Source organism: Kitasatospora phosalacinea, assembly GCF_030268885.1.
Taxonomy (GTDB): domain Bacteria; phylum Actinomycetota; class Actinomycetes; order Streptomycetales; family Streptomycetaceae; genus Kitasatospora; species Kitasatospora phosalacinea_C.
Window position 1 is genome coordinate 1 of record NZ_BSSA01000030.1, and the last position, 55,555, is coordinate 55,555.

The following is a 55,555-nucleotide window of genomic DNA, read 5'->3' on the forward strand; positions in this document are numbered from 1 at the left end:
CGCTGGACCACACCCGGGTGACGATCGCGGCGCAGGCGCTGGGCATCGCGCAGGGGGCGCTGGACTACGCGAAGGGGTACGTGAAGGAGCGCCGGCAGTTCGGCCGGCCGGTCGGTGACTTCCAGGGTGTGCAGTTCATGCTGGCGGACATGGCGATGAAGCTGGAGGCGGCGCGGCAGTTGACGTACGCGGCGGCGGCGAAGTCGCAGCGCGGTGACGGTGACCTGACGTTCTTCGGTGCGGCGGCCAAGTGCTACGCGTCGGACGCGGCGATGGAGATCACGGTGGACGCGGTGCAGTTGCTGGGTGGGTACGGGTACACGCGGGACTACCCGGTGGAGCGGATGATGCGGGACGCGAAGATCACCCAGATCTACGAGGGCACCAACCAGGTCCAGCGCATCGTGATGGCCCGCAACCTGCCCTGACGGACGGTCGGCAGCAGGGCGCGGGGCGTGGCCCCGCGCCCCTGGCGGCGTTCGGGGGCGAGTGGTTCCGATCACACGCCGGGCGGGCAAGGTGGCCGGAGTGCTGGTGAACTGCTCGACACGGGGCGGGAGTTGGCCGAAAAAAGCGGATGGTGGCGGCCAGGCCGGGCAGGATGCCGTGGCACGGGGTGTCGACCCGGCCTGGCGGGGGATCTAAGGTATGCCTTAGCTTACTGGGCGGCCGCCGGGAGACCCCTCCGGGTGGCCGCCGCATCGGTCAGACCCCGCGTCCCCTCGTCCCTGGAGTGAGCATGCCCGCCCGCCGTACGTCCGCCGCCGCGTTCCTCGTCCTCGCCGTGGCGGGTGCCGCGCTGGTGGGGTGCTCGAAGAAGGACGACGGCGGCAAGGCCTCGGCCGACGGCGCGTCCGGGCCGGTGCAGGTCACCGCGACGGACGACAAGTGCGACCTGTCGAAGACCTCCTTCCCGGCCGGGCACGTCGAGCTGGCGGTGTCGAACAAGGGCAGCAAGGTCACCGAGGTGTACGTCTACGGCGACGGCGACAAGATCGTCACCGAGCGGGAGAACATCGGCCCCGGCACCAAGGTCAGCATCAACGCCGAGATCAAGGCCGGCACCTACGAGGTCGCCTGCAAGCCCGGCATGACCGGTGACGGCATCCGGCAGAAGATCACCGTCACGGCCGGTGCCCCGGCCTCCGCGCAGGCGGACGACCGACTGACCCGGGCGGTCGCCGACTACCGCACGTACGCCCAGGAGCAGGCCGACGCGACCATCCCGGTGGTGGAGCAGTTCGCGGCCGCCGTCACCGCGGGCGACGTGGAGAAGGCCAAGTCGCTGTTCGCCGCCTCCCGGGTCGGCTGGGAGCGCACCGAGCCGGTCGCCGAGAGCTTCGGCGACATCGACCCGAAGACCGACACCCGCGAGGACGCCCTGGAGGAGGGCCAGGCCTGGACCGGTTGGCACCGGATCGAGAAGTCGCTGTGGGTGGACGGCAGGATCGGCGACGAGGAGAAGACCCTCGCCACCCAGCTGGTCGCCGACCTGAAGGACTGGCAGAAGCGCATCCCCAGCGCCGAGATCACCCCCACCGGCATGGCCAACGGCGCCAAGGAACTGCTGGACGAGGTCGCCAAGAACAAGATCACCGGCGAGGAGGACCGCTACAGCCACACCGACCTGTCGGACTTCGCCGCCAACGTCGAGGGCGCCCGCCAGGCCTACGAGCTGCTCAAGCCGGTCGCCTCCGAGCGCGAGCCCGAGCTGTCCAGGACCCTGGACGCCGAGTTCGAGAAGATCACCGGACTGCTCGCCAAGTACCGCGGCGCCGACGGCACCTACACCTCGTACGACAAGGTCACCGAGGACGAGCGCAAGGTCTTCTCGGACGCGGTGAACTCGCTGGGCGAGCCGCTGTCCAAGCTGGCCGCCGCCGTCGTCGCCAAGTAGCCGACGCCACCGGCCCGCGGGGCGGCCGGCCACGGTCAAGCCCAGGTCAAGGGGCCGGGCCGGGCGGGACGCCCAGGTAAGGGCAGCGTAAGCTAAGTCTCCGTCAAGGGTGCTGCCGCAGCCGCGGCAGCACCCGTACCAGGTTCCACGTCCGAGAGGGAAAGCCAGAGATGGACGCCGAGAACGAGCAGCAGGCGGCCCCCGCCGCGGGCGGCGGGCAGGCGCAGCGCGCCGGGCTCAGCCGACGGGCCGTCATAGGCTGGGCGGGGGCCGGCGTCGCGCTCGGCGCGGCCGCGGTGGGCACCGTGGCCGCCGCGACCATGTCGACCGAGGACGGCGGCGCCGCCGCGCCGCAGACCCCGGACGTCCCGTTCTACGGCGAGCACCAGTCGGGCATCTCCACCCCCGTCCAGGACCGGCTGCACTTCGCCGCCTTCGACGTGATCACCGACGACCGGGACGCCCTGGTCAAGATGCTCAAGGAGTGGACGAAGGCCGCCGCCTCGATGACCGGCGGCCGCGAGGTCGGCGGCGGCGCCGTCGGCGTCGTCCCCGAGTCGCCGCCGGACGACACCGGCGAGGCGCTCGGCCTGCCCGCCTCCCGGCTCACCCTCACCATCGGTTTCGGCCGCACCCTGTTCGACAAGGACGGCCAGGACCGGTTCGGGCTGAAGGCCAAGCTGCCCGAGGCGCTGGTCGAGCTGCCCAGGTTCAAGGGCGACCGGCTGGAGGCCGCCCGCAGCGGCGGCGACCTGTGCATCCAGGCCTGCGCCGACGACCCGCAGGTCGCCGTGCACGCCATCCGCAACCTGGCCCGGATCGGCATGGGCGTGGTCAACGTCCGCTGGTCGCAGCTCGGCTTCGGCAAGACCTCCTCCACCACGCCGGACAGCCAGACCCCGCGCAACCTGATGGGCTTCAAGGACGGCACCCACAACATCGCCGGGACCGACGCCGACGCCCTCGCCCAGCACGTGTGGGTCGCCCCCGGCGACGGCGCCGACTGGATGACCGGTGGCTCCTACCTGGTCGCCCGCCGGATCCGGATGACCATCGAGACCTGGGACCGCGCCTCGCTCAAGGACCAGGAGGACACCTTCGGCCGCACCAAGATCGAGGGCGCCCCCTACGGCAAGCAGAAGGAGCGCGACGCCCCCGACCTGTCGGCGATGCCCGCCGACTCGCACGTCCGCCTGGCGCACCCCGACAGCAACGGCGGGCTGATGATCCTGCGCCGCGGCTACTCCTTCACCGACGGCACCGACGGCCTCGGCCGCCTGGACGCCGGACTGTTCTTCCTGGCGTACCAGCGCGACACCCGCAAGGCGTTCGTCCCGCTGCAGACCAAGCTCGCGGCCAACGACAAGCTGAACGAGTACATCACCCACGTCGGATCCGCCCACTTCGCCTGCCCGCCCGGTGTCCGCAAGCCCGGCGAGTGGTGGGGCCAGACCCTCTTCGGCTGACCCCCGCCCGCACTCTTCTGAAGTCCCGAAGGAGGAGAACCGCCGTGTTCGCCAACTACCTGATCGGCCTGCGCGAGGGCCTCGAAGCCAGCCTGGTGGTCTGCATCCTGATCGCCTACCTGGTCAAGACCGGACGCAAGGACCGCCTCGGCCCGGTGTGGATCGGCGTCGGCAGCGCCGTCGCGCTGGCCATGGCGTTCGGCGCGGTGCTGCAGTTCGGCTCCAACCAGCTCTCCTTCGAGGCCCAGGAGGCCCTCGGCGGGAGCCTGTCGATCATCGCCGTCGGCCTGGTCACCTGGATGGTCTTCTGGATGCGCCGCACCGCGCGCCACCTGAAGAGCGAGCTCCAGGGCAAGCTGGACGCCGCGCTCGCCATGGGCACCGTCGCGCTGATCGTCACCTCCTTCCTCGCCGTCGGCCGCGAGGGGCTGGAGACCGCGCTGTTCATCTGGACCGCCGTCCAGTCCACCGGCGACGGCTGGAGCCCGCTGGCCGGGGCCACCCTCGGCCTGCTCACCTCCGTCGTGCTCGGCTGGCTGTTCTACCGCGGCGCGGTCAGGATCAACCTCGCCAAGTTCTTCACCTGGACCGGCGGCATGCTGGTCGTCGTCGCCGCGGGCGTCCTCGCCTACGGCGTGCACGACCTCCAGGAGGCCGACTGGCTGCCCGGCCTCTCGGCGCACGCCTTCAACATCTCCAGCACCATCCCCGCCGACAGCTGGTACGGGACGCTGCTGAAGGGCGTGTTCAACTTCCAGCCCGACCCGACGAAGGCCCAGGTCTGGGTCTGGGCGCTCTACCTGGTGCCCACGCTGTACTTCTTCTTCCGCAAGCCCGCGGGCTCCCCGCCCGAGCCCGCCCGGGCCGCCGCCCCCGGGGCCGGGGCCGCCTGACACCCGGCCGACGACGGACCGCCCGGCCACCGCGAACGCGCGGTGGCCGGGCGGTTCGCCGTTCCCGGCCCGGACGGCGGGAGGTCAGTGCGGCCAGTGCCGGAGGGCGTGGTCGGCGATGCGGCGCAGGTGGGGGGCGGGGAGACCCTCGGCGGCCTGGACGGCGAGGCCGTAGGCGAGGGTGCTGAGGTGGTCGGCGAGGAGGGCGGGGTCGGTGTCCGGGGGGAACTCCCCGGCCCGGGCGGCCTGTTCGAGGCGGGTGCGCAGGGCGGTGCGGTGGGCGGTGCGGCGGGCGGCACTCTCGGCGCGGACCGCCTCCGAGCCGGGGCCGGTGGCGAGGGCGCCGTGCACCAGGAGGCAGCCGGGGCCCTCCTCGCGGGTCACCACCGCGACGGTGCCGTGCAGCAGGTGCTCGGCGACGGCGCGGGCGGTGGGCCGGGCCAGGGCCTCCCGGGCGTGGCGGGCCGGGCCCTGCTGGTAGCGGTCCAGGCAGTGGCGGAACAGCGACTCCTTGTTGCCGTACGCCGCGTACAGGCTGGGGCGGTTGATGCCCATCGCGGCGGTGAGGTCGGAGAGCGCGGCGCCCTCGTAGCCGTGCCGCCAGAAGACCCGCACGGCGCGGTCGAGCGCCTCGTCGCGGTCGAACGCGCGCGGACGGCCCGTCATGTCGTCCTGCCCTCCGGGGGTTCGGGGTGGTGGCCGGTGATTCTGTACCGATCGATATGGTAGCGTCCCCGATGTGTACCGAGCGGTACAGATATCGGAGGGGGACCCGACATGACGCACCCGACCGCAACCGCCGTCTTCGCGCCCGACGCGCTGGCCGGCCGCACCGCCCTGGTCACCGGCGGCTCCCGCGGCATCGGCGCCGCCACCGCGCTCGCCCTGGCCGCGGCCGGGGCGGACGTCGCCCTCAGCCACAGCGGCTCCGGCCCGCGCGCCGAGGAGGTCGTGCGGCGGATCGAGGCGCTCGGACGGCGGGCCGCCGCCTACCGGGCCGACCAGGGGGACGGCGCCCAGGTCGAGGCACTGGTCGCCGCCGTCGCGGCGGACTTCGGGCGGCTCGACATCCTGGTCAACAACGCGGGCGTCATCGCCCCCGGCCCGATCACCGCCGAGGTGGACGTGCAGGCCCTGGCCCGGCAGCACGCGGTCAACGTGGGCGGGGTGAGCGCCGCGATCCGGGCCGCCGCGGGCCTGCTGCCGGACGGCGGACGCATCATCACCATCGGCTCCAACCTCGCCGCCCGTCCCGGCCGGCCCGGCCTCGCCGACTACGCCGCCACCAAGGCCGCGGTCGTCGCCTACAGCCGCGCCGCCGCCCAGGAACTCGCCGGACGCGGCATCACCGTCAACGTGGTGCAGCCCGGCTCCACCCACACCGAGATGAACCCGGAGGACGGCCCGAACGCCGACTTCCAGCGCGCCGCCAACGCACTCGGCCGCTACGGCCGCCCCGAGGAGGTCGCCGCCGCCGTGGTCTTCCTCGCCACGCCCGCCGCCGCGTTCGTCACCGGCAGCGTGCTCCCCGTCGACGGCGGCTACTTCGTCTGAGCGGACGTCCGGGGCGGGCGACCGGTCCCGGGCGGCCGGGCGCTACCCTCCGGGGGAGACGAGGAGGGGAGAGCGGCATTGGGCGTCCAGCACTGGCCCGAGGGCCGCGAGGCCGACCCGGAGGCGGCCCGCGAACGGTACCGCAACGACCTGCGGGAGGCCCTCGCCGAGGGCGGGAACGGGGAGGCGGAGCCGCTGCGGGTGGCGGACGGCCACCTCGGGCTGACCCTGACGGTGGCGCTCGCCGGGCTCTCCGGTCGGCTGGCCGGTCCGGCCTGCGGCGCGGTCGTCGCCGCGGCGGGCGCCCTGCTGTTCGTCGCGGCGCTCGCCGTCCAGTACGCGCGCGGCCACCGCGGGCGCGCGGCGCTGCGGCGGGCCTACGCGCGGGGCTTCGGCTGGTGGAAGTACGCCTCCTGACCGGCTCGGCGCGGGGGCGCGCGGAAGCCGGGGGAGGGCGGGCGATGAGTTCCGGGCGGCCGGGCGGTCAGTACGGGCATGGAGAACCTGGAGATCGTCCTGCAGCCCGGTGTCGACGAGGAGCGGGCGGGGGAGTTGCTGGCGTCGGTGGCGGGGCGGGAAGGGGCGGTGCGGGTGGTGCTGGTGGTGGGGGAGCCGGGGGCGGGGGAGCTGCGGCGGGTGGGGCGGTTGGCGCTGGTGGTGCGGCGGGCCGGAGGGCGGGTGGTGCTGCGCGGGGCGGGGGAGCGGTGGCGGGTGCTGCTGGAGCTGACCGGGCTGGCGGAGGCGCTGCCGGTGGAGTGAGGGTCAGCCGCGGGGGTCGGTGGTCAGGCGCATCGGGAGGTTCCAGAGCGGGAAGAGCCGGTCGACGTCCATGTGGTTGGTCATGGTGGCGATCCGGCCGTCGACGATCTCCAGGGTGGTGATGCCCCAGGGCGTCCAGCCGTTGCCGTCCTCGGCCGGGCGGTACTGGGCGAAGGCCGGGCTGCCGTTGGCCTCGACCGGGAGCAGGCGGGAGCCCGCGCAGCCGCAGCCCGCGCCCCGCCACCACTCGCCGAGCTCGACCACGCCCTGCACCCACATCTGGAACGGCGGCATGTTCAGCACCGCGTCCTCGTGCAGGAGGCGCTGGAGGCCCTCGATGTCGAAGGACTCGAAGGCCCGGACGTAGCGGGCGAGCAGGGCGCGCTGGGTCTCGTCCAGCGGGTCGAGGACGTCCCCCGCGGGGCCCTGGGCGGACATGGTGGCCCGGGCGCGCTGCAGGGCGCTGTTCACCGAGGCGACCGAGGTCTCCAGCAGCTCCGCGGTCTCCGCGGCCGACCAGGCCAGCACCTCCCGCAGGATCAGCACGGCCCGCTGCCGGGCGGGCAGCTTCTGCAGGGCCGAGACGAACGCCAGCCGGATCGACTCCCGGCCCACCGCGACCTCCGCCGGGTCGCCGGAGAGCACGCGCTCGTCCGGCACCGGGCCGACCCAGACGTTCTCCTGCAGCTGGGCGAGGTCCGGCGCGTTCGCCGGGCAGGGGGAGGTGAGGTCCATCGGACGGGCCCGGCGCTGGGCGGCCGGGGCCATGTCCAGGCAGACGTTGGTGGCGATCCGGTACAGCCACGTCCGCAGGGCGGAGCGGCCCTGGAAGCCGTCGAACTTCGACCAGGCGCGCAGCAGCGTCTCCTGCACCGCGTCCTCCGCCTCGAAGGCGGAACCCAGCATCCGGTAGCAGTACGCCGTCAACTCCCGGCGGAACGGCTCCAGCTGCTCCGCCACCCCGTCACGATCCATGATCATTGCCACGGGGACCACCCTAGTACGCCGGTCCGACAACCGGTCGGTTCAGTGGGGGAGTCGTCGGGGCGCAGGGCGATGTGGTCGGCGGCGAGGTCGGCGGCGACGCGGTGCTGCATGCCGAGGGCGGTGAGGAAGGCGGCGGGGAGCTGGATGCGGCCGGTGCGGTCGAGCATGACGTACTCGCGTTCGTGGACGGTCTCGGTGCCGTGCTCGTCGATCTCGGTGCGGCGGAGGACCTCGGTGCTGGTGCGGCCGTCGCGGATGGCGACGGTGCGGCGGACTTCGGCGGCGACCATGGGGTCGTGGGTGACGATGACGACGGTGGTGCCGAGTTCGCGGTTGACGGTGCGGAAGGCGTCGAAGATGCCGGCGGCGGTCTCGGTGTCGAGTTCGCCGGTGGGCTCGTCCGCGAGCAGGACGGTGGGGTCGTTGGCGAGGGCGACGGCGATGGCGGCGCGTTGCTGCTGGCCGCCGGAGAGCTGGGCGGGGCGGCGGTGGGCGAGGTCGGCGATGCCGAGGGCTTCGAGGAGGTCGGTGACGCGGGCCCGTTGGCGTTTGGCGGTGCGGTGGTTGGTGCGCAGCTGCATGGGCAGGGCGGTGTTCTGGGCGGTGGTGAGGAAGGGCAGCAGGTTGCGGGCGGTCTGCTGCCAGACGAAGCCGACCGTTTCGCGGCGGTAGTGCAGGCGTTGCTTGGGGGTCATGGTCAGCAGGTCGCGGCCGTCGACGGTGGCGTGGCCGGCGGTGGGGGAGTCGAGGCCGGCGAGGATGTTGAGGAGGGTGGACTTGCCGCTGCCGGAAGCGCCGACCAGGGCGACGAGGTCGCCGCGGTCCACGGTCAGGTCCAGGCCCTGCAGGGCCTGGACCTCGACCTTGTCGGCGGTGAAGATCTTCACCAGCCGTTCGCAGTTGATCGCCAGGTCGGTGCGGGGCGTCCGGGGCGCGGCCGCGGCCAGCGCCCTGGCCCGCAACTCGTCCAGGCTCGGGGGCGGAGTGCTCATCGGGTCGTCCCTTCCTACGGACGGGGTGGAGGTCATTCGGTGTCGCCCGCGCGCAACTCGGTGGCGATCTGCCGACGGGCGGTGACGGCGGCCTCGACCAGCACCGCCAGGGATGCCAACAGGGCCAGCGCCAGCGCCTGTCGGGCGATCGGACCGGCCAGCAGCCGCAGCCCGGTCGGAACGCCCGACCCGACCAGCGGCGACAGGTCCACCGCCGGGCCGAGCAGGCGCACGCAGCACACCGCGGTCAACGCCCCGCCGAGGGCCGCGACCAGCGCCTGCGGCAGCACCTCGGCCAGCACCAGGGCCAGCCCCTGCCGCGGACGCAGCCCCATCGTGCGCAGCCGGGCCAGCACCGCCGCCCGCTCCGGCCCCGCCCGCAGCAGCGTCAGCAGCACCGACAGCAGCGCGAACAGCGCCGTCGCGCCGACCGACACCCAGAACAGCCGCACCGCCGAAGCCTGCAGCGGGTCGCTGCCCAGCGCCGCGGCCTCCCCGGCCGCCGTCCGCACCAGGTGCCCCGGCCGGGTGCCGGAGGCGGGCTGGCCGAGGAACCGCTCGGCCAGCGCCCGCAGTTGCGCGTCGTCCGGGTGCCCGGCCGCCAGCCACTTGTCCGGGCCGCCGAAGCGCGGCAGCAGGTCGGCGGCGGCGACCGAGGACATCACCACGGTGGGGCCGTTCGACCCGCTCACCGCGGGCGTCCCGTCGGCCACCCCCACGGAGCGGACCTCGACCGCGTCACCGCCCGCCAGCCGCAGGCTGAACCCGCCCGACGGCAGGTCGCTGCTGACCAGCACCGGCAGCGGGCCGCCGTCCGGCCCGCCCGCCAGCAGCGCCGGATCGAACCGGCCCCGACCCGCCACCCCGGCCAGCCGCGCGTACCGGACCGGATCGGCCGCCACCACGTTCACCCGCACCGAGGCACCGCTGCCCACCGACATCGTGACGTCGTCCTCGATCCACACCGGCAGCGAGGTCTCCACCCCCGGCAGCCGGTCCGCGGCCGCCAGGAAGCCCTCCGGCAGCGCCCGCTCCAGCCCCGCGCTCACCGACGCGTCCCCGCCCAGGGCGTACCGGGCCACCCGCGTCCGGTCCGCGGCCACCGAACCCAGCACGTCCGCGCCCACCGCACCGCACGCCACCGCCAGCACCAGCGCCAGCAGCGGCAGCACCGACGGACGCGCCCGCCCCCGGCCACCGCCCCGGGCCGCCCGGGCCAGGCCCAGGAAACCCACCGCGCCCGGCCGCCGACCCGCCCGGCGGGCCGACCAGCCGATCAGCACCGGCTGCAACCGGGCCAGCAGCAGCGCACCCGTCAACGACAGCAGCAACGGCGCCGCCACCAGCAGCGGATCCACCCCCGCACCCGCCGGGGCCACCCCGCGCCGCGCCACCTGCGCCACCGCCGCCGCGGTCACCACCAGCACCGCCGCCTCCGCCACCAGCCGCCGCCGCCCCGGTCGGGCCCCGCCCGACGGGCCGCGCAGCACCAGCACCACCCGCACCGGGAAGGCCAGCAGCGCCAGCAGCGCCACCGACCCCGCCGCCACCGCGGCGGGCACCCAGCGCGGCGTCGGCAGCAGCACGAACGCCAGCCCCGCGCCCAGCGCCGCCGCGGGCAGCACCGTGCACGCCCCCTCGCCCAGCAGCCGCCGGAACACCCCGCCCAGCCCCGCGCCCCGGGCCCGCAGCAGCCGCAGCTCCGCCGCCCGCCGCTCCGCCCCCAGCGCCGCCGCCAACCCCAGCACCACCACGGCCACGCCCGCCGCCCCCGCCGGACCGACCGCCGTCAACGAGTCGATCGCGGCCTGCCGCTCCCGCGCGGTGTCGATCGCCCCGCGCAGCGCCGAGCCGATCCGCACGTTCGAGCGCCCGCTGCCGGTGGTCACCCTGACCGCGACCGGTCCCGAGGTGACCGTCGCCAGCGCGAAGGACGTCTGCGCCAGTCGGTCCGCCCGCAGCGCCTCCACCCGCACCGGCAGCCGCCAGAAGTCCTCGGCCCCGCTGCCCCAGCGGCTCAGCCGGGGCACCTCCTCCGGGCCGGTCAGCGCGACCGCGTACCAGTACGCCATCGGCGGGTCGCCCGGGCCGTGCGAGGGCGTCAGGTTCCGGCACGCCTTCAGCGCGCAGCCCGCCTCGGCCCAGAACGGGTCGGCCGGGTCGTCGACCGCGTACAGGCCCACCACCCGCACCCGGGCCGGACCGAACGGGACGTTCGGGAACAGCACCGAGGCGCCGCCGTCGAACACCGCGCCCGGTGCGACCTTGAGCGTGGCGGCGGCGGCCTCCGACAGCGCCACCGGCACCGGCTCCCCGGCCGCCGCCCCGCCCGGCCACTGACCGGCCGTCAACCGCACGTGTTCGCGCGCCCCGTGCTGGTACAGCAGCGCCAGCTCCGGCGCGACGCCCTCCGGGCGGTCCAGTGCCGGATCGGGCAGCGAACGCGGCTGGGTGGCCCGCCGCCCGTACACCGGACCGGTCGGCTCCAGCGGCAGCCGCGGGCCGATCGCCTCCGTCAGCTGAGCCGCCGTGGTGTCCAGGAGCTGCGCCGGATCGCCGCCGGACGGCGGGCCGGAGGTCACCACCACGCTGGTGGAGACCGGGCCGTAGCCGCGCAGGAAGCCGTGCAGCGCGCCGTCCGCCCCCCGGTCCAGCGCCCGGGGCAGCGCGGCGGCCAGGAAGACCAGGGCCAGCACCAGGACGGCGGTCAGCAGGGCGGCCAGCGGTGCGGTGCGCAGCCGGGTGCGGACCCAGGGGGCGGGGGCGGTCATCGCTCCTCCAGGGGCGGCAGCGGACTGGCGACGGGCAGCGGACGGGCAGCGGGCAGCGGGCGGGCGGGCAGCGGCGGGGCCGGGATCACGTGCCCTCCGCGGAGCGCAGGCGGGCCGCCGGGGCGGTGCGGCGGCGGGGGCCGCCGAACAGGAAGGCGGACAGCAGCGGCAGCGCCGCCGACGCGGCGGCCAGCGCCAGCACCTGGCCCGGCGGCAGCCCGACCAGCACCCCCGGCACCGGCGGGCGGGCCGCCGGGGTGAGCACCACCAGCGGGACCACCAGGTGCACCAGGGCGGTGCCCAGCAGCAGGCCGACGCCGGTGCCCAGACCGACCAGCACCACCTGCTCGGCGGCGGCGCTCCGGTTCAGCAGCCGCCGGGGCGCGCCGAGCGCCAGCAGCACCGCCGCCTCACCGGCCCGCTCCGCCGCGCCCGCGGTGGCCGCCGCGGTGAAGCCGATCGCGGCCAGCACCGCCGCGGCCACCGCCAGCGCGGCCAGCGCCCCCTGCGGGGCGGCGCTCAGCGGGTCGCCGAGCCGGGCGGCGGCGTCCTCCCCGAGCAGGTCCAGCCGCTGCGCGGTGGGGCCCGCCCGCAGCGCCGCCGCGGCGGCGGCCGGGACGCCGTCACCGGGCCCGGTCGCGGGCAGCCACCACTCGGAGACGGGCGGGGCGTCCAGGCCGCGCTCGGCCAGCCACCGGTCGGTGCGGGCGAGGTCCAGCAGCAGGCCGGTGCTGCCGTACACCGGCAGCGCCTCGACCCGGCCGGTGATCCGCACCGGCAGGCTGGTGCTGCCGACCTGCACCTTCACCAGGTCGCCGACCGAGGCGCCGACGGCCGTCAGGTACGCGCCGGTGGCCACGCCCGGGACCTCCGCGCCGGGCGGGGCACCACCCGGCGCCAGCGCCACCGCTCGCGCCCCCTCGTGCTCCTCCTCGCCCGGCCGGTAGTGCACGGTCACCAGCCCGTCCGGAGCGCTCTCCACCTGCACCGGGACACCGGGCTCGACCTGCCCGCGCCAGGCGCCCGCGGGCGCCGCGACCGGCACCGCGGGCCTGTCCGGGCTCTCGGCGACGGCCACCCCGCGGACCGTCAGGTCACCGGCGCTCTCCGACCAGTTGGACGGGTACACCAGCCCGAAGCCGGTCAGGGTCAGCGGCGCGGCGGCCGAGCCCAGCGGCGCGGCCGTGAACGCGTCCAGGCGCACCGGGACGGTCAGCTCCCCCCGGGCCGGCAACTGCGGCACCAGGACCCGGTGGGCCGCCCCGAAGCCGTCGCGCAACTGCAGCCACAGGTCGGGCCCCTGCAGCGGCGCCGGGTCCGGGACGGGGCGGTCGGCGGTGTGCACCGACAGGGTCAGGTCGATCCGGGCCGGGTGCCCGGGCAGCGGCAGGCCCGGCGGCTGCGGCGCGGCCAGCGGACCGAGCAGCTCCCCGACCGGACGGCCGTCGAACAGGTCGGGCCGCACGTGCAGCCCGGTGGCCGCCCGGGCGGTGTCGGTCAGCAGCACCCGGCCCTGCCGCCCGCCCGGCAGCGACTGGTCGACCCGCGCCACCGGCAGCAGCCGCTCCCCGCCCGGCAGCGCCGCGTACCGGCCGCCCTGGCCCAGCGCGGGCAGCGCCGAACCGGTGATCCGCAGGCCGCCCGCGGTGGCGAAGTCCGCCTGGTCGCGCTGCGAGTCGCGCCACGCCGCGTGCTGGCCGATCGCCAGCACCCCGGTCGCCACCGCCAGCACCAGCAGCAGCACCGGCCCGTTCGCCCGCCCCGGGCGGCGGGCCAGCTGCCAGCCGCCCAGCGCCACCCCGAGCCCGCGCCCCCGCGCCGCCAGCCGGGCCCCGAGCCGGGCCGCGAACGGCAGCAGCCGCAGCACCAGCAGGGTGCCCGCGCACAGCGCCAGGGTCGGCGCCGCGACCAGCACCGGGTCGATGCCCAGCGTCCCGTCCGCGGCCGTCGACAGGCCGCCGGTGCGGGCGTCCAACTGCCGGTAGGCGATCACCGCCAGCACCAGCAGCGTCAGGTCCGCGCCGGAACGGGCCACCGCGCCGACCACCGCCTGACGGCGCGACACCACCCGCGCCCGGTCGCGCCGCCCCACCGCGGGCAGCACCGCCAGCAGCACGCAGGCCAGTGCGCACAGCGCCGCCGCGGGCCAGCGCACCGCGGTGTCGGCGGGCGCCAGCGGCAGCCCCGCCAGCGGGCCGCGCCCGGTCAGCAGCCGCAGCAGCGGGCTGGTCAGCAGCGGCGCCAGCAGCGCGGCGGGCAGCGCCAGCAGCAGCGCCTCGACGGCCGCCCAGGCCGCCAGTCGGCCCCGGGTCGCGCCCCGGGCGGCCAGCAGCGCGTCCTCCCGGGCCTGCCGCCCCGCGACCAGGCGCACCACCAGCAGCAGCGCCGCGCCCGCCAGCACCGCCAGCTGCAGCGCGCCGATCAGCAGGTTCGACTCCGCCACCAGCCTGGCCGACCGCAACTCGGCCAGCAGCGCCGGGAGTTCGGTCTGCGACTGGAAGCCCGGGGCGTCCCGCCCGAGCAGCTCCGGCAGCCGGGCGGCCCGCTCCTCGACCCGCTCGACGCGGGCCCGGTCGGCGCCCGCGAAGTCCGCGGTCAGCAGCGTGCCACGGCTGCCCTGCGGCAGCAGGCCGGAGCCGAAGGCGCCGTCGTCCACCAGCATCGGCCCGTAGGTGGTGAAGCCCTGGACCTGGACCTCCCGGCCGCCCAGCGGGTCCAGCCGCCAGTAGGGCGCGTCCCGGTCCAGCGCCCGGTAGACGCCGGTGACCCGGACGGTCAGCGGCGCCCCGCCGTACCGGTCGGAGAGCACCAGCTGCGCGGGCAGCGCGCCCGGCTCCAGGCCGAGCCGGGACAGCGCACTGCCCGGCACCGCGACCTGCACCGCCCCGTCGGCGCCCGGGGCGGCGGGCCACTGCCCGGCCGTCAGGCGCACCCGGTCGCGGTCCAGCGCCGCCAGCACCGTCAGGTCCACCTCGCGGGCCGGGGCGGCGGAGGGCGCGGGCGCGGCGGGCAGGCCGTAGGCACGGCTGCGGGCGAGGGACTGCACCGTCACCGGCAGCCCGTCGAACAGGTCGGCGCCGAACGCGGCCGCGCCCGCGTCGTCCGCGGCCCGCCCGGCCAGCCCGTGGTCGGCGCTCAGCAGCACCGCGGCCCGGCCGCCCGACAGGTCCCGGCGGACGCCCGCCCCGGTCACCGCCCGGTCGAAGGCGAGCAGGGCGGTCAGCACGGTCGTCGCGGTCAGCACCGTGAACAGCACCGCCGCCGCCAGCGGCAGCCGCCCGCGCAGCCGGAGCAGCACGAAGCCCAGCATCTGTACCCGTCCCCCCTGTTCCGGCCCCGGTGCACCGGATAGCGGACGACTCTGTCAGAACCCGACCGGAATCGGAAGGGCCTGCGCACGAACCCCGCCCGCTCCGACCGCCGCGCCGGTGCGGCAGGATGGGCCCGTGGACCTCGACGCGCACCGGGCCGAACTGACCGCCCACTGCTACCGGATGACCGGCTCCTTCCACGACGCCGAGGACCTCGTCCAGGAGACCCTGCTGCGCGCCTGGAACGCCCGCGACCGCTACGACCCGGCCCGCGCCTCGGTCCGCACCTGGCTCTACCGGATCGCCACCAACGCCTGCCTCACCGCCCTGGAGGGCCGCGCCCGCCGCCCGCTGCCCGCCGGGCTCGGCGCCCCCGACCGGGACCCGCTCGCCCCGCTCACCCCCGCCGTGGACGTGCCCTGGCTGGAGCCCTTCCCCGACGCCCGGCTCGACGCCGCCGCCCGGACCGACCTGCGCCTGGCCTGGGTCGCCGCCGTGCAACTGCTGCCCGCCCGGCAGCGGGCCGTCCTGGTGCTGCGCGAGGTGCTGGCGTTCAGCGCCGCCGAGGTCGCCGAACAGCTCGGCACCACCGTCGCCGCCGTCAACAGCGCCCTGCAGCGCGCCCGGAGCGCCCTCAAGGAAGCCGAGACCGACCGGCTCCGGGAGCCGGACGGGCCCGCGGAGAAGGCCGTGCTGGAGCGCTACCTCGCCGCCTTCGAGGCCGCCGACGTCCCCGCCCTGGTCGGCCTGCTCGCCCACGACGCCGTCCTGGAGATGCCGCCGCTCGCCCTCTGGTACCGCGGACCGCAGCACTACGGGCAGTTCATGGACCGGGTCTACGCCATGCGCGGCACCGGCTGGCTGACCCGCCCCGTCGGCGCCAACGGCCAGAGCGCCTTCGCCGCCTACGCCCCCGCCCCGGACGGCCGCGGGCACCTGCTGCACAGCGTCCAACTGCTGGACGTCGCCGCCGGATCGGTCACCCGCACCACCGTCTACACCGACCCCGGCGTACTCGACGCCTTCGCCCTGCCCGGACGCCTGTAGCGGCGGCCCGGACAGGGCGAAGGGGAGAGGGGAAGGGGCGGGCTCAGGCGGACCGGCGCACCACCAGCTCGGTCGGCAGGATCACCGTCGGAGCCTCCTCCCCGGCGATCCGGTCCAGCAGCAGCCGGACCATCTCGGCGGAGATCCGGTCCCACGGCTGCCTTATCGTGGTCAGCGGCGGGCGGGTGGTCAGCGCCACCGGCGAGTCGTCGAAACCACCGACCGCGACGTCCTCCGGGACGCTGCGCCCGGCGTGCTCCAGGGCGGACAGCGCGCCGTCCGCCATCAGGTCGGAGGCCACGAACACGGCGTCCAACTCCGGCTCGCTGTCCAGGAGTTCACGCATCGCGGTCTCGCCGCCGACCCGGCTGTAGTCGCCGTACGCGATCAGCCGCTCGTTGGCCGGGAGGCCGTACTCGGCCAGTATCTCGCGGTAGCCGGACAGCCGTTCCACGCCGCCCGGGGTGTCCTGCGGGCCCGCGATGGTGGCGATCCGGGTGCGGCCCGACTCCAGCAGGTGGCGCACCAGGTCCTTGGCGCCCTCGCGGTCGTCCGCCGCCACGTACGGCACCCGGCCGCGCTGGCCCAGCGGGCGGCCGCAGCACACCATCGGGATGTCCGCCTCGCGCAGGTGCTCGATCATCGGGTTGCCCCGGTGGGAGGAGACCAGCAGCACGCCGTCCACGTGGCCCGCCGCCAGGTAGCGGGTGACCCGGCGGCGCTCCGCGTCGTCGCCCGCCGTCATCAGCAGCAGCGGGATGTCGTGCTCGGCCAGCGCCGCCGTGCAACCGCGCAGCAGGGTGGTGAAGTTCGGGTCCTCGAAGAACCGCTCCTGCGGCTCGGTCAGCAGGAACGCCACCGAACCCGAGCGCTGGGTCACCAGGCTGCGGGCCGCCCGGTTCACCACGTACCCGAGCTTGGCGATCGCGGCCTCCACCGCCTGCTGCGAGGCCGGGCTGACGTTGTGCCCGCCCTGCAGCACCCGGGACACCGTGCCCCGCGAGACGCCCGCCACCGCGGCCACGTCGTGGATCGTCGGCGGGCGCTTGGGCCGTCCGGCCGCCCGGCCGCGGGGAGTTGGTTCCGTCATCGGATGCAGGTCCTTGCAGATCGAGGTGTCGGGGTCACTGTACTGGCGGCCCGTCAGGACTTCACGGCACCGGACAGCAGGTCGACCCGCCAGTACCGCTGCATGCCCAGGAACAGCGCGATCAGCGGCAGGATCGACAGCAGCGCGCCGGTGATCACCAGGGTGTACAGGGCCGGTTCGTTCGCGCCCTGCTGCAGCAGCGAGTACAGGCCCACCGTCACCGGGAACTTGTGGTCGTCGCCGAGCATGATGTACGGCAGCAGGAAGTTGTTCCAGATCGCCACGAACTGGAACAGGAACACCGTCACCAGCCCCGGCACCATCATCGGCAGCGCCACGCTCCGGAACAGCCGCCACTCCCGCGCCCCGTCCACCCGGGCCGCCTCCACCACCTCGTCCGGGATCGCCGCCTCCGCGTAGATCCGCGACAGGTAGATGCCGTACGGGGACAGGATGCTCGGCAGCAGCACCGACCAGTAGCTGTCCGCCAGGCCCGCCTTCGACATCAGCAGGTACTGCGGCACCGCCAGCGTGATCGGCGGCATCAGCACGCCCGCCAGCAGCACGTTGAACACCGCGGAGCGGCCCCGGAAGCGGTACTTGGCCAGCGCGTAGCCCGTCACGCCGGACACCGCCGCCGACAGCAGCGCGCCCGCGCCCGCGTACAGCGCCGAGTTGGCCATCCACTGCCAGTACACGCCGCCGCGGTACGAGGACAGTTCGGTCAGGTTGTCCCAGAAGCCGGAGCCCGGGGCGTAGGTGAAGGTGGTGAACAGCTCCTGGCGGCTCTTGGTCGCCGCCGTCACCACCCAGACCACCGGAACCAGGCAGTACACCGCGCCCAGCAGCAGGAGCAGGGTCGGCGTCCAGGCCGTGCGGCGCGGGGCGGGGGCGGAGCCCTTGCGGGGCAGTGCGGGGGCGGTCCGGCGGGGAGCCGGGGCGGTCGTGGTGCTCATCTCAACTGCCTCCGTTGGCACGCTTGTTGACCAGCTTCAGGAACCCGAAGGAGAGCAGCAGGGTGGCTGCTGCGATCACCACGGAGGTGGCGGCGGCGGAGTAGATGTTGCCCTGCACGAACGCGTCCCGGTACACCTTCATCAGCGGCGACCAGGTCGAACTCATCGAGTTCGTCAACGGCTTGATGGTCATCGGTTCCGCGAACACCTGCAACGTGGCGATCATCGAGAAGAAGAAGGTCAGCACCAGCGACGGCGCCACCAGCGGGATCTTGATCCGCAGCGCGATCTGCAGCTCCGAGCAGCCGTCCAGCCGGGCCGCCTCGTACAGCTCGGCCGGGAGCGCCCGCAGCGAGGTGTAGATCACGATCATGTTGAAGCCGGTGCCGCCCCACACCGCGATGTTCGCCATCGCCAGGTACAGCCCGTTGCCGTGCAGCAGGTCCGGGCCGCTCATCCCGGCCTGGGTCAGCAGGTAGTAGCCCGGGCTGACCTGCGGCAGGTACAGGAACCCCCACAGGGTGGACGCCACGATGCCCGGCACCGCGTACGGCAGGAAGATCACCAGCCGGGAGAACGCCCCGAACCGCACCCGCGGCACGTCCAGCAGCAGTGCGAAGAACAGCGCCGCGCCCAGCATCGTCGGCACCAGCAGCGCCCCGTACAGCAGCACCCGGCCGGAGCCCGACAGCAGCTCCGGGTCCGCCAGCGCCGAGGTGTAGTTCGACAGCCCCGCCCACACCTCGGTGCGGGCGTGCGAACCCAGGCCCAGGCCCTTCACCTTCACGGCGCGCAGGCTCAGGTACACCGCGAAGCCGATCGGCAGCGCGAAGAACAGGGTGAACAGCACGGTCGCCGGGCCGAGGAAGCCGTACGGCGCGAGCGAACCGCGGCGCCGGCGGGCGCGGGCGGCGGGGGGAGGGGAGGCCATGGCGGCTCCTAAGGACCTTGAGGGGTTTCGCGGGGAGGGAGGTCGGGGAGGTGAGCCCGGTCCGCCGCCGGGCGGAGCGGCGGACCGGGGGCTCGGCAGGGCGGGTCAGCCGACCTGGAAGCCGTTCTTCTTCAGGTCCTCGACGGTGGACTGCTGCATCGTCGACAGCGCCGGGCCGAAGTCGCCCTTGTCCTGGGCGGCCTTGCCGAAGGCGTCCTTGAACGCCGAGTACGCCACGTTGACGTTCGGGCCCCAGGCGGCCGGGGCGGTGCCCTTGGCGATCTCCGCGGCCCTGGCGTAGAAGTCGGGCTGGTTCGCGAAGAACTCGGGGGCCGCCGACAGCAGGCTGCCGGTCTGCGCCGAGGTGGCCGCCGGGTAGACGTTGACCTGCTGGACGAGGCCGGCCAGCGCCTCCGGGTCGGTGTTCAGCCAGGTCGCGAACTTCGCCGCGGCCTCCGCGTGGCCGGACTTCACGGCGCCGGTGGTCACGCCGGTCGCCGAGCCGCCCCAGCTGCCGGTCACCGAGGCGCCGGACTCCCACTGCGGCAGCGGGGCCATCGCCCACTTGCCCTTGGTGTCCGGGGCCGAGCTGGTCAGCACGCCCGGCGCCCACACCGCCGAGACCCAGCCGATCTGGGTGCCGTCGTTCAGGGCCTTGCTCCAGGCCGGGGTGTACATCGGCTGGTTGTCCACCGAGCCGTCCTTGACCAGGCCGGACCAGAAGTCGGCGACCTTCTTCGTCGCCGGGTCGTCGATCGCGACCTTCCAGCTCTCGCCCGAGGTGGTCCACCACTTGGCGCCCGCCTGCTGGGCCAGGCCCGCGAACAGGCCCGGGTCGTTGGCGGAGAAGGTGGTCAGCGACTTCTCCGGCGCCTTCTGCTTCAGCGTGCGGGCGGCGGCGGCGAACTCGTCCCAGGTGGTGGGGACCTTGAGGCCGTACTGCTCGAACAGGTCCTGGCGGTAGTAGAAGGCCAGCGGCGCGGTGTCCTCGGGGATCGCGTACACCGCGTCCGAGCCGAGCGTGACCTGCTTCCACACCCCGTCCGCGAACTGCGACTTCGCGCTCCCGGCCTGCTTGGCGATGTCGGCCAGCACGTCGTTGGAGACCAGGGTCGGCAGTGCCTGGTACTCGGCCTGGAGCAGGTCCGGGGCGTTGCCCGCCTTCGCCGCGGTGATGGTCTTGGTGACCAGGTCGTCGCCGCCGGCCTGCTTCAGCACGCTGACCTGGATGTCCGGGTGCGCCTTGTTCCAGATCTCGGCGACCTTGTCCATGTTCGGCGCCCAGGACCAGAACGTCAGCTTCACCGGGCCGGAGGCGGCCTTGGCGGAATCACCGGAACCGCCGTCGGACGAGCACGCGGACAGCACGAGCGTGCCGCACAGGGCGGCGGCCGCGGCGAGGGCGAGGCGACGGTGCATGGATCCTCCCGAGGATCACGGAATGTCGAGTGAGGGGGCCGGGCGGCCGGCCGCCGTGCGAGGGGGTGCGCGGCGGCCCGCCCGGGGGAGTGGTGCGGGGACTGCTCGGGCCGCGGCGGGTGGGGCAGGAGCCCGCCCCGCCGCTGTGCACGTTCACAGTACGGAAACCTGGGAGACACTTGTCAATGCCTGAGCTCGTACGGTTATCTGGGCGAGACACAACGACACCCGAAGGTGACTAGGGTGTGCACGTTCACAGTTCTTCACGAGGGAGCACACCATGGCCCACCCGAGGTACCCCCGCCCGCTCGGCCTCGACCCGCTCGCCTACGGCGGCGACTACAACCCCGAGCAGTGGCCCGAGGAGGTCTGGGCCGAGGACGTCCGCCTGATGCGCGAGGCCGGGGTCACCATGGTGAGCGTCGGGATCTTCTCCTGGGCCCTGCTCGAACCCGAGCGCGGCCAGTACGAGTTCGGCTGGCTCGACCGCCTGCTCGACCTGCTGCACGCCCACGGCATCCGCGCCGACCTGGCCACCCCCACCGTCGTCCCGCCCGCCTGGTTCTACCGCGACCACCCCGAGGCGCTGCCCGTCACCCGCGAGGGCACCCGCTACGCCTTCGGCTCCCGCGGCGCGATCTGCCACAGCTCCCCCGCCTACCAGCGCGCCGCCGTCGGGATCACCGAACAACTCGCCCGCCGCTACGGCACGCACCCCGCCGTCGCCCTCTGGCACGTCCACAACGAGTACGGCGTCCCGGTCAGCGACTGCTACTGCGAGGAGTCCGCCGCCCACTTCCGGCGCTGGCTGGGCGACCGCTACGGCACCCTCAAGGAACTCAACTCCGCCTGGGGGACGACGTTCTGGGGCCAGTGCTACACCCGCTGGGAGGACGTCCAGCCGCCCCGCCTCACCCCCACCGCGGGCAACCCCGCCCAGCAGCTCGACTACGCCCGCTTCACCAACGACGCGGTCCTCGCCAACTTCAAGCGCGAACGCGACCTGCTGCACCGCCTCGCCCCCGGCATCCCCGTCACCACCAACTTCATGACCGCCCTCAGCCAGTGCCAGTCCATGGACTACTGGGCCTGGGGCCGCGAGGTCGACCTGGTCTCCAACGACCACTACCTGGTCGCCGAGGACCCGCGCAGCCAGATCAACCTCGCCATGGCCGCCGACCTCACCCGCTCCGTCGCGGCCGGCCGCCCCTGGCTGCTGCTCGAACACTCCACCGGCGCCGTCAACTGGCAGCCCCGCAACCTCGCCAAGCGCCCCGGCGAACTCGCCCGCAACAGCCTCGCGCACGTCGCCCGCGGCTCCGAGGGCGCGATGTTCTTCCAGTGGCGGGCCTCCCGCTACGGCGCCGAGAAGTTCCACTCCGCGATGCTCCCGCACGCCGGGACCAGCAGCCGGATCTGGCGCGAAGTCGTGGCGCTGGGGCAGGAGCTGGGGTCGCTCGCGGAGATCCGCGACAGCCTGGTGCAGGCCGACGCCGCGATGCTCTGGGACTGGGAGTCCTGGTGGGCCCAGCGCCTGGAGTGGCGCCCCAGCATCGACCTGGACGCCCGCGAACGCGCCGAGTCCTGGTACACCGCCAGCTGGGACGCCCACCTCACCGTCGACTTCGCCCACCCCGAGGCCGAGCTGAGCCGCTACCCGCTGGTCGTCGTCCCCGCCCTCTACCTCACCACCGAGGCCGCCACCCACAACCTGCGCCAGTACGTCGAGAACGGCGGCGCCCTGCTGGTCTCCTGCTTCTCCGGCATCGTCGACGAGCACGACACCGTGCACCCCGGCCCGCACCCCGGCGCCCTGCGCGAGGTCCTCGGACTCACCGTCGAGGAGTTCGCCCCGCTGCGGGCCGGTGCGGACGTCCGGCTGGAGGGCACGGACGGCCGGGAGCCGCTGCGGGCCGAGGCCTGGACCGAGTACGTGCTGACCGAGGGCGCCGAGACGGTGTGGCGCTACGCCGACGGCCCCGCCGGGGGCCCCGCCGCGGGAGGGCCCGCCGTCACCCGGCACGCCCTGGGCCGCGGCCACGCCTGGTACGTCTCCGCCCGCCTCGACGGCGAGGGGCTCGCCCGGGTGCTGCGCGCCGCCGCCGCCGACGCGGGGCTGACGGAGCGCCGACTGCCGCACGACGTCGAGGTGGTGGAGCGGGTCGGCGAGCACGGCCGGTACCTCTTCGCGATCAACCACGGCGACGTCGACGTCGACCTCCCGACCACCGGGCCGGGCGTGGAACTGCTCACCGGCGCGAGCGTCTCCGACACCCTCGCCGTCCCCGCCGGACAGACCCGGGTGCTGCGGCACTGACGCGGGCTCTCCGGCGCTGACGCGGGGGGCTGCGGCACCGACGACGCGGGTGCTGCGGCACCGACCGGGTCCGGCCCGGGCCGGGAGCCGCTCCTGCTTCGGAGCACGCTCCCGGGCCGGAGCCCGCTCCCGGGCCGGAGCCCGCTCCCGGGCCGGGGTCGCCCCCTGGCCGGGGCGCCGGTCTCCGGAAACCGGGTGTGGCGGCCCGGGGTGACAGGTACAGTCCGAAACGGCCGACCGGGCGGGACACCCGCACCAACCGGCCGTTCCGGACACCGCAGCCCCCGGGGAGGGCCCTCGATGGACGACCAGCGCTGCCCGTACCGACTCGACCCGGCCGGTGCGGACCTGCACGCCGAGACCGCCGCCCTGCGCGCCGCCGGACCGGCCGCACCGATCGAACTGCCCGGCGGCGTCACCGGCTGGTCCGTCACCGACCCCGCCCTGATCCGGCGGCTGCTCACCGATCCCCGGATCTCCAAGGACGCCGCCCGGCACTGGACCGCCGACCTGGCCGGTGAGATACCCGCCGACTGGCCGCTGCGGATGTGGACCGACGTCCGCAACGCCCTCACCGCGTACGGCGACGAGCACGCCCGGCTGCGCCGCCTGATCGGCCCAGCCTTCACCGCCCGCCGGATCCGCGCCCTCGCCCCGGAGATCGAGCGGATCGCCGCCGAGCTCCTCGACCGGCTGGCCGCCCACCCGCCGGGCGAAGTCGTCGACCTGCGCGCCGAGTTCACCTGGGTCCTGCCGCTGCGGGTGGTCAACACCCTGCTCGGCGTGCCCGAGGAGATGCACGACGCGTTCCGCTCCACCATCGGCCGGCTCTTCGAGACCGGCACCGGCCCCGAGGAAGCCGTCCGCAACGCCGAAGCCGTCTACGCCCAACTCGCCCTGCTGGCCGAGGCCAAGCGCAAGGACCCCGGCGAGGACGTCACCACCGCGCTGATCCAGGCCCGCGACGAGGAGACCGGCACCGGCCTGGACGAGCGCGAACTCCTCGACAGCCTGCTGCTGCTCATCGGCGCCGGACACGAGACCACCGTCAACCTGCTCGGCAGCGCCGTCGTCCAACTCCTCGAGCACCCCGACCAGTTGGAGCAGATCCGGCAGGACCCGGCCCGCTGGCCCGACGCCGTCGAGGAGGCCCTGCGCCACCAGCCGCCGGTCGCCAACATCCTCCCGCGCTTCGCCGTCGAGGACGTCCACGACGAAGCCACCGGCCTCACCTTCGCCCGCGGCGACCTGCTGGTGGTCAACTTCCTCGCCGCCGGTCGCGACACCGCCCTGCACGGGGAGGACGCCGCCGACTACGACCACACCCGGGCCACCCGCCGCGACCACCTCTCCTTCGGCCACGGCGTCCACTACTGCCTCGGCGCCGAGCTCGCCCGCCTCGAATCCCGGATCGCCCTCACCGGGCTCTTCGGCCGCTTCCCCCGCCTCGCCCTCGCCGTCCCCGCGGCCGACCTGCGCCCCCTGCCGTCCTTCATCTCCAACGGCCCGCGCGAGCTGCCCGTCCTGTTGCACGGCCGCGACTGACCGGGACCGGCCCCGGGCGCCCGCCCGGGGCCGGATCAGTCCTTGCGGCCCGTCGCGGCGACGGTGACGCCCAGCCCGATCAGGGCGAGCCCGCCGACGCCCCCGACCAGGGAGAGCCGCTGCGGCGAACGCGCGAACCAGTCGCGGGCGGTGGCCGCGACCAGCCCCCACGCCATGTCGGACACCAGGGCGATGACGTTGAAGACCAGGCCCAGCAGCAGCATCTGCGCCGCGACGCGCCCCTGGCCGCGGTCGACGAACTGCGGCAGCACCGCGGCGAAGAACACGATGGTCTTGGGGTTGGTCACGCCGACGGTGAACCCCTCCCCGAACGTCCGCAGGCCGCTCCGCGCGGCTCCCGCCCCGCCGATCGCGGCCCGCAGCGACCCGCGCTCGCGCCACGCCCTGACGCCGAGGAACACCAGGTAGGCCGCCCCCGCCCACTTGAGCAGCGCGAAGAGCAGCACCGAGCGCTCCACCACGGCGCCCACCCCGAACGCCACGGCCGCGACCAGGGCGTACGCGCCGGTGGTGTTCCCCGCGACCGTGGTCAGCGCGGCCCGCCGCCCGTGGGCCAGGGCCCGCCCGATCACGAACAGCACGCTCGGGCCGGGGACGACGATCAGCAGGAACGACACGGCGGCGAAGGCGAGCAAGCGGTCGGTGGACACCATGGAGGTGATGCAAGCACAGGGCGGCCCGCCCGGCCAGCGGTTTTCCCCGCCCGGGCTTTGCCGAAGCTTTACCGCCTGGTCGTCAACTCCCGCCCGTCGTACCACCCTTGCCCCCGTCCGCCATCCGGGACGACTGGCCGGGGCGGGGGTCCGCGCAGTAATTTAGTTCACATCAGCTAACTATCATCACGACCTCCCAGGGGGCGGCAGGAGATGGCGGACGTGGACACCGAGAAGGACACCAGGAAACGGTGGATCGGCGCGGAGCACCCGCGCTACAAGTGGGTGGCGCTCTCGAACACCACCCTCGGCATGCTGATCGCGACGATCAACTCCTCGATCGTGCTGATCTCGCTCCCGGCGATCTTCAACGGCATCCACCTCAACCCGCTGGAGCCGGGCAACGTCAGCTACCTGCTGTGGATGCTGATGGGGTACATGCTGGTCACGGCGGTGCTGGTGGTGACGCTGGGACGGCTGGGCGACATCTGGGGCCGGGTCCGGATCTACAACGCGGGCTTCCTGATCTTCACCGTCACCTCGGTGATCCTCTCGCTCGACCCGATGGGCGGGGGCGGCGGCGCGCTCTGGCTGATCGGCTGGCGGGTGGTGCAGGCCGTCGGCGGCGCGATGCTGATGGCGAACTCCGCGGCCATCATCACCGACGCCTTCCCGGCCAGGCAGCGCGGCATGGCGCTCGGCGTCAACATGGTCGCCGCGATCGCCGGGTCCTTCATCGGCCTGGTCCTCGGCGGCGTCCTCGCCGAGTGGAACTGGCGGTCGATCTTCTGGGTCAACGTCCCGATCGGCGTCATCGGCACCGTCTGGGCCTACCGCTCGCTGCACGAGACCGGCGTCCGCCGCCCCGGGAGGATCGACTGGTGGGGCAACATCACCTTCGCCGTCGGCCTCACCGCGCTGCTCGCGGGCATCACCTACGGCATCCAGCCGTACGGCGGCCACACCATGGGCTGGACCAACCCCTGGGTGCTGGCCGGCCTGATCGGCGGCGCGGCCGTGCTGGTCGCGTTCTGCGTGATCGAGACCAAGGTCGCCGAGCCGATGTTCCCGCTGCGCCTGTTCCGCGACCCGGTGTTCGCGGGCGGCAACCTGGCGACGCTGCTGGGCTCGATCGCCCGCGGCGGCCTGCAGTTCATGCTGATCGTCTGGCTGCAGGGCATCTGGCTGCCGCTGCACGGCTACGAGTACGAGCAGACCCCGCTGTGGGCGGGCATCTACCTCGTCCCGCTGACCGTCGGCTTCCTCGCCGCCGGGCCGATCGCCGGACACCTCTCGGACCGCTTCGGCGCCCGGATGTTCGCGGCCGGCGGCCTGGTCGTGATGGCCGCCTCGTTCGCCGGACTGCTGGCCCTGCCCACCGACTTCGGGTACGTGTGGTTCGCCCTGCTGGTGTTCCTCAACGGCCTCGGCGGCGGCCTGTTCGCCGCGCCCAACACCGCGCTGGTGATGTCCAGCGTCCCGGCCGCCGACCGCGGCGCCGCCTCCGGCATGCGGGCGACCTTCCAGAACGCGGGCATGGTGCTCTCCATCGGCGTGTTCTTCTCGCTGATGGTGGCCGGCCTGGCCGGATCGCTCCCGCAGACCCTCAACGACGGCCTCACCGCCCAGGGCGTCTCGCCCGCGGACGCCCACGCAGTGGCCCAACTCCCGCCGGTCGGAACGCTGTTCGCTGCCTTCCTCGGCTACAACCCGATCCACGAACTGCTCGGCCCCCAGGTGCTCTCCGGCCTGCCCGCCTCCAACGCGCAGACCCTCACCGGACGGGAGTTCTTCCCGCACCTGATCTCCGGCCCGTTCCACGACGGCCTGATGGTGGTCTTCTCGCTCGCCATCGCGATGTCGCTGGTCGCCGCCCTGGCCTCGCTGCTGCGCGGCCGCCGAGCCGGTACCGTCGACGGCGGCCCCGAGAGCGGCGCGACCACCGTCCCGGACGGGGACGCTTCGGTCTCCCGGGGCGCAGCGTGACGTGAACGAGACGGCGGAGCAGGGGAGTTCGACGGTGGGACAGCAGCACGAGGGCGGGCTCGACCCGGCGGAGGTGGCGCGCCTGCGCCTGGTCATCGCCCGCCTGAACCGGCACCTGATGCAGGCGTCCGACCGGCAGGAGTTCACCTTCGCCCAGCAGTCCGCCCTGGCCCGGATCGAGGAGCACGGCCCGGTCCGGCTCGGCGAACTCGCCGCGCTGGAACGGGTCGCCGCCCCCTCGCTCACCCGCACCGTCGCCTCCCTGGTCGAGTCCCGCCTGGTCAACCGCGTCCCCGATCCCAACGACGGACGCTCCGCCCTGGTCGAACTCGCCCCCGAGGGCGTCGAGCTGCTGGCCCACATCCGCCGCCGCCGCTCCGAGCTGCTGGCCCGCCGCACCGCCGAACTCACCGACGAGGAGCGACGGACCCTGATGGCGGCCCTGCCCGTCCTGGAGCGCCTGGTCGCCATCGACAGCTGAACGCCCCCGCTCCGCCCCCGCCGCCCCGCCGCCCCACGGCCGCGGGGCGGCGGCGCGCGGATTCCGCTCGAAAGCGTCGTGTTCCGGGGAAGGGCGGACCCGGTCGGGCATGTGTGGGCGACCCGTTGATTCCGGCTTTCCCGTCGCCCGTCGGGAGAAGTTCCGACCGAATTTCCTCCATCCGGTGAAGCCGCTCCCAAGGGCGGGCGGCGGGCCGATCCGAACGGCCGGCCTCGCTGCGACCGTCACCACGGCGACCACGTCCAGGAGGAAATTCCCGTGCGCCCCGTCGTGCGAAGTGTCGCGATCGTGAGCAGCGCCGCCCTCACCGCCCTCACCCTCGCCGTGCCCTCCGCCGTCGCGAAGGACGCTGTTGACGCGGTCACCGCCAACGCCGCGGTCGATCCTGAGACCGCGGCCCTCGCCCCGCCGCGCGACCTCGCCGCCGCCGTCGGGGAACAGGGGCGCGGCGCCTTCGACGACGCTTTCACCGGTGTCTCCGTCGACCGGAAGAACAACCAGGTCATCGTGTACGGAACCGACGGGGCTCGGAGCAGGAAGATGACCGGCGCGGCACAGCAGAAGCACGCCGGGATCGACACCGGCCGGGTCAAGTACGTGACCGCGAAGTACTCGAGGAAGGACCTGGACGCCTCGCTCGACCGGACAACGGAGGCGGCGAGGTCCTCCGACGCCGCACACCTGGAGGTGTACGGCGCGGCCGCCGCCCCGGACGGTTCCGGCATCCCGGTCACCGCCACCGCGGGCGAGGCGCCCCAGCCGTTCACCCGGCGTTGGAACGACGGCCGCGCCTTCATCGGCGGGAACGTGCCGATCGGCGACGGCAACCCCAGCGTCGGCTCGTGGTCCTCCCTCTCGAGGGGCGGCTACACGGGGTTCACCGGCTCCGACCACCCGCAGTGGGACGCGCAGACCACCGTCACCGACTACTGCAACGGCAACGGGACGGACTCCGACGAGGCCGACCAGCCCGAGGGGAGGTGGTACGCCGTTACTTCGGCGGCGTACTCCTACGACGGGGACTCCGTCTGCCAGGACGGGGCGCGGCCCTACTACGACGGCCACGGGGTGCCCTGCGGCATCACCGGCAGCAGCACCCGCCAGGCCCGTGGCATCGTGTCGGGCGGCGAAGGCGGGACGCTGTACCGGACCGAGGCGCCGGACATCCTGGACTCGTCCTGTCCCTGCTGCTCCTGACCGCCTGCGGGCAGTGGGTGGGCGGGCAGGAGGCCCCGAACCGGCTGGCGGTGTCCGCGGGGCCGCTGGGCGAGAAGCCGGTCGGGGTGACCTTCCGGGCCTACAGCACGGAGGGCACCTTCCGCGCCTACCTGCTCGACAAGGGCGGCACCGTCATCGGCACCTCCCCCGGGGCGCTGCGGGAGGGGAGGGCGACGATCACCACGCTGTGCGACGGCACGACCTGGCAGCAGGTGCTCGACCACCAGGACTTCGAGGACCAGGTGGCGGTCGTGCTGTCCAACCCCGGGCAGCCCGACCTGATCGCGACCGGGGCGCTCCACGTCGAGGCGTACTGAGCCGGCACGGCTCAGCCGCAGTGGCCCTGGGCGTCGGCCCGGTCGTAGTCGCCCGCTGCGAACGCCTTCGCCGGGACGGTGAAGTACAGCGTCCCGGCGTCGCCCCAGGCCCAGCCGAGCTCCTCGTCCGCGGCGAGCTGGAGCAGGTGGACGTGCGGCCCGTCGGCGTCGCGGTAGGTCACCGAGCTCCCGTAGGAGGTGTCCGGCCAGCCGAACGCGCAGTGCTTCCCGGCGGTGTTCCCGTCGAAGCCGTCCATGGTGTCGAGGACGAGCGAGGCCGCGCCCCAGTGCCGGTCCGTGTCGTACTCGAGGTCGTCGTCCGCGACGTCCCAGCAGTCCGGCAGCATGGTCGAGGCGGCCGCGTGGACGGGCCGGGCCGGGTAACTGCGAGCGGGGGCGGGTGCGGGGACCTCGACGGCCCGGGCCGGGTCGGCGGGGACGACGCGGTACATCTCCGGGCTGGAGGTGTCGAGCTTCCGGTACTCCTCGTACGACACGTCCGGGTCGAGCTGGAAGAAGTTCAACAGGCCCGGGCGGGTGGGGAGTTCGGCGCCGAGCCAGGGAGCGAGCGCGTCGGTGTCGAGGACGGCGAGCAGCGACAGCGGGACGCCGTCGAGGGCGGGCCAGGGCGTCTCCGGGTCGAGCAGGGCGGGGCCGCCGAGCCGGCACCGGCCGGTGGCCGGGGCCCCGTCGGTGGCGGTCTCCAGCCGGAAGCCGCGGCGGGCCATCGCCGCGAACTGCGCTCCGGCCCGCTCCCCGAGGCGCTCGGCGCAGAGGCGGGGCAGGTCGGCGGGGTCGTGGAATTCCATGCCGACATCCTCTCAACTCCCGCTGACGACAACCCGGTCGGTGCGGCCGTCGACCGCGGGAGCGGGGTCAGGGGACGGCCGGGACGGTGGCGAAGTCCAGCGCGGTCGCACCGCCGGGGCCGTCGCAGACGAGCAGGTCCGGGTTCGGGGCGGGACCGGTGTTCCGATCAGCAAGCCTGGGCGGCGATCCCGTCCAGCACCATCTCCAGTCCCGCCGCGAACGACTCGCCCGGCGTCAGGTGGTCGGCCGAACGCATCACCTCCGCGATCGTCGGGTGCCGCCCCGCCGCCAGCACCCGCATCACGTACGGTCCCATCGCCACCTGCCAGTCGTGGTTCGAGCGCCCGTCCGCCCGTTCCGCCCGGCGCTGCGCCACCTCCACCCGCAGCCGCCCCGCCAGGTAGGCGTGGAACACCCCCGCCGCCTGCTGCACCAGGGTCGGTCGCCCGGCGAAGCCCGGCACGCCCCACAGCACGGCCAGGGCGGCCTCCCGAGCGGCCAGCGCGTTCGGGCCCAAGTGCGGCCGCCCGCCGAGCAGTTCGATGAACCACTCGTGCCGCAGCACGGCCGCCCGGTGCCGCCCGGCGAGCGTCCGCAACTCCTCCCGCCACTCCCGGGGTCCGGCCGGGGGCGGTGCCTCGTGCGGGCCGGGGGCGATCTCGGCGTAGACCGCGTCCACCATCAGCTCCAGCAGTTCGGCCTTGGTCTCCACGTACCCGTACAGCCGCATCGGGCCGACCTCCAGCACCGCCGCGACCCGCCGGATCGACACCCCCTCCAGCCCGTCCGCGTCGGCCAGTTCGACCGCGGCGCCGACGATCAGCGCCCGGCTCAGCGGCCCCGGCGTCCGCCGCTCCGGTGGCTCCGGGCGCTCCCAGACCAGGCCGGAACCGGTGCCGGGGTCGGGCTCGGAATCGTGACGGGGGGTCATGGGGGCGGTCTCCGTTCGGCGGTGCGGGGCAGTGCGGGGCGGTGCGGGCGGTGCTGCGGGAACACGATACGAGTGAGCCTGTCGATACAGTGTATCGAAGCGATACGGTGTATCGGACGGAGCGACGAAGGGGAGGACGGAAGATGACGCACACCACGGACGTGGCGATCGTCGGCGGCGGCCCGGGCGGGCTGACCCTGGCGCGGCTGCTCACCACGGGCGGCAGCGCCCGCGTGACGGTGTACGAACGCGACGGCGGGCGGACGGCCCGCACCCAGGGCGGCACGCTCGACCTGCACGCCGACACCGGGCAGCGCGCCCTGCGCGCCGCCGGGCTGACGCAGGCGTTCCGCCGCCACGCCCGGCCCGAGGGGGAGGACATGCTGCTGCTCGACCCCACCGGCACCGTGCTGCACCGCGACGACACCCCGGACGACTCGCCCGCGCTCCGCCCCGAGATCGACCGCGCCGACCTGCGCGACCTGCTGCTGGACTCCCTCCCGCCCGGCACCGTCGCCTGGGGCCGCACCCTGCGCACCGCCGTCCCGGTCCCGGCCTCCGCCCCGTCCCCGGACGGCGAAGGCAGCGGCGGCGGCTGGCAGTTGGAGTTCACCGACGGCAGCCGGGCCGAGCACCAGCTCCTGATCGGCGCCGACGGCGCCAACTCCCGGGTGCGGCCGCTGCTCACCCCCGCCGTGCCGCAGCACCTCGGCGTCAACGCGATCGAGGGCACCGTCCCCGACATCGACCGCACCCACCCCGACCTCGCCGCCGTCGTCGGCCGCGGCAGCTACTGGGTGGTCGGCGACGGCCGCTCCCTGGTCGCCCAGCGCTGCAGCGACGGCTCCGTCCGGATCGGCCTGAGCTTCTACGGCCCGGCCGACCGCGCCGCCGACTGGCTCACCACCTGCGGCATCCCGTTCGACCGCCCCGACGAGGCCCGGGCCGCGCTGCTCCCGCTGTTCGCCGACTGGACGCCCGACTGCCGCGCCCTGATCGCCGCCGCCTGCGCCGGCCCGCTCACCCCGCGCGCCCTGACCGCCCTCCCGGTCGGCCTGCGCTGGCCGCACCGCCCCGGCCTCACCCTGCTCGGCGACGCCGCCCACCTGATGCCCCCGGTCGGCCACGGCGCCAACGCCGCGATGCGCGACGCCCTGGAACTGGCCACCGCCCTCGCCGCCACCCCCGCCGACCCCGACGCCGCCCTGCGGGCCTACGAGGAGGAGATGTTCACCCGCACCGCCGGGGTCGCCGACGAGTCGGCCCGGATCCTGGCGATGATCACCTCCCCGGCGGGCGGCCCCGGCATCGCCGCGTTCTTCCGGGGCGAGACGCGGCCGGGCGCGTAACGCCGCGACCGCGCTCGGCCGGACCGGGCGCCGGTCAGGTCGTCCAGGCGGGGGTGGGGGCCGCTCCGGGTGCCGAGGGGGAGGGGGCGGTGGCGCGCAGGGCGATCTCCAGTTCGAGGCGGGTGTCGGGGGAGGCCAGGGCGGGCCCGAAGAGGCGGTGGACGCGGTGCAGCCGCTGGCGGGCGGTCTGCGGGTGGATGCCGAGGCGGGCGGCGACCTCGGGGGCGGTGCCGCGGCCGGTCTGCAGCCAGGCGAGCAGGGTGGCGGCGAGGCGCTCGCGCTGCTTGGGGGTGAGCGGGGCCAGCGGCGCCAGACGGCGTTCGGCGATCAGTCGGACCAGGGCCGGGTCGGTGAGCAGCAGCAGGTCCGCGTAGCGCTCGCGGCAGTCGACCGGGCGCTGCGGCGGTTCGGGCAGCGCGGCCCGGACCAGGCGGGCCCAGCGCAGCGACTGCGCGGCGAGGGCGGGCGGCACGGCCGGGCCGATCACGGCGCCGCGCCCGTGCAGGGCGGCCGCGAGCTGCGGGTCGGCGAGCGCGGTGGCGGGGTCGGGCAGCAGCAGGTGCGGCTGCGGGACGTCCAGCCCCGCCAGGACGCGGTCGGGCAGCCGGGCCGGGGGCGGACCGGACGGACCGGACGGACCGGACGGTCCCGGCGGGCGGGGCGCGGCGGCGGGGCGCGGGTCGAGCGAGACGGCGGCGACCTGCGCGGGCAGCGGCCAGTCCGCGAGGCGGGCGGCGGCGGCGAGTTCGGCCGGGTCGGCGCCCGCCAGCAGCAGGTCGTGCAGCCGCTGCCGGGCCCGGCCGAGCGCCCCGGCCCGGTCGGTGCGGGCGTCCACGTAGCCCTGGACGCTGGCCGCGGCCACCTCGTCGATGTGCGCGAACACCGCCTCGGCGAGGGTGACCAGTTGCTCCGCGGCCAGCCCGCGGCGGCGGGCCACCCGGGCGTACCGGCGCCAGGCGATCCGGGCACCGAGCCGGAACGCGGCCTGCAGGGCGTCCAGGCTGCGGCCCTCGGAGAGTTCGCCGCGGCCGAGCGACCGGTACACCCGCAGCTGGCGCGGGCCGGGCGAGGGCAGCCCGGCGACCCGGTCGGTGAACTCGGCGAGCGCGGTCTCCACCCCCTGCTGGATTCCGGCGCCGAATTGCCCGGAGAGCGGTCGGGAGAATTCCGGGACGGCTGACCTGATCTCCCGGATGATCTCGGACGCGAGGGATTGCTGCTCGGCTCTGAGTTCGGTGGAGAAATCACGTGGAAGCCCTTCCCACGGTCCGCCCAATTCCGCTCCTCGGGGTAGCGATAATCCGTCCGGCCGACGCCCGGCGCGAGCCGGAAGGCACCGGTGCGCGCCAGGACGGGCAAGGGGAGTATGCGTCCGGGTTACCCGCCGGTCAATAGGTTCGACGCAAGCTTGCGGGCCCGTACGACGGCCGCCGCGGGTGGAAACGCTGACGCGGATGACAGTTCCGTCGGAGGGGGGAAGGAATTCCTGGCACTTTCGGGTGGACTTTCCGGAGCCGCTTGCGCCGCGTGTTGACGACCCGTCAGGCCGCTCCTAGCTTCGTGGCGACCCGGAGAAAGTCGGGGAACACCCGGGGAATTCCGGGTGCGGAGCGGACGAGGGACGCGGACGACGATGCGGAAGGTGTGCGGAATGCGGAGGAACGGCGTACGGACGGCGGTACTCGCGGCGCTCGCGGTCACGGGGCTCCTGGCCGCCGGGGCGGAACCCGCGGCGGCGGCCGGGACCCGACCGGTGGAGACCCACTTCTCCGTCGGCTTCGTGAAGGGCTTCTTCTTCCCCGGCTCCAGCCCGGACGGCGCCAACGACTGGTCCTGCCGACCGTCCGCGGCGCACCCGGACCCGGTGGTGCTGGTGCACGGCACGCTGGAGAACCAGAACGACAACTGGGGCGGCGCGGCCCCGCTGCTGGCCAACCAGGGGTACTGCGTCTACTCCTTCAACTACGGCGGCCCGTCCGCCGGTTCACCGGTCCAGGGCACCGGACCGATCGCCGACGGGGCGAGGACGCTGGCCGCCTTCGTCGACCGGGTGCTGGCCGCGACCGGCGCCGCGAAGGCCGACCTGGTCGGCCACTCGCAGGGCGGCATGCTGCCCCGCTACTACCTGAAGCACCTCGGCGGCGCCGCCAAGGTCGGCAGGCTGGTCGCCCTGGCCCCCAGCAACTACGGCACCACCCTGGACGGCATCACCGAACTCGGCCGCCAGCTGCGCATCCTGGAGCCCGCCAACGACCTCCTGGGCGGCCCCTGCCCGGCCTGCGTGGAGCAGGAGATCGGCTCGCCGTTCCTCACCGAGCTGAACGCCGGGGGCGCCACCGTCCCCGGCGTCGAGTACACCGTGATCGCCACCAGGTACGACGAGGTGGTCACCCCGTACACCAACTCCTTCCTCCCCGCGGGGCCGCACGTCACCAACATCCTGGTGCAGGACCAGTGCCCGCTGGACGCCACCGACCACCTGGAGATCGGCTACGACCCGGTCGCGCTCACGGACGTGCTGAACGCGTTGGACCCGGCGCACCCGCGGGCGGTGCCCTGCCAGGTGGTGCTGCCGGTGACGGGGCCGCTGCTGTAGCGCGGCGGCGGCGGTCGGCGCGGCGGCGGCCGCGGCGGTGGGGTCCGGCGGCTCGGGGACCGGACCCCACCGAGGACGGGCGCCGCTCAGGCCGGGTCGAGGTCCCCGGTGCGGCGACGGTGGCGGGACGGCCGGGCGGCCGGGCCCGCGGCGTCGGCGATCCAGGCGTCGAGCTGCTCCCAGCTCCCGTACAGCCAGTCCGCGAACTCCTCCGGACCGGTGGGCAGTTGGTCGAGCCGGTAGCTCCACCAGCGCAGCCGGACCAGGTCGCCGGGGCCGGGGCCGTAGCCGGGGCCGAGCATCCAGGGCAGCAGCCGCTCCGGGCCGGTGTGCCCGCACACCAGCACCACGGCGGACGGGTCCACGGCGGCCAGCACCGCCCGCGCGCCCGGCAGGTGCGGCGGGAGCAGGTGCGGCATCGCCTCGGCCCGCTCGGCCAGCGCGTGCTGCCCGCGGGCGCGCAGCCTGGCGATCGAACCGGCCCGCCGGGCCGCGCTGTAGTTGGTGCCCTCCGGGTACAGCCAGAACGCCTCTCCGGGGCCCAACGCCCTTCCCTGCTCGGTGAGTTCGCCGAGCGCGGCGGCCCGCCCGGCGCGGTTCCAGCGGAACAGCACGAGCGGCACGCCGCGCAGCAGCGCCCGCAGTCCGGGCTCCAGGGCGACGCAGCGCTTGGCGATGCCGCGCGGGCTGCGGCCGAGCACGGCGGAGACCGCGACGAGGGCGAGCTGGGTGTTGAGGATGCCCGCGTGCCGGGCCAGCACCACCACCGGCCGCCCGGGGTCCGGCGGCGGGTCGGGCAGCTCGATCCGGAAGCGCAGGCCGGTCCAGCGCTCGGCGAGCCGCCGGAAGCGGCGCCCGGCCCGGACGGTGAGCAACTGCCAGGCCTCCGGCCCGGCCCGGTGGGCCCGCAGCCGCAGCGAACCGGCCAGCGCGGTCAGCGAGAACCCGGCCAGGTACGCGGCCCACACCAGCGGGAGGCGGACGGCGGCCCGGGCGCGGACGGGCAGCAGCGGCCGGAGCAGGCCGAGCAGGAGCAGCAGCGGGGCGAGGAGGAGCAGCAGCACCGTCAGGGCGCCGAGGGCGAGGGCGTCCCCGGCCGCGGCGAGCGCGCCGGCCCGCAGCCGGGCAGCCCGGGAGAGCCCCGGGGAGGGCGGAGTCCTGTGCATGGCACAAGACCTCTCACGCCGCCGGGCCCCCGGCCAGCCGAAGATCCACTCCGCTGGACCGATCGGGGCGAGGGTGCCGCGGACGGGCGAAGGTGCAGGTGGGAGCGGTTGCGGAGGCCGGAAACCGGACCGGACGATGGCCATTGCGGGCCCGTCGGGCGCGCGGGGGGTACGGACCCCGGGGCGGCCCCGGAGACAGGTGGCGAATCGATGGACGGTCTGTTGGACGGACAGGGCAAGGTCGCGTTCGTGCTCGGCGGCGGCGGTGACCGGGGCGGCAACCAGGTCGGCATGGTGCGGGCGCTGCTGGAGGCCGGGATCACCCCCGACATCGTGGTCGGCACCTCGATCGGCTCGGTGCAGGGCGCCATCCTGGCGAAGAACCCCACCATCTCGGTGGTCGCCGAACTGACCGAGCTGTGGATGGAGTTCATCAGCATGAAGGTGATGAAGCCGTCCCTGCGGGCGTTCCTCTCCAACGTCCGGCACGTGCGGGCCGGCCTCACCTCGGAGGACGCCGCCCACCGGATGCTGCTCAACCACTTCGCCCCGCACAGCCGGATCGAGGACCTCAAGCTCCCGTTCGTCTGCCCGGCCTCCTCGATCGAGCGGGCCGAGGCGCACTACTTCGACCACGGGCCGCTGATCCCGGCGCTGCTGGCGTCCTGCTGCGTGCCCGGCCTGTTCCCGCCGGTGGAGATCGACGGCGAGCACTACCTGGACGGCGGGCTGATCGACTCGCTGCCGGTCGGCGTCGCGGCCTCGCTCGGGGCGACCACCGTGTACGCGCTGCGCATCCGGCAGACCGATGCGCAGCTCGCGCTGCCCCGGATGCCCTGGCAGCTCGCGCACGTCGCGTTCGAGGTGACCCGACGGGCGGCCGTGGAGTCCGAGATCGCCCGGCACCGGCCCGGGGTCACCGTGCACGTGCTGCCCAGCGGCGAGGACGAACTGGTGAAGGCCGGACGCGGACCGGTGGCCTCCACCCGTGCCGAACTGGAGACCGTCCGGCGGCGGATCGCACTCGGCTACGACGCCGCCTCCGCGTTCCTGGAGGGCCTGCAGCGCACCCGGCAGGACGCCGTCGGCTGACCGCCGCACCACCCCGCGCGCCCGGCGGACGACGGCGAAGGCCCCGGCGCGCCCGGCGGACGACGGCGAAGGGTCCGCCGACACGCGCCCCTCCCGCACTCCCGAACGCCCCCGCCCGCCGGGGGCGTTCGCGCGCCCGGCCCCGGGGCGGCAGCGGCGCGGGCCACCACCGGCCCAAGGGCGACAGCCACGCTCGACACGGTTTCGGCGCCCCCAATCCTCCACGGGCCAAGGTTCACCTAATCGGGTGCACGCGGGGCTGCACGGGCGATCTCGCGGCCGGAACGATCTAGTGTTCCGGAGGCGGCCGGGGAGCGCGGTGACAGCGCCCTTCCGAACCCCGCCGACACTTTCCCCCTTCTTTCCCTCTGCCCGATCGCCCCACCGGCACCCCGCAATGCCCCAACACGTTCACTGATCTGACGGTCCGTCAGATTCCGTGCGAGACGAAGGAGAGCCCGGCCCGATGTCCGTGGACAGCAGCCCGGAGACTCAGCAGGCGCAGCGCCAGCAGACCAGCCTCACCACCGCCGCGGCCCGCAACCTGGCCACCACGACCAAGTCCGCGCCGCAGATGCAGGAGATCACCTCCCGCTGGCTGCTGCGGATGCTCCCGTGGACGCAGACCTCCGGCGGCACCTACCGGGTCAACCGCCGACTGACCTACACCGTCGGCGACGGTCGGATCGAGTTCATCCAGACCGGCGGCGACGTCCGGGTCATCCCCCGGGAGCTCGGCGAACTCGCCCTGCTGCGCGGCTACGAGGACGACGAGGTGCTCACCGCCCTGGCCGACCGCTGCCAGCAGCGCGACTTCCGGGTCGGTGAGGTGCTGGTCGAGCGCGGCACCCCGTCCGACAAGATCCACCTGGTCGCGCACGGCAAGATCAACCAGGTCTCCACCGGCAAGTACGGCGACGACGCCGTGGTCGGCGTGCTCGGTGACGGCGACCGCTTCGGCGAGAACGCCCTGCTGGACGCCGACGCCACCTGGGACTACACCGCCACCGCCAAGACCGCGGGCACCCTGCTGACCCTCGCCCGGGCCGACTTCGAGGCGGTGCTCGCCCAGTCCGAGAGCCTGCAGGCCCACATCCGCGACTTCGCCAGCCTCCCGCTGCAGCGGCAGAACGAGCTCGGCGAGGCCGAGATCGCCATGTCGGCCGGCCACCAGGGCGAGCACCTGCTGCCCACCGCGTTCGTCGACTACGAGCTCAAGCCGCGCGAGTACGAGCTCTCCATCGCGCAGACCGTGCTCCGCGTCCACTCCCGGGTCGCGGACCTGTACAACCAGCCGATGAACCAGATCGAGCAGCAGCTCAAGCTCACCGTGGAGGCGCTGCGCGAGCGCCAGGAGCACGAGCTGATCAACAACCGCGAGTTCGGCCTGCTCTCCAACTGCGCCTTCAACCAGCGCATCCAGACCCACTCCGGCCCGGCCACCCCCGACGACCTCGACGAGCTGCTCAGCCGCCGCCGCGACTCCGAGTTCTTCCTCGCCCACCCGAAGACCATCGCCGCCCTCGGCCGGGAGTTCAACGCCCGCGGCCTGTACCCCGACACCGTCGACCTCCAGGGGCACAAGGTTCCGGCCTGGCGCGGCGTCCCGATTCTGCCCTGCAACAAGATCCCGATCACCCCGGAGAACACCAGCTCCATCCTGGTGCTGCGCACCGGCGAGGACAACCAGGGCGTCATCGGCCTGCACCAGACCGGCATCCCGGACGAGTACCAGCCCAGCCTGTCGGTCCGCTTCATGGGCATCGACGAGAAGGCCGTGATCAACTACCTGGTCACCGCCTACTACTCGGCCGCCATCCTCGTCCCGGACGCGCTCGGCGTGCTGGAGAACGTGGAGATCGCGCACCGCTGACCGGCGCCGCGCGACGACGGCCGCCGCCGGCCGTAACCAAACGGCGGCGCACCACGTTGAGGGTGCGTCGGATTGATCATGCCGATCCGTTTCTGCAGCTCGCCCCACGGCACTGGCACTGCAGGCGGAACGGCCCGGTCCTCCGACGCGCCCTCGACTGCGCTCCGGCCGGTTCAGCCGTGTCCGAATCGGACGGGCCGGAACCGACCGGGCCCGAACCGAACCGGATCGGTCGGAGCCAGCCGCAACCGGCCGGATCCGGAGCGGGGCGCGCAGCACGTCGACGACTGCCCACGGCCACTGGAAGGATGGACCACGCCCATGCAGCGCAACGACCGTCCGTCAGCGGACGGCAGAACGGGGGCCCCGGCCTTACCCGCCCGGGCCCGCGCCCTCGTCCGGGCCCGGGTCGGTGCCCGGGTCGGCACCCGGGGCCCGCAGGTGCGGCGCGGTGCCCGCACCGCCACCGCCCTGGCCGGCGTCGCCGTGGTCTGTGCGGTGCTCACCGGCGCCACCCAGGCCGCGTCCGCCGCGCGCGGCGGCGGCGACCACCGGCTCGACATCTGCGTCGAGGTGCACACCTCGGTGGACGCGCCCGGGGTGCACATCGAGGTGGACGCGGGCGGCGGGGCCGACGTCCCGCTCCACCCGCAGGGCGGCGGCAAGGGGCACGACAGCCACGGGAACGGCCACGGGTACGGGCACGACCACCACTGCCACCCGACGCCCACGCCCACACCGACGCCCTCGCCGACCCCGAAGCCCACCCCCACCCCCACGCCCGCGCCGACGCCTTCGCCGAAGCCGACCCCCAGGCCGGCGCCCACCCCCACGCCGACACCCACGCCTTCGCCGAAACCGACGCCGAAACCGACGCCGACGCCCACCCCGGCCCGGCCCACCCCCAGTGCGGTGCCGCCACCGGCCCCGGCCACCAGCCCCGCACCGACGACGCCCGCGCCGAGCCCCACACCCGCCCGGCCCGCGCCCGCGGCGAGCGTCCACCTGCCGCCGCCCCCGGTGCACGCCGACGCGCCCAAGCACCACACCACCCCGGCGACCACCCGGATGCTGGTGGTCACCGTCCCCGCCGTGCTGGCAGCCGCCGCGCTGCGCCCGCGCGGGAAGTCCGGCGGCGCCGGACGCCGCGGCCGCTCCTGACCCCGGCCCCGCGTCGGGCGGGCAGTGCCGCCCCGCGGGCCCCGCGGGGCGTTCAGGAGAACCGGGAAAACCCTTCATCCACTGGACAGTTCAGGAGAGGATCCGTCATGTCCGAATGGCTGGCACTCGCCCTCGCGATGGTCGGGGCGTGCCTGGTCGTCGTCGCGGTCGTGCTGCTGAGGAACCGCAGGGCCGACGAGGACGAGGACACCTCGGAGACGCCCGACGTCATCGAGTACATCACCATGATGATCGGCGTGGTCTACGCGATCGTGCTGGGCCTGGCCATCGCGGGCGTCTGGGAGTCCCGCTCCGCCGCGCAGGACGACGTGCAGCGCGAGGCCCAGGCGCTGCACGAGGTCAGCGCCCGCGCCGAGGTGTTCCCCGCCGACTACCGGGCCGTGGTCGACAAGGACGTCGACGCCTACGTCTCGTTCGTGGTGAACACCGAGTGGCACTACATGCGCACCGAGGGGGAGATCAGCCCCGAGGGCACCGACCTGCTCGCCAAGCTGCGCACCGACGTGGCCGCGCGGGCGCCGCAGAACGACATCGAGGCGCAGGCGTACCAGTCGATGATGGACAAGGTCGCCGCGGCCGACGAGGCCCGCAACTCCCGTGGGGGCAACGTCGGTCCGACCATGCCCGGAGTGGTCTGGTTCGGTCTCGGCATCGGCGCGGTGATCACCATCGGCATGCTGTTCGCCCTGCAGATCCGCCGCTCGCCGCGCGAACTCGTCCTGGCGGGCACGTTCAGTGCGCTGTTCGGGTTCCTGCTCTTCCTGATCTGGGACTTCGACGACCCGTTCGGGCGCGGCATGTCGGTCACCACCGAGCCGTTCCTCAACCTGTTCCCCTTCCTCGGTGGCTGACCGCCGTCCGGCCGCCGATCGGCCACTGATCGTTCCTGCGCGCCAACTGTCCGTCCGATGAACGGAATTGAGAGGGCTGGCGGAACATTCGGCCGGGCTGGCCGTGCCGAAGCGGTTCGCGCACTACTCTGGAGGGAGCCGCCTGCCGTGCCGACGGGGGTCCTGGTGCGGGCGGCCGACGGGGAGCCCGTGCGGGCCGCCGCCCCGGGCGGCGGTGGCGCGGGCACGACGGGGGAGAGCGCAAGGGGGAAGCACGTCATGGGGGAGCACCAGGCATCCGGTCCGGCGGTGTGCGGTCCGGTGACATCAGGTCCGGCGGCGTCCGGTGAGGAGTCGGCGGGCCCGGCGGTGTGCGGGCTGACGGAGGGCAAGTACGCCCGGGTCGAACGGGAGCGCCGCTTCCTGCTCGACCGGGTGCCCGCCCCCGGCAGCGTCACCGTCGCCCGCCGGATCACCGACCGCTACGTGGACGGCACCCGGCTGCGCCTGCGCCGGGCCGAGCGGCTCGACACCGGCGAGTGCACGTACAAGCTCACCCAGAAGCTGCCCGCCCCGCCGGGCACGCCCGGCGCCGTCCAGGGCCTGATCACCAATCTGTACCTCTCCGAGGAGGAGTACGCCCGCCTGCTGGCGGCGCTGCCCGGCCCCGAACTGACCAAGACCCGGCTGAGCGTGCCCCCGCTCGGGGTGGACGTCTTCGAGGGGCCGCTGCGCGGACTGGTGCTGGCCGAGGCCGAGTTCGAGAACGCCGAGGACGCAGAAACGTTCGTCCCGCCCCCCGGCTGCATCGCCGAACTCACCGCCGACCAGCACTTCACCGGCGGGCAGCTCGCCCGCACCGACCGCGAGGAACTCCGCGGCGACCTGGCCGAGTACGGTGTGGCCCTGCCCTGAGCCGCCCCCGCCCGGGGCGCGGCCCGGCTGCGCGGGATCCTGGACGAGGTCAAGCCGGTCTTCGGGCGGGCGCTCTGACGGACGACCGGCGGGCCGGACGTGCCGGGTGCGCGGCGGCCCGCGGCGGCCCGGGACGGATGGTGCTCCGGGCCGCCGCGGCGCCCGGGCTACTCCGGCTGCGGCTGCTCCGGCCGGGGCCGCTTCAGGTGGCGGGTGAAGAAGCGCGCCGCCGCGTCCCCGGCGTGCGGGGGGACGCCGGTGTGGCCGCCCATGTTGGCGTTCAGGCACTTCTCCGGGGAGCCGAAGGCGTCGAACAGGTCCAGCGAGGTCCGGCGGTCGTTGCCCTCGTCGTCCCACTGCAGCAGCACGTGCAGCGGGACGGTGACCTGGCGGGCCTCCTCGAAGGTGCGGCGCGGGACGAAGCTCCCGGCGAAGAGCGCGGCGGCCGCGATCCGCGGCTCGACGAGCGCGAGGCGGACGCCGACGGCGATCACGCCGCCCGAGTAGCCGACCGGGCCGTCGATGTCCGGCAGCGCCAGCAGCGCGTCCAGGGCGGCCCGGTGCTCCGGGACGGCGAGGTCGACGAGCGGGAGGACCAGGGCGTCGACGAGCTCCGGGCCGACCGGCTCGCCCGCCTCCATGGTGCGGCGCAGCTCGGCCCGGGCCTCGTCGAGGGCCGGGACGCGGGGGCGCTCGCCGCTGCCGGGGAGCTCGATGCAGGCCGAGGCGAAGCCGTCCGCGGCGGCGTGCCGGGCCCGCTCCGCGAGCCGGGGCCGCATCCGGTGCAGGCCGAGCGGGGGGAGGCCGAGCAGGATCGGCGGCACGGGGGCGGACGGGCTCGCGGAGGCGGGCGTCCACAGGACGCCGGGGATCCCGTCGAGGGTGAACTCGCGTTCGAGGACGCCGTCGTCGAGCTGCTGCTCGGAGGTGAAGTGCAGGTGCACGGCAGTGGTGCCTTTCGGGAAAGCGCGTGGAACGGCGCTCCCGGGCGACCTACCGCCCGACCGTGGCCCCAGCGGGGAGCACCCATGTCGATACTGCGTTCACGGGTACCACCTCCCAGGTCTGTCGCACGGCCACCGGAAAGGTAGCAGTGGTCGCGGTGCCGCGCCAAACGATTTCTCCGGCCGGAGGCCGGAGTAGATCTACAGGGAAACTGTACATTCGACGGGTGGAAACCTAGGGTGGGGACCATGAGCGAAGAGTCCGAGCCCGCACCGTCCGCCCTGCGCGCCTCGCAGCAGGTGCGGTCGGTGATCGGCAAGCTGCGCCGCCGGCTCCGGGCCGCGGCCGGAACGGGGGACTTCACCCTCACCCAGGCGTCCACCGTGGGACGGCTGCTGGACAGCGAGGGCCAGGGCCTGACCACCAGCGACCTCGCCGTCGCCGAGGGGATGCGCCACCAGTCGATGGCCACCACCATCGCCACCCTGGCCGCCCAGGGACTGGTCGAACGCAGCCGCGACCCCGAGGACGGCCGTCGCATGCTGATCGTGCTCACCCCCGAGGGGCGGCGCCGCGGCGAGGAGGGCCGCCGGGCCCGCGGCGAGTGGCTGGCCGCGGAACTCCAGCGCAAGTGCACCGAGGAGGAGCGGCAGACCGTGATCGCCGCGATGGCCGTCCTCGAACGCCTCGTCCAGGACTGACGGCCCGGCCGGGCCCCCACCGGCACCTCCCCGACCCCGACCGCCGACCGCGGCCTCCCCGACCGCCGAACGGCAGACCGGAAGCACCATGACCGACCGCACGACCGCCGTGACCGCCCCCGGACAGCAGCGGGCCGGGGCGCCCGCGCTCGACCGCCGACTCGTCCCCCCGATGGTGATCGGCTCCGTCCTCAACCCGATCAACTCCACCGTCATCGCCGTCGCGCTCGTCCCGATCGGCGCCGCGCTCGGCGCCTCGCCCGCGCAGACGGCCTGGCTGGTGTCCGCGCTGTACCTGGCCACCGCGCTCGGGCAGCCCGTGGTGGGGCGGCTGATCGACCTGTTCGGGCCGCGGCGGCTGTTCCTGGTCGGCACCGGCCTGGTCGGCGTGGCCGGGGTGGTCGGCACGCTCGCCCCCGACCTCGGGACGCTGATCGCCGCCCGCGTCGTCCTCGGCTTCGGCACCTGCGCGGGCTACCCGGCCGCGATGGCCCTGCTGCGCGCCGAGTCCCGGCGCACCGGACAGGACAGTCCCGCCGGGGTGCTCACCCTGCTGGCCGTCGCCAACCAGACCGTGGCCGTGGTCGGCCCGCTGCTCGGCGGACTGCTCACCGGTCTCGGCGGCTGGCGCGCCACCTTCGCGCTGAACGTCCCGCTGTCGGTGCTCGCCCTCACCCTCGGTGCCCTGCGCCTGCCCAGGACGCCACCGCAGGAACGTTCCGCCACCGGCCCCGGCCCGCTGCGCCGGATCGACCTGCCCGGGATGGCGCTGTTCGCGGCCCTGCTGCTCTCGCTGCTGCTGTTCCTGATGCACCCGCACCCCGACCGCTGGTACCTGCCGCTGCTCACCCTCGCCGCCGCCGTCGCCTTCACCGCCCGCGAACGCCGCGCCGAACAGCCGTTCATCGACGTCAAGGTGCTCGGCGGCAACGCCCCGCTGCTCGCCACCTACGCCCGCGCCCTGGCCGCGTACGTCGTCGCCTACGCCTTCCTGTACGGCTTCGCGCAGTGGACCGAGGAGGGCTTCGGCCTGTCGCCGCTGCAGGCCGGGCTGGTGCAGGCGCCGACCTTCCTGGTCGGCATCGGCGTCTCCGTCCTGGCCGGGCGCCGCGGCGGCATCCGGGCCACCCTGCTGGTCGGCGCGGCCGGGCAGATCGCCGCCTGCCTGCTGATGCTCGCCCTCGGCGTGCACAGCCCGCTGTGGGTGCTGCTGGTGCTGGCCGTGCTGTTCGGCGTCCCGCAGGGCGCCAACGGGCTGGCCCTGCAGAACTCCGTCTACCTGCAGTCCGACCCGGCCCGCACCGGCTCCTCCGCCGGGCTGCTGCGCACCTTCGCCTACCTCGGCTCGATGGTCGCCTCCGCCGCGACCGCCGCCGCGTACGGGCCGCACGCGGGCACCGCCGGGATGCACCAACTGGCCTGGATCATGCTGGGCGCGGCCGTGCTGTTCCTGCTGCTGACCGCCTTCGACCGCGCCCTGCGGACCCTGCGCGCCCCCGCGGCCGCCGCCCGGGCCTGAACGGCGGGAACCGCGGTTCAGCTCGGGCGTGCGCCCGAGACGGCCAGGCCGTCCATGTAGTCGCGGACGTGCACGACCAGCCCGTCCCGGACCCGCAGCACCAGCAGCCCCGGCACCGCGAAGGCGCCCCGGCCGCCCGCGAGCTCGCCCCGCACGACCTGCTCGACCACCAGCACCTCCGGATCGGTCGACGCGTGCAGCGCCGTCTCCACCACCTCGGTCGGCCGGGCCGGGCTCGCCCCCCACGCCGCCGCGTACCCCGCGCGCACCGCCTCCCGGCCCTCGTAGCGCTCCGGGAACCCCGGGAAGCGGAACGGGAACTCGTGCACGGCGTCCGGCGCGTACAGGTCCGCGAGGGCGTCCGCGTCCAGCGCCAGCACCGCCCGGCGGTAGCGCGCCAGCACACCCCGCGGGCTCGGGTCGAGCGGGGCTTCGGACGTGGTCATGGTGAACTCCCGGGAAGGGTGGGGTGGTTGGTGCGCCGACGAGCCTACTACCGGACGAGGCGGGGAGGTCGGGGAATCCGGGGGGCCGGTGCGGCAGGATGGTGGGCGTGCCACTGCCCAGGACGGTGCCGGAACTCCCGGCCGCGCACGGCTTCCGGCTGCGCCGCTGGAGCCCGCAGGACGCCGAGCTGCTCCGGGAGGCGGCGACCGACCCGTACATCCCGCTGACCACCACCGTGCCGAGCCCGTACAGCGCGGCCGCCGCGGCGGCGTACCTGCAACGCCAGTGGCGCCGGACCGAGATCGGGACGGGCTACCCCTTCGTGATCGTCGACCCCGCGGGCCGGGCGGTCGGCGACGTCGGCCTCTGGGTGGGCGAACTCCCGCTGCGCGGCTGGGCGACCGTCGGCTACTGGGTCGTCCCGACGGCCCGCCGCCGGGGCGCCGCCACGGCCGCGCTGCGCGCCGTCACCGACTGGGCGCTCGACGAACTCGCCCTGCCCGGGATCGAGTTGTCCGTGGAGCCGGGCAACGTCGGCTCGATCCGCACCGCCGAACGCGGCGGCTACCGGTGCACCGGCCTGCGGCCCGCCCACCAGGGGGTGGACGGGCGCCCCCGCGAGGTGTGGCGCTACGTCAGGACCGGTGGGACGGACGGGCGGGTCAGAGCCTGATCGGCGCCCCGAAGCCCTGGTGGCCCGCACCGGCGCGGGTCAGGGCCAGCCAGCCGTGACCGCGCACCGGGGTGTCCGGGCCGATCTCGCCGGGGGCGACCGACAGGTGACGGGCGGCCAGGTGGATGCTCTGCGCCTCGGAGGCGTTCGGCTCCGGGTAGGCGTCCTCGTACTCCTCCTCGTCCTCGAAGTCGTCCACCGTCAGCACCTCCTCCCACGGCAGCGGCTCGCCCTCCCACTCCGGCTCGCTCGCCCGCCAGTACGAGCGCACCACCGAGCCGCCCTCCGCGACGATCCAGATCATCGCGTCCGCGTGCGGGTCCTCGTAGAACAGCTGCGCCCGCCCGCAGGCCGCGCTCAGCGTCTCCACCACCGTGGTCGGCCACCAGGCGCAACTGCCGAGCGGCGACTCCGCGAAGACCAGCCGCCAGCCCGCGTACTCCGGCGTCACGAAGACCCGGTGCACCGCCGCCCCGTCCACCCGCTTCGTGTCGTCCCCCTGCGCGGCCTCGCCGCCGCGCACCGTCACCGGGACGCGGTCGTGCAGCCCCAGCGCCTCGAACGCCGCCAGGTAGCCCTCCCCGGGCACCGCCAGCCACCAGGCGTCCGCCAGCGGGCGCGGACGCTCCGCCGCGAACGCGGCCCGGGCCGCCTCCGTCAGCTCCGCGCGGTCGGCGCCCGGGCCGGCCTCGGCGAGCAGCACGTCGACCAGCGCCGCCAGGTCCTCCGGGGCGGGCACGGCGCCGTCGTCGGCGGGTCCGGGGGCGGCGGAGGTGTCGAGGGTCGTCTCGGTCACGGGGTTTCCTCGCTGCAGAGTCGGGCCAACCCGGGCAGGCGGCGGGACAGTTCGTCGTGGTCATCGAAGCCGAAGTCCCATCCCGGATCCAAATCCGGTAGCCGGACCGGCGATCCGGGCAGCGGCAGGTCGGCCCCGGTGGCCGCGCGGTGGGCGTGCCAGGCGATGCCGAGGGCCTCCTCGCACTCGAGGTCGACCCCCGCCGCGACGGCGGCGCGCACCACCGGGAGCCCGGCCAGCAGGTCGGGACCGGCCACCACCCGCTCGAAGACCTCCCGGCCCTGGACGAGCAGCCAGCCGCGGAAGTAGTCGAACCCGTCGTCCGAACAGCCGCCGTTGAGCAGGTACGCGGCACCCCACAGCGGGGCGCGGTAGGAGTCGGCCAGCAGTCCGTCCAGGAGCAGGCCCGCCGCGCGGATCTCCGCGACCGGCCGCCGCGCCAGCAGCGCGGCCGCCCGCCCGGCGACGGCCGCGCCCTCGTCGGGGCCGGTGTCCGCCCCCGGGACGCGGGCCCGCTCGATCAGGGCCCAGAACTCGTCGATGTCCATGACGGGGCATCATGCCGGGCCCTGCCGACAGCGCCCTCGGACCGGCGGCAGGGGGTCGAGGGCGGGGAGGGCGGCCAGGACCCCCGGCGTCCGCGCGGATGTCCGCGTCGGGTGGACGCGCAGTTGCCCGTCGGCGAGCGTCCGCAGGCTCCGGAGCTGCTGCTGTCGTCCGCCCGGGCCCGGCTGCGCGCCGGGCACACCGGCCGCCACCGGCTCAGGCCAGCCGGACCAGGGCGGTGACGACGACCGCGGCGAGCACCACCACCAGGAACGGGGCCCGCCGCCACAGCGCCACCCCGGCGGCGGCCAGCCCGGCGAGCCGGGCGTCGACGCCGAGCAGGTGCCCGTGGGCGAGGGTCTGCTGCGCCGTCAGGGCGGCGAGCAGGGCCACCGGCGCCAGCACGGAGAAGGCGCGCACCGCCGGACGGTCCAGCAGACGGGCCGGGACGCACAGGCCCAGCAGCTTCAGCAGGTAGCAACCGGCGGCGGTCGCCAGCACCGCGATCCAGACGGTCACCGGCCCGACCTCCCCCGCCCCGCCGGGCCGACCAGCGGCACGGCGGCCAGCGGCACGGCCGCCAGCGCCAGCAGCACCGGAACGCCCGTGGGCAGCAGCGGCGTCCCCGCCAGGACCAGCACCACCGCGGCGACGGCCACCCGGCGCTCGCGCGGATCGCGCAGCCGGGGCGCCAGCAGGGCCAGGAAGACGGCCGGTCCGGCGGCGTCCAGCCCGTAGCGGGCCGGATCTCCCACGGCGCCCGCGCCGAGCGCGCCGAGCAGGGTGGTCAGGTTCCACAGCGCGAACAGGCAGACCCCGGTGGCGGTGAAGCCGAGGCGCGCGGCCCGCCGGTCCGGCTGGGCGAGGGTCACGGCGGCGGTCTCGTCGATGACGAGCTGAGCGGCCAGCGGACGCAGCGCGACCGGCAGCCGCAGCCGCTCGGCCAGCCGCATCCCGTAGAAGGCGTTGCGGATGCCGAGGAAGAGCGCCCCGGCCACGGCGGCGACCGGAGCGGCGCCCGCCGCGAGCGCGGCGACCAGCGCGAACTGGCTGGCCCCGGTGAAGACCAGCAGGCTGAGCGCACAGGTCTGGGCCACCGTCAGGTGGGCACCGGCCCCGGCCGCACCGAAGGCGACCCCGGAGACCCCGACGCCGACCCCGACGGTGAGGGAGTCCCGGAGCACCGCCCGGGCGGGCCGGGCCGCGCGCCCGTCGGCGCAGGACGGTTGAGTGGTGACTGTCATGCCCCCACGGTGCCGGGAGCGGGCCGCGGGGGTCTTGTACGTTCCTGCACCGCCCGGCGGTAGGCACCCGGCGGGACGCCGACGCTGCGGCGGAAGTGGCGTGACAGGTGCGCCTGGTCGACGAAGCCGACCGCGACGGCCACCTCGGCCGGCGGCACGCCGCGACGCAGCAGCGACCGGGCCGCGGCCACCCGCTGCTGGTTCAGCCAGGCGTGCGGCGGCAGCCCGTGGGCGTCGCGGAAGGCGCGCAGCAGCGGGAAGGGCCGGGCACCGACCGCCGCGGCCAGCTCCTCCAGGCCGGGCGGGTCGACGAGCCGGGCCCGGAGCAGTTCGCGGGCCCGGACCACGGCGAGCGCCCCGGCGGAGCCCACCCGCTGGGCGGTGCGGGGCGCGGCGTGGGTGCGCAGCAGGCGCGCCACCAGCAGCCGGAAGGCGGTGGAGGCGGCCAGCGCGTCGTCCCGCCCGACGGCCCCGTGCACCGCGTGGACCAGCCGGGCCAGCTCGTCGTCGTGGGCGACGGCGGTGGTGAAGGCGGGCGTACCGGCACCGACCGGCCGCAGGTCGGCGGCGACGTCGAGCACGCTCTCCACCGCGGGGTAGAGCACGCGGTAGCCCCAGCCCTCCGGCACCCCGGCGTGACCGGTCACCACCACCTCCGGGTTGACGAGCGCGACCGTCCCCGCACCGGCCCGCTCGATCCCGCCGCCGTAGTGGAACTCCTCCACGCCCGCGGTGATGGCCGCGACCACGTAGGTGTCGTGGGTGTGCCGACCGAAGGCGTGGTCGACGTAGTGGGCGTCCAGGAGCTCCACCTGCGGGAGCGCCCGGTGGACGGAGAAGGTCGCGTGTTCTGCGGACAAGGCGGTTACCTGAGCTGCTGCGGGGAGGAGCCGGAGCCTCGATTCTGCCCGTTCTCCCCGCGGACCGGGAGGAGGGGCCGGCGGTCCGTGCGACGGTCACGGCCCCGCGCCGGGGGCCCGGCCCCGCCCCCGGGGCGACGCGCCGTCAGTCGAAGTACACCACGAGCCTGACCCCGTCGTCGCCGAAGCGGCCGGCCAGTGCTGCCATGACGGCGAACACGTGCTCCCAGCCGGTGCCCGGCCCGAGCGCGTCCCCGAGGGTGAACGGGCGGTACGTCACCTGGGTGGTGCCCACCGTCCACGTGCCGTAGGGCAGTTCCGCCGGGCTCCGGCCGTCGACGTGGGGCCCCATCCGCTGCAGCAGCTCTTCCGAGTTCCACTGTTCGCCGACCCAGAACCAGCTCTCCAGGTGCGGGTGCGGGCCAGGTAGCACGACCACTCCCCGCAGGCCCGCGGGCGACGCCGTCAGGTCGATCCGGGCCAGCTCCGCCCAGCTCACCCACGTCGGGCTGTGCGTGGCCGCGTCCAGGCGGGCGGCCTCCTCGAAGTCCGCCCGCATCGCCGCCGAGACGTCGGCCGGCAGCCCGCGGTGCCCGGCGAGCGGCTCCCAGCCCTGGTGGTTGCGCACCCCGAACAGCAGCGCGAACGCGTCGTAGTCGCGCCCACCGCCGTACAGCGGGTACAGGTCCATGCACCGCTGCCACGGCTCCCACTCGAACCAGTCGTCGTCGGCGTTCGGGTCCCTGACCTCGATGCAGCCGTACATGTCGGTGCTCACGGCCGCGAGGCTAGGGCACGGCCCACGGCGGTGACCAGCCGATTCCTCCGCGGGCGGACCCGCGCGCCCCCGCCCCTGCTACTCCGGTCCGGGCGGCGGCGTCAGCCCGTAGCGTTCGATGACGCCCGGCAGCCAGTCCGGCTGCCCGAACTCCAGTCCGTACCGGTGGGCGAGCTCGGCCACGGCCGCGGGGTCCGGCTGCCCGGCGGCCGTCATCTCCGCGATCTCGCGGAAGCAGTGCTCGAACCCGGCCGGGCTGATGATCTCGATCATCCGCGCCGGGGTGGAACCGGCGTTCCACATCGTGTGCAGCTCGCCCCGGGGCTTGGTGATGTAGCCGCCGCTGCCGAGGACGACCTCACGGTCGCCGGAGCGGAAACCGATCTCGCCCTCGGTCACGATCGAGTACTCGTCCTCGCGGGTGTGCAGGTGCGGCGGCACCAGCGCCCCGACCGGGAACGGGTGCTCGACCACGGAGACCGCGCCACCGGTGTCGGAACCCCAGAGCTTGAACGCGACCCCGATGGAACCGAGGAAGCCCTCGTCACCGGTGCCCGGCTGGACGACGGTGAGCGGGGGCGGGGGGACGGAGGGTGACGACATGGGAACCACCTCCTGTTGGAACCAGCGTCCGCCCGGGCCCCGGGTGCGTCAAACGTTGAGCGAACGCACCCGCCCACCGGAACGCACGGCCCAGCCGCAGTCCGGCCCGGGCCCGGCCCGACGCCGCCCCCGTCGCGCCGGTCGCGCCGGTCGCGCCGGCGACGATCGGCAGCTGCCGTACTAGGCTGCCGCAATGACCACCGCGAACCGCCCGGGCAAACCCGTTGAACTGGTGATATTCGACTGCGACGGCGTGCTGGTCGACAGCGAGCGGATCGCCGTGCGCGTGCAGGTGGAGATCGGCGCGCAACTCGGCTGGCCGCTCGATGCGGACGAGGTGGTGCAGCGGTTCATCGGACGCAGTCACGCCGCGATCTGGCAGCAGGTCGGCGAACGCCTCGGCCCCGCCGCGGCCCTCGAGTGGGAGCACCGCTTCGAACGGCGCCACCGCGAACTGGTGGACGCCGAACTCACCCCCGTGGACGGCATCGTGGAGGCCCTGGACGCCCTCGACGCGCTCGGCCTGCCGTACTGCGTCGCCTCCAGCGGCAGCCACGCCAAGATGCGGCACACCCTCGGCCGCACCGGACTGCACGAGCGCTTCGCCGGACGGATCTTCAGCGCCGAGGAGGTCGCCCGCGGGAAGCCCTTCCCCGACGTCTTCCTGCACGCCGCCGCCCGGAGCGGGTACGCCCCCGAGGTCTGCGCCGTCGTCGAGGACAGCCCCGCCGGACTCCGGGCCGCCCGGGCCGCCGGGATGCGCCGCCTCGGCTACACCGCGGGACCCACCGGCGGGGCGCTCACCGGCGGCGAACGCGGGGACGGCGCGTTCGGGGAGGGCGGGGACGGGGGTGCGGACGGTACCGTGCTCTTCTCCGAGATGCGCCAACTGCCCGCGCTGCTGCGCACGTTCACCGCAGGCTGACCGGGAGGCGGACGGTGGACCGGCCGGCCGGTCGGTCACCGTGCCCCGCCCCCGCCGCGAGGAAGGACCCCGTCCATGGCCCAGGCCCAGCTGCCCGCCGGGTACACCGCCCGTCCGCTCGACCCGTCCGTCGACCTGCCCGCCGTCCTCGACCTGGTGAACACCTGCGAACGGGACCTGCACGGCAGTGCGGTGGCCGGGGTCGACCCCGGTGAGCTCACCGCGGTCCTGGCCCGGCCTGGGTTCGACCCCGCCGTCGACACGCTGCTGGTGCACGGGCCGGACGGCCGCCCGGCCGCCTGGGCGTGGAGCGACCGGCGCTGCGAGTGCCGCGTCCACCCCGCGCACCGGGGCCGCCGCCTGGGCACCGCCCTGCTGGGGTGGACGGAGAGCCGGGCCGTCGAGCAGGGCGTGGGCAAGCTCGTCCAGGTCGTCGCCGACCGGGACGCCACGGGCCTCGCGATGCTGCGCACCTACGGGTACCGGCCGAAGGGCGCCAGTTGGCTGCTGGAGATCGCCCTCGACGGGCTGCCCGGGCCCGCCGAGCTCGGACCCGGCCCCGAGGGCGTCACCATCCGCCCGTTCCGGGGCGGCGACGCGTGGGACGAGCACGAGGCGCACCGGGTGGTCGAGGAGGCGTTCGCGGACTGGAGGGCGCGCCGGATGTCCTTCGCCGAGTGGGCCGAACACGCCGTCCACCGCGAGACCTTCGCCCCCGGACGCTCACCGCTCGCCGTCTCCGACGCCGACGGCCGGGTGGTCGGCGTCGCCCTGGCCCTCGACCAGCCCGGCACCGGCGACGGCTACGTGGACAGCCTCGCCGTCGACCGCGACCACCGCCACCGCGGCATCGCCCGCCACCTGCTCCACCACACCTTCCTGGCCTGCCGGGAGGCCGGGCTGAGCCACTGCACGCTGTGGACGCACTCCGGGACGGGTGCGCTCGACCTGTACCTCAAGGTCGGCATGACGGTGCGGTACACGTCCGTGGTGCTGGAGAAGAGCCTCCCGGCCTGACGGGTCGCCAGGGGCGCGGGGGGCGTTCCGCCCGGCCGGGCAGGGGACCGTCCGGCCGGGCAGGGAGGGGCTCAGCCGAGCAGGGCGAGCAGGCGCAGGGCCTGGCGGTGGCCGGTGCCGGGCGGGTTGCGGGCCTCGGTCGCGGGATCGGCGGTGAGGAAGACCAGCCAGAGCAGGGCGAACAGGCGGCGGCACGCCAGCAGGCGCTGCGCCTCGGCGGGGGAGAGGGAGAAGCGGGACAGGAAGGACTCGGCGTCCAGGTCGGTGTCCACCCAGGTGGAGACGTGCTCGACCATCTCGGCCAGTTCGTAGGGGTGGTCGGAGCGGCCGGAGTCCTCGAAGTCGACCAGCCGGACGTCCGTGCCGTCCCAGAGGAAGTTGGCGAGGTTGCCGTCGGCCTGTCCCAGCACCGGGGGCACCGTCCGGTCCTCCCGCAGGGCGGTCCCGGCGCCGTCCAGCCAGCGCAGGCCCGCCGCGAGGGCGCGGCCGACCTCGGGGGCCGGGTGGGCGGCGCAGGCTGCGGCCCGGGTGCGGATCGCCGCGGCGGACTCCCGGACGTCCCAGCGCCGGACCGGCAGGCGGGCGGCGGTCCCGGCCGGTACGGCGCGGTGCAGGCGCAGCACGGCCCGGGCCAGCGCGTCCAGGTGGGCGTCGGTCAGGGCGCTGCCGCGCAGCTGGGTGCCCGGCAGGCGGGACATGGTGACGACGCCGTCGGCGCGGTCGAGCGGCCGCGGGGCCAGCCCCGGGGCGTACCGGTCGAGCAGGGTCAGGGCCCGCCACTCCCGGTCCGGTTCGCCGTTCGCGTCCGGCCGGAAGCGCTTGCGCACCGAGTCGGGCAGCAGGTCGATGCCGTGGGTGGCCCACTGCGGGGTCATGGCGGTGCGTCAACTCCTCGTAGCCGGAAGGACCCCGGGGCGGGCGCCGGGGCGGGCGTCAGGGCTGCTCGTCGAGGGCCGCGAGCAGGGCCGGGCCGGACCAGGCGGGCGGTGCGGTGGCCTCCTCGGCCGCGCGGACCAGGTCGAGCAGGCGGCGGTTGGCGGGGGCGGACAGACCGTGGCGTTCGGCCAACGCGACGACCTCGCCCTGCAGTTCGCCGATCTCGGTGGGGCGGGAGCGCTGCAGGTCCTCCCACATCGAGGAGCGGGCCCGGGCGTCCACCCGCAGGCTCGCCGCCGCGACCCGGCGGAACACCGCGTCGGGCAGGCCCAGCACGGACGGCATCCACTGCGGCGGCACGGGCGTCAGCCGGGCCGGGGCCAGCCCCGCCGCCGCGAACACCGCCAGCGCCTCGCGCTGGCAGCGGGCCAGCACCAGCCGGTACGGGCGGCTGCCGAGCTGTTCGCGCAGCGGCAGGCCGGAGAGCGCGTTGACGGCGTTGTTGAGGTTCATCAGCAGCTTCGCCGCCTGCACCCGCGGCATGTCCGCGCGCAGCCCGACCGGCAGCCCGGCGGCCGCCGCCGCGTCGGCGAACCGCCGCGCGGCGGACGCCCGTTCGAGCATCAGCGCGCCGCCGGTGCCCTGGTGGAAGGAGGCCGGACCGGTGCGCACCACGTTGTACGGCACCATCCCGGCCAGCACCGTCCGGCCGGGCAGCGCCTCGCGCAGCACCCGCGCGTTGTGCAGGCCGTTCTGGAAGCTGACGACGGTGCTGCGCCCGTCCAGGTGCGGGTCGAGCAGCCGGGCCGCGGCCGCGGTGTCCGCGGACTTGACGGTCACCAGCACGTAGTCGGCGCCCGCCGCGGCCGCGGCGTCCACGGCGGTGCGCGGCCGGGCGTGCAGGCGGCGGTCGCCGGGACCGGTCAGGGTCAGGCCCGCCCGGTCCAGCTCGGCCATCGCGGCGGGCCGCCCGATCAGCGTCACGTCGGCCCGGGCGGCCAGCGCCCCGCCCAGTCGGCAGCCGATGCTGCCCGCGCCGAACACGGCGATCCGCAGCGGCAGCGTCGTACGGTTCTCGGACACCGGCGGCTCCTTCGACAACGGCGTCAGCGGTACGGCCCCACGGCCGACGGCCCCGAGGTTACCGTCCGGTCGCGGGAGGTCCACCCGCCGGGGCGCCCGGGCAGGGAGGGGGCGTGAACGCGCTCGTCCGGCCGCGGGAGCGCGGGGAACGCCCCGCCGACGACGGCCCGTGCCGGGCGGACGGGCCGGTGGCTGGTGGAGGGCCACGGCCACGCCCACCTGACCGGCTCCGCCCCGGCCGCCCCCGTACGGCCCCTGACACTCACTCAGGTGGTGGACGCCTCCGTGGCCCCGCCCGCGGGTGCTCCCAGGCGGGCCGCGAGCAGCGCCGCCACGTCGTCGTCGGCCGGTCCGCCCGCGTAGCGGCGCAGGTCGCGGCGGAGGTTCTCCAGGAGCGCGACGTCCGGATCGGCGGTCCAGCGGGCCAGCCGTTCGGTCAGCGGGTAGAACTCGCCGCGCCGGTCCCGGGTCTCGCTGACGCCGTCGGTGTACAGCAGCACCCGGTCACCGGGCCCGAACGGGAGGGTCTGCGGGTGGTACTCGCTGGCCACCAGCGCCGACAGGTTCAGCGGCGGCAGCGGCACCCGCGGCTCGACCGGCCGCACCGTCCCGTCCGCGCGCAGCAGCACCGGCGGCGGGTGGCCGCAGTTGAGCAGGTACGCCTCCGGCCGGTCCTCCGGGACCTCCAGCAGCACGGCGGTGGCGAAGCGCTCCGCCGCGTCCGGCGAGGAGGCGCGCTCGGCGTACCGCTGCAGGCCGATCTCCAGCCGGCTCGCCAGCGCGGGCAGGTCCTTCGCGTCGTACGCGGCCTCCCGGAACGAGCCGAGCAGCGCGGCCGCCATCTCCACCGCGGGCAGGCCCTTGCCCTGGACGTCGCCCAGGATGATCCGGACCCCGAACGGCGTGCGCACCGCCTCGTACAGGTCGCCGCCGATCTGCGCCTGCTCGGCCGCCGCGTTGTAGTACAGCGCCAGGCCGACGTCGCCGATCCGGTCCGGCAGCGGGCGCAGCACCACCTGCTGCGCCGTCCGCGCCACCGAGCGCACCAGCGCCAGGTCGCGTTCGCGGCGCACCCGCATCCCGGAGGTGTACGAGGCGGCCAGGGTGACGGTGACGGTCGCGGCGATCACCGAGGCCGCCGAGGCGCCGACCTCCCCGTCCCGGAG

At 75.1% G+C, this 55,555-nt stretch carries 52 protein-coding genes (1 of these 52 cut by a window edge); 26 read left to right on the forward strand and 26 right to left on the reverse strand.

The window, feature by feature from the left end; all coding sequences use genetic code 11:
• From QSK52_RS31155 to efeU, 4 genes are all read left to right on the forward strand, one after another.
• The coding region (locus QSK52_RS31155) for an acyl-CoA dehydrogenase family protein (protein ID WP_285739569.1) at positions 1 to 428 on the forward strand (428 nt) is incomplete at its 5' end.
• A 311-nt stretch (positions 429 to 739) separates the two neighbouring features.
• A complete protein-coding gene (gene efeO, locus QSK52_RS31160; protein ID WP_285739570.1) occupies positions 740 to 1,897 on the forward strand; it encodes an iron uptake system protein EfeO in 1,158 nt (385 codons plus the stop codon).
• 170 nt (positions 1,898 to 2,067) lie between these two features.
• Complete coding sequence (gene efeB, locus QSK52_RS31165; RefSeq protein ID WP_285739571.1) at positions 2,068 to 3,363, forward strand: iron uptake transporter deferrochelatase/peroxidase subunit; 1,296 nt, start codon at positions 2,068 to 2,070, stop codon at positions 3,361 to 3,363.
• A 44-nt stretch (positions 3,364 to 3,407) separates the two neighbouring features.
• Entirely contained in the window at positions 3,408 to 4,256 is an 849-nt protein-coding gene (efeU, locus tag QSK52_RS31170) for an iron uptake transporter permease EfeU (RefSeq protein WP_285739572.1), read from the forward strand.
• Between the two features lie 84 nt (positions 4,257 to 4,340).
• Here efeU and QSK52_RS31175 read toward each other — a convergent pair whose 3' ends face one another.
• Positions 4,341 to 4,922: a TetR/AcrR family transcriptional regulator gene (locus QSK52_RS31175; RefSeq protein WP_285739573.1), complete on the reverse strand. Its 582-nt coding sequence runs from the start codon at positions 4,920 to 4,922 to the stop codon at positions 4,341 to 4,343.
• A 111-nt stretch (positions 4,923 to 5,033) separates the two neighbouring features.
• Here QSK52_RS31175 and QSK52_RS31180 point away from each other — a divergent pair, with 111 nt between their 5' ends.
• The 3 genes from QSK52_RS31180 to QSK52_RS31190 all read left to right on the forward strand — a co-directional run bounded on the left by QSK52_RS31180 (position 5,034) and on the right by QSK52_RS31190 (position 6,569).
• Positions 5,034 to 5,810: an SDR family NAD(P)-dependent oxidoreductase gene (locus QSK52_RS31180; protein WP_285739574.1), complete on the forward strand. Its 777-nt coding sequence runs from the start codon at positions 5,034 to 5,036 to the stop codon at positions 5,808 to 5,810.
• A 78-nt stretch (positions 5,811 to 5,888) separates the two neighbouring features.
• Positions 5,889 to 6,227, forward strand: a complete 339-nt coding sequence (locus tag QSK52_RS31185) for a hypothetical protein (RefSeq protein WP_285739575.1) — start codon at positions 5,889 to 5,891, stop codon at positions 6,225 to 6,227.
• A gap of 78 nt (positions 6,228 to 6,305) precedes the next feature.
• A complete protein-coding gene (locus QSK52_RS31190; protein WP_285739576.1) occupies positions 6,306 to 6,569 on the forward strand; it encodes a hypothetical protein in 264 nt (87 codons plus the stop codon).
• A gap of 3 nt (positions 6,570 to 6,572) precedes the next feature.
• Here the strand turns inward: QSK52_RS31190 and QSK52_RS31195 are convergent, their stop codons facing one another.
• From QSK52_RS31195 to QSK52_RS31210, 4 genes are all read right to left on the reverse strand, one after another.
• Complete coding sequence (locus tag QSK52_RS31195; RefSeq protein ID WP_285739657.1) at positions 6,573 to 7,550, reverse strand: sigma-70 family RNA polymerase sigma factor; 978 nt, start codon at positions 7,548 to 7,550, stop codon at positions 6,573 to 6,575.
• Positions 7,547 to 8,548: an ABC transporter ATP-binding protein gene (locus QSK52_RS31200; RefSeq protein ID WP_285739577.1), complete on the reverse strand. Its 1,002-nt coding sequence runs from the start codon at positions 8,546 to 8,548 to the stop codon at positions 7,547 to 7,549. The genes QSK52_RS31195 and QSK52_RS31200 overlap by 4 nt, the downstream gene beginning before the upstream one ends.
• Before the next feature lie 32 nt (positions 8,549 to 8,580).
• A complete protein-coding gene (locus QSK52_RS31205; protein WP_285739578.1) occupies positions 8,581 to 11,319 on the reverse strand; it encodes a hypothetical protein in 2,739 nt (912 codons plus the stop codon).
• Between the two features lie 85 nt (positions 11,320 to 11,404).
• Positions 11,405 to 14,629: an FtsX-like permease family protein gene (locus tag QSK52_RS31210; RefSeq protein ID WP_285739579.1), complete on the reverse strand. Its 3,225-nt coding sequence runs from the start codon at positions 14,627 to 14,629 to the stop codon at positions 11,405 to 11,407.
• A 118-nt stretch (positions 14,630 to 14,747) separates the two neighbouring features.
• Between QSK52_RS31210 and QSK52_RS31215 the strand changes: the two genes are divergently transcribed.
• Complete coding sequence (locus QSK52_RS31215; RefSeq protein ID WP_285739580.1) at positions 14,748 to 15,677, forward strand: sigma-70 family RNA polymerase sigma factor; 930 nt, start codon at positions 14,748 to 14,750, stop codon at positions 15,675 to 15,677.
• A gap of 43 nt (positions 15,678 to 15,720) precedes the next feature.
• Here QSK52_RS31215 and QSK52_RS31220 read toward each other — a convergent pair whose 3' ends face one another.
• From QSK52_RS31220 to QSK52_RS31235, 4 genes are all read right to left on the reverse strand, one after another.
• Entirely contained in the window at positions 15,721 to 16,767 is a 1,047-nt protein-coding gene (locus QSK52_RS31220; RefSeq protein WP_285739581.1) for a LacI family DNA-binding transcriptional regulator, read from the reverse strand.
• 53 nt (positions 16,768 to 16,820) lie between these two features.
• Complete coding sequence (locus QSK52_RS31225; RefSeq protein WP_285739582.1) at positions 16,821 to 17,723, reverse strand: carbohydrate ABC transporter permease; 903 nt, start codon at positions 17,721 to 17,723, stop codon at positions 16,821 to 16,823.
• A gap of 1 nt (position 17,724) precedes the next feature.
• On the reverse strand, positions 17,725 to 18,654 hold the full coding sequence (locus tag QSK52_RS31230) for a carbohydrate ABC transporter permease (protein WP_285739583.1): 930 nt from the start codon (positions 18,652 to 18,654) through the stop codon (positions 17,725 to 17,727).
• A 105-nt stretch (positions 18,655 to 18,759) separates the two neighbouring features.
• Positions 18,760 to 20,073, reverse strand: a complete 1,314-nt coding sequence (locus QSK52_RS31235; RefSeq protein ID WP_285739584.1) for an ABC transporter substrate-binding protein — start codon at positions 20,071 to 20,073, stop codon at positions 18,760 to 18,762.
• A gap of 280 nt (positions 20,074 to 20,353) precedes the next feature.
• Between QSK52_RS31235 and QSK52_RS31240 the strand changes: the two genes are divergently transcribed.
• Together QSK52_RS31240 and QSK52_RS31245 are read left to right on the forward strand one after the other, a co-directional pair.
• Positions 20,354 to 22,390: a beta-galactosidase gene (locus QSK52_RS31240; RefSeq protein WP_285739585.1), complete on the forward strand. Its 2,037-nt coding sequence runs from the start codon at positions 20,354 to 20,356 to the stop codon at positions 22,388 to 22,390.
• A gap of 300 nt (positions 22,391 to 22,690) precedes the next feature.
• Complete coding sequence (locus tag QSK52_RS31245; RefSeq protein ID WP_285739586.1) at positions 22,691 to 23,935, forward strand: cytochrome P450 family protein; 1,245 nt, start codon at positions 22,691 to 22,693, stop codon at positions 23,933 to 23,935.
• A 35-nt stretch (positions 23,936 to 23,970) separates the two neighbouring features.
• On the opposite strand, the gene QSK52_RS31250 is transcribed toward QSK52_RS31245, so the two are convergent.
• Positions 23,971 to 24,609, reverse strand: a complete 639-nt coding sequence (locus QSK52_RS31250) for a LysE family translocator (RefSeq protein WP_285739587.1) — start codon at positions 24,607 to 24,609, stop codon at positions 23,971 to 23,973.
• 213 nt (positions 24,610 to 24,822) lie between these two features.
• Here QSK52_RS31250 and QSK52_RS31255 point away from each other — a divergent pair, with 213 nt between their 5' ends.
• The 4 genes from QSK52_RS31255 to QSK52_RS31270 all read left to right on the forward strand — a co-directional run bounded on the left by QSK52_RS31255 (position 24,823) and on the right by QSK52_RS31270 (position 28,632).
• The gene (locus QSK52_RS31255; protein WP_285739588.1) at positions 24,823 to 26,595 is read left to right on the forward strand and encodes an MFS transporter; all 1,773 of its coding nucleotides are present in this window, start codon (positions 24,823 to 24,825) and stop codon (positions 26,593 to 26,595) included.
• A 34-nt stretch (positions 26,596 to 26,629) separates the two neighbouring features.
• Positions 26,630 to 27,076: a MarR family winged helix-turn-helix transcriptional regulator gene (locus tag QSK52_RS31260; protein WP_285739589.1), complete on the forward strand. Its 447-nt coding sequence runs from the start codon at positions 26,630 to 26,632 to the stop codon at positions 27,074 to 27,076.
• A gap of 309 nt (positions 27,077 to 27,385) precedes the next feature.
• A complete protein-coding gene (locus tag QSK52_RS31265; RefSeq protein ID WP_285739590.1) occupies positions 27,386 to 28,294 on the forward strand; it encodes a hypothetical protein in 909 nt (302 codons plus the stop codon).
• A gap of 17 nt (positions 28,295 to 28,311) precedes the next feature.
• The gene (locus tag QSK52_RS31270) at positions 28,312 to 28,632 is read left to right on the forward strand and encodes a hypothetical protein (RefSeq protein ID WP_285739591.1); all 321 of its coding nucleotides are present in this window, start codon (positions 28,312 to 28,314) and stop codon (positions 28,630 to 28,632) included.
• Positions 28,633 to 28,643: 11 nt separating this feature from the next.
• Here QSK52_RS31270 and QSK52_RS31275 read toward each other — a convergent pair whose 3' ends face one another.
• Positions 28,644 to 29,441, reverse strand: a complete 798-nt coding sequence (locus QSK52_RS31275; RefSeq protein ID WP_285739592.1) for a DUF1963 domain-containing protein — start codon at positions 29,439 to 29,441, stop codon at positions 28,644 to 28,646.
• A 167-nt stretch (positions 29,442 to 29,608) separates the two neighbouring features.
• Positions 29,609 to 30,373: a TetR/AcrR family transcriptional regulator gene (locus QSK52_RS31280; RefSeq protein WP_285739593.1), complete on the reverse strand. Its 765-nt coding sequence runs from the start codon at positions 30,371 to 30,373 to the stop codon at positions 29,609 to 29,611.
• Positions 30,374 to 30,516: 143 nt separating this feature from the next.
• Here QSK52_RS31280 and QSK52_RS31285 point away from each other — a divergent pair, with 143 nt between their 5' ends.
• Complete coding sequence (locus tag QSK52_RS31285) at positions 30,517 to 31,722, forward strand: FAD-dependent oxidoreductase (protein WP_285739594.1); 1,206 nt, start codon at positions 30,517 to 30,519, stop codon at positions 31,720 to 31,722.
• 34 nt (positions 31,723 to 31,756) lie between these two features.
• Here QSK52_RS31285 and QSK52_RS31290 read toward each other — a convergent pair whose 3' ends face one another.
• Positions 31,757 to 32,839 (reverse strand): helix-turn-helix domain-containing protein, encoded by a 1,083-nt coding sequence (locus QSK52_RS31290; protein WP_285739595.1) that lies wholly within the window; start codon positions 32,837 to 32,839, stop codon positions 31,757 to 31,759.
• Positions 32,840 to 33,373: 534 nt separating this feature from the next.
• On the opposite strand from QSK52_RS31290, the gene QSK52_RS31295 reads away from it, so the two are divergent.
• The gene (locus tag QSK52_RS31295; RefSeq protein WP_435053408.1) at positions 33,374 to 34,318 is read left to right on the forward strand and encodes an esterase/lipase family protein; all 945 of its coding nucleotides are present in this window, start codon (positions 33,374 to 33,376) and stop codon (positions 34,316 to 34,318) included.
• Between the two features lie 86 nt (positions 34,319 to 34,404).
• Here QSK52_RS31295 and QSK52_RS31300 read toward each other — a convergent pair whose 3' ends face one another.
• A complete protein-coding gene (locus tag QSK52_RS31300; protein WP_285739597.1) occupies positions 34,405 to 35,484 on the reverse strand; it encodes a hypothetical protein in 1,080 nt (359 codons plus the stop codon).
• A 210-nt stretch (positions 35,485 to 35,694) separates the two neighbouring features.
• Between QSK52_RS31300 and QSK52_RS31305 the strand changes: the two genes are divergently transcribed.
• The 5 genes from QSK52_RS31305 to QSK52_RS31325 all read left to right on the forward strand — a co-directional run bounded on the left by QSK52_RS31305 (position 35,695) and on the right by QSK52_RS31325 (position 41,376).
• Positions 35,695 to 36,576: a patatin-like phospholipase family protein gene (locus QSK52_RS31305; RefSeq protein ID WP_285739598.1), complete on the forward strand. Its 882-nt coding sequence runs from the start codon at positions 35,695 to 35,697 to the stop codon at positions 36,574 to 36,576.
• 466 nt (positions 36,577 to 37,042) lie between these two features.
• Complete coding sequence (locus tag QSK52_RS31310) at positions 37,043 to 38,449, forward strand: family 2B encapsulin nanocompartment shell protein (protein ID WP_285739599.1); 1,407 nt, start codon at positions 37,043 to 37,045, stop codon at positions 38,447 to 38,449.
• 321 nt (positions 38,450 to 38,770) lie between these two features.
• The gene (locus QSK52_RS31315) at positions 38,771 to 39,610 is read left to right on the forward strand and encodes a hypothetical protein (RefSeq protein WP_285739600.1); all 840 of its coding nucleotides are present in this window, start codon (positions 38,771 to 38,773) and stop codon (positions 39,608 to 39,610) included.
• A 107-nt stretch (positions 39,611 to 39,717) separates the two neighbouring features.
• Positions 39,718 to 40,482 (forward strand): DUF4239 domain-containing protein, encoded by a 765-nt coding sequence (locus QSK52_RS31320; protein WP_285739601.1) that lies wholly within the window; start codon positions 39,718 to 39,720, stop codon positions 40,480 to 40,482.
• A 300-nt stretch (positions 40,483 to 40,782) separates the two neighbouring features.
• Positions 40,783 to 41,376 carry a hypothetical protein gene (locus tag QSK52_RS31325; RefSeq protein ID WP_285739602.1) on the forward strand — a complete coding sequence of 198 codons (594 nt, stop codon included), beginning with the start codon at positions 40,783 to 40,785 and terminating at the stop codon, positions 41,374 to 41,376.
• Between the two features lie 167 nt (positions 41,377 to 41,543).
• On the opposite strand, the gene QSK52_RS31330 is transcribed toward QSK52_RS31325, so the two are convergent.
• Complete coding sequence (locus QSK52_RS31330) at positions 41,544 to 42,314, reverse strand: alpha/beta hydrolase (RefSeq protein WP_285739658.1); 771 nt, start codon at positions 42,312 to 42,314, stop codon at positions 41,544 to 41,546.
• Between the two features lie 255 nt (positions 42,315 to 42,569).
• On the opposite strand from QSK52_RS31330, the gene QSK52_RS31335 reads away from it, so the two are divergent.
• Together QSK52_RS31335 and QSK52_RS31340 are read left to right on the forward strand one after the other, a co-directional pair.
• On the forward strand, positions 42,570 to 43,022 hold the full coding sequence (locus QSK52_RS31335) for a MarR family winged helix-turn-helix transcriptional regulator (RefSeq protein ID WP_285739603.1): 453 nt from the start codon (positions 42,570 to 42,572) through the stop codon (positions 43,020 to 43,022).
• An 88-nt stretch (positions 43,023 to 43,110) separates the two neighbouring features.
• A complete protein-coding gene (locus tag QSK52_RS31340) occupies positions 43,111 to 44,541 on the forward strand; it encodes an MFS transporter (protein WP_285739604.1) in 1,431 nt (476 codons plus the stop codon).
• A gap of 17 nt (positions 44,542 to 44,558) precedes the next feature.
• On the opposite strand, the gene QSK52_RS31345 is transcribed toward QSK52_RS31340, so the two are convergent.
• Positions 44,559 to 44,987: a nuclear transport factor 2 family protein gene (locus tag QSK52_RS31345; RefSeq protein ID WP_285739605.1), complete on the reverse strand. Its 429-nt coding sequence runs from the start codon at positions 44,985 to 44,987 to the stop codon at positions 44,559 to 44,561.
• A 107-nt stretch (positions 44,988 to 45,094) separates the two neighbouring features.
• Here QSK52_RS31345 and QSK52_RS31350 point away from each other — a divergent pair, with 107 nt between their 5' ends.
• The gene (locus tag QSK52_RS31350) at positions 45,095 to 45,661 is read left to right on the forward strand and encodes a GNAT family N-acetyltransferase (protein ID WP_285739606.1); all 567 of its coding nucleotides are present in this window, start codon (positions 45,095 to 45,097) and stop codon (positions 45,659 to 45,661) included.
• Here QSK52_RS31350 and QSK52_RS31355 read toward each other — a convergent pair.
• From QSK52_RS31355 to QSK52_RS31385, 7 genes are all read right to left on the reverse strand, one after another.
• The gene (locus tag QSK52_RS31355) at positions 45,651 to 46,457 is read right to left on the reverse strand and encodes a hypothetical protein (protein ID WP_285739607.1); all 807 of its coding nucleotides are present in this window, start codon (positions 46,455 to 46,457) and stop codon (positions 45,651 to 45,653) included. The two genes, QSK52_RS31350 and QSK52_RS31355, sit on opposite strands and share 11 nt — an antisense overlap.
• Entirely contained in the window at positions 46,454 to 47,005 is a 552-nt protein-coding gene (locus tag QSK52_RS31360; RefSeq protein WP_285739608.1) for a DUF4240 domain-containing protein, read from the reverse strand. The genes QSK52_RS31355 and QSK52_RS31360 overlap by 4 nt, the downstream gene beginning before the upstream one ends.
• 214 nt (positions 47,006 to 47,219) lie before the next feature.
• The gene (locus QSK52_RS31365) at positions 47,220 to 47,522 is read right to left on the reverse strand and encodes an AzlD domain-containing protein (protein ID WP_285739609.1); all 303 of its coding nucleotides are present in this window, start codon (positions 47,520 to 47,522) and stop codon (positions 47,220 to 47,222) included.
• Positions 47,519 to 48,247, reverse strand: a complete 729-nt coding sequence (locus tag QSK52_RS31370; RefSeq protein WP_285739610.1) for an AzlC family ABC transporter permease — start codon at positions 48,245 to 48,247, stop codon at positions 47,519 to 47,521. Before QSK52_RS31370 ends, QSK52_RS31365 begins: the two co-directional genes overlap by 4 nt.
• Positions 48,244 to 49,107: an AraC family transcriptional regulator gene (locus tag QSK52_RS31375; protein WP_285739611.1), complete on the reverse strand. Its 864-nt coding sequence runs from the start codon at positions 49,105 to 49,107 to the stop codon at positions 48,244 to 48,246. The genes QSK52_RS31370 and QSK52_RS31375 overlap by 4 nt, the downstream gene beginning before the upstream one ends.
• A 145-nt stretch (positions 49,108 to 49,252) precedes the next feature.
• Positions 49,253 to 49,885: a hypothetical protein gene (locus tag QSK52_RS31380; RefSeq protein WP_285739612.1), complete on the reverse strand. Its 633-nt coding sequence runs from the start codon at positions 49,883 to 49,885 to the stop codon at positions 49,253 to 49,255.
• Between the two features lie 78 nt (positions 49,886 to 49,963).
• A complete protein-coding gene (locus tag QSK52_RS31385; protein WP_285739613.1) occupies positions 49,964 to 50,488 on the reverse strand; it encodes a cupin domain-containing protein in 525 nt (174 codons plus the stop codon).
• Between the two features lie 193 nt (positions 50,489 to 50,681).
• Here QSK52_RS31385 and QSK52_RS31390 point away from each other — a divergent pair, with 193 nt between their 5' ends.
• Together QSK52_RS31390 and QSK52_RS31395 are read left to right on the forward strand one after the other, a co-directional pair.
• Positions 50,682 to 51,413 carry an HAD family hydrolase gene (locus tag QSK52_RS31390; protein WP_285739614.1) on the forward strand — a complete coding sequence of 244 codons (732 nt, stop codon included), beginning with the start codon at positions 50,682 to 50,684 and terminating at the stop codon, positions 51,411 to 51,413.
• Between the two features lie 75 nt (positions 51,414 to 51,488).
• The gene (locus tag QSK52_RS31395; protein ID WP_285739615.1) at positions 51,489 to 52,430 is read left to right on the forward strand and encodes a GNAT family N-acetyltransferase; all 942 of its coding nucleotides are present in this window, start codon (positions 51,489 to 51,491) and stop codon (positions 52,428 to 52,430) included.
• 71 nt (positions 52,431 to 52,501) lie between these two features.
• Here QSK52_RS31395 and QSK52_RS31400 read toward each other — a convergent pair whose 3' ends face one another.
• The 3 genes from QSK52_RS31400 to QSK52_RS31410 all read right to left on the reverse strand — a co-directional run.
• On the reverse strand, positions 52,502 to 53,305 hold the full coding sequence (locus QSK52_RS31400; protein ID WP_285739616.1) for a phosphotransferase: 804 nt from the start codon (positions 53,303 to 53,305) through the stop codon (positions 52,502 to 52,504).
• 58 nt (positions 53,306 to 53,363) lie between these two features.
• The gene (locus QSK52_RS31405; RefSeq protein ID WP_285739617.1) at positions 53,364 to 54,389 is read right to left on the reverse strand and encodes a 2-dehydropantoate 2-reductase; all 1,026 of its coding nucleotides are present in this window, start codon (positions 54,387 to 54,389) and stop codon (positions 53,364 to 53,366) included.
• Between the two features lie 266 nt (positions 54,390 to 54,655).
• A protein-coding gene (locus tag QSK52_RS31410; RefSeq protein WP_285739618.1) for a PP2C family protein-serine/threonine phosphatase crosses the window boundary here: on the reverse strand, positions 54,656 to 55,555 show its 3' portion. Its footprint extends 243 nt past the window's final position; only the last 900 of its 1,143 coding nucleotides appear in the window; the start codon falls outside the window, past its right edge; the stop codon is at positions 54,656 to 54,658.

Coding starts and splice junctions, on each gene's coding strand:
- efeO (WP_285739570.1), top strand. CDS start 740: ATGCCCGCCCGCCGTACGTCCGCCGCCGCGTTCCTCGTCCTCGCCGTG.
- efeB (WP_285739571.1), top strand. CDS start 2,068: ATGGACGCCGAGAACGAGCAGCAGGCGGCCCCCGCCGCGGGCGGCGGG.
- QSK52_RS31175 (WP_285739573.1), bottom strand. CDS start 4,922: ATGACGGGCCGTCCGCGCGCGTTCGACCGCGACGAGGCGCTCGACCGC.
- QSK52_RS31180 (WP_285739574.1), top strand. CDS start 5,034: ATGACGCACCCGACCGCAACCGCCGTCTTCGCGCCCGACGCGCTGGCC.
- QSK52_RS31190 (WP_285739576.1), top strand. CDS start 6,306: ATGGAGAACCTGGAGATCGTCCTGCAGCCCGGTGTCGACGAGGAGCGG.
- QSK52_RS31195 (WP_285739657.1), bottom strand. CDS start 7,550: ATGATCATGGATCGTGACGGGGTGGCGGAGCAGCTGGAGCCGTTCCGC.
- QSK52_RS31200 (WP_285739577.1), bottom strand. CDS start 8,548: ATGAGCACTCCGCCCCCGAGCCTGGACGAGTTGCGGGCCAGGGCGCTG.
- QSK52_RS31205 (WP_285739578.1), bottom strand. CDS start 11,319: ATGACCGCCCCCGCCCCCTGGGTCCGCACCCGGCTGCGCACCGCACCG.
- QSK52_RS31210 (WP_285739579.1), bottom strand. CDS start 14,629: ATGCTGGGCTTCGTGCTGCTCCGGCTGCGCGGGCGGCTGCCGCTGGCG.
- QSK52_RS31220 (WP_285739581.1), bottom strand. CDS start 16,767: ATGACGGAACCAACTCCCCGCGGCCGGGCGGCCGGACGGCCCAAGCGC.
- QSK52_RS31225 (WP_285739582.1), bottom strand. CDS start 17,723: ATGAGCACCACGACCGCCCCGGCTCCCCGCCGGACCGCCCCCGCACTG.
- QSK52_RS31230 (WP_285739583.1), bottom strand. CDS start 18,654: ATGGCCTCCCCTCCCCCCGCCGCCCGCGCCCGCCGGCGCCGCGGTTCG.
- QSK52_RS31235 (WP_285739584.1), bottom strand. CDS start 20,073: ATGCACCGTCGCCTCGCCCTCGCCGCGGCCGCCGCCCTGTGCGGCACG.
- QSK52_RS31240 (WP_285739585.1), top strand. CDS start 20,354: ATGGCCCACCCGAGGTACCCCCGCCCGCTCGGCCTCGACCCGCTCGCC.
- QSK52_RS31245 (WP_285739586.1), top strand. CDS start 22,691: ATGGACGACCAGCGCTGCCCGTACCGACTCGACCCGGCCGGTGCGGAC.
- QSK52_RS31250 (WP_285739587.1), bottom strand. CDS start 24,609: ATGGTGTCCACCGACCGCTTGCTCGCCTTCGCCGCCGTGTCGTTCCTG.
- QSK52_RS31255 (WP_285739588.1), top strand. CDS start 24,823: ATGGCGGACGTGGACACCGAGAAGGACACCAGGAAACGGTGGATCGGC.
- QSK52_RS31275 (WP_285739592.1), bottom strand. CDS start 29,441: ATGGAATTCCACGACCCCGCCGACCTGCCCCGCCTCTGCGCCGAGCGC.
- QSK52_RS31280 (WP_285739593.1), bottom strand. CDS start 30,373: ATGACCCCCCGTCACGATTCCGAGCCCGACCCCGGCACCGGTTCCGGC.
- QSK52_RS31285 (WP_285739594.1), top strand. CDS start 30,517: ATGACGCACACCACGGACGTGGCGATCGTCGGCGGCGGCCCGGGCGGG.
- QSK52_RS31295 (WP_435053408.1), top strand. CDS start 33,374: ATGCGGAGGAACGGCGTACGGACGGCGGTACTCGCGGCGCTCGCGGTC.
- QSK52_RS31300 (WP_285739597.1), bottom strand. CDS start 35,484: ATGCACAGGACTCCGCCCTCCCCGGGGCTCTCCCGGGCTGCCCGGCTG.
- QSK52_RS31305 (WP_285739598.1), top strand. CDS start 35,695: ATGGACGGTCTGTTGGACGGACAGGGCAAGGTCGCGTTCGTGCTCGGC.
- QSK52_RS31310 (WP_285739599.1), top strand. CDS start 37,043: ATGTCCGTGGACAGCAGCCCGGAGACTCAGCAGGCGCAGCGCCAGCAG.
- QSK52_RS31315 (WP_285739600.1), top strand. CDS start 38,771: ATGCAGCGCAACGACCGTCCGTCAGCGGACGGCAGAACGGGGGCCCCG.
- QSK52_RS31320 (WP_285739601.1), top strand. CDS start 39,718: ATGTCCGAATGGCTGGCACTCGCCCTCGCGATGGTCGGGGCGTGCCTG.
- QSK52_RS31335 (WP_285739603.1), top strand. CDS start 42,570: ATGAGCGAAGAGTCCGAGCCCGCACCGTCCGCCCTGCGCGCCTCGCAG.
- QSK52_RS31340 (WP_285739604.1), top strand. CDS start 43,111: ATGACCGACCGCACGACCGCCGTGACCGCCCCCGGACAGCAGCGGGCC.
- QSK52_RS31345 (WP_285739605.1), bottom strand. CDS start 44,987: ATGACCACGTCCGAAGCCCCGCTCGACCCGAGCCCGCGGGGTGTGCTG.
- QSK52_RS31360 (WP_285739608.1), bottom strand. CDS start 47,005: ATGGACATCGACGAGTTCTGGGCCCTGATCGAGCGGGCCCGCGTCCCG.
- QSK52_RS31370 (WP_285739610.1), bottom strand. CDS start 48,247: ATGACAGTCACCACTCAACCGTCCTGCGCCGACGGGCGCGCGGCCCGG.
- QSK52_RS31385 (WP_285739613.1), bottom strand. CDS start 50,488: ATGTCGTCACCCTCCGTCCCCCCGCCCCCGCTCACCGTCGTCCAGCCG.
- QSK52_RS31390 (WP_285739614.1), top strand. CDS start 50,682: ATGACCACCGCGAACCGCCCGGGCAAACCCGTTGAACTGGTGATATTC.
- QSK52_RS31395 (WP_285739615.1), top strand. CDS start 51,489: ATGGCCCAGGCCCAGCTGCCCGCCGGGTACACCGCCCGTCCGCTCGAC.
- QSK52_RS31400 (WP_285739616.1), bottom strand. CDS start 53,305: ATGACCCCGCAGTGGGCCACCCACGGCATCGACCTGCTGCCCGACTCG.